Source organism: Bacteroides sp. RTP21281st1_H5_RTP21281_210402 (assembly GCF_040918965.1).
In the GTDB taxonomy this organism is placed as follows: Bacteria; Bacteroidota; Bacteroidia; order Bacteroidales; family Bacteroidaceae; genus Bacteroides; species Bacteroides congonensis.
Genome location: NZ_JBCOWR010000023.1, coordinates 1 through 57671, shown reverse-complemented (window position 1 = coordinate 57671; position 57671 = coordinate 1). Strand labels below are relative to the sequence as shown.

The following is a 57671-nucleotide window of genomic DNA, read 5'->3' as shown; positions in this document are numbered from 1 at the left end:
ATCCTGACTGCAAGCAAAGAAATGAAATTAAAAGGCTTCAATGATTGCCTGTTTCATCTTTGTCCTATCCGCCAAGGTTGGGCAGTGATCGGAATACAAGAAAAATACCTGTCACCTGCCACTGTACAAATATTAGCCCACACCAATGATACACTTACACTAGATGTGCTCTGCACCGGAACGCTGAGAGTATGGGTAGAATCCCACGGGAAACAGGAATTACGGAGTATCCCGATAAAAGAGCCCGGTAAAATTGAAATCAGTAAATAACATTTAATAATTCCCCCATGAATAAAAAGAAACTATTCCCCCTCGCACTTGTGCCCCTCGCAGCAACCAGCCTGCAAGCACAAAGCAACGTACAGACAGAACGTACGGACAAACGCCCGAACATTATCCTCTTTATGGTGGATGATATGGGATGGCAGGACACTTCACTTCCTTTTTGGACACAAAAAACGCATTACAACGAGCTGTACGAGACTCCGAACATGGAACGACTGGCACGCCAAGGAATGATGTTCACCCAAGCGTATGCCAGCAGTATCAGTTCTCCTACCCGATGTAGCCTCATCACCGGAACAAATGCCGCACGCCACCGTGTTACCAACTGGACACTGCAAAAGAATACGATGACAGACCGCAAGGACAGTCTGCTGGCTGTGCCCGACTGGAATTATAACGGTGTCAGCCAAGTGCCCGGCACTAATAATACTTTTGTAGGAACTTCTTTCGTAGAACTGCTGAAGAACAGCGGTTATCATACCATCCATTGTGGAAAAGCCCATTTCGGTTCCATTGATACTCCGGGAGAAGACCCGCACCATTGGGGATTCGAAGTAAACATAGCCGGACACGCTGCCGGCGGACTTGCCAGCTATCTGGGAGAAGAAAATTACGGGCATACCAAGGACGGAAAACCTGTGTCATTGATGGCTGTTCCCGGATTAGAGAAATATTGGGGAACAGAGACATTTGTAACGGAAGCGTTGACCCTGGAAGCTATCAAAGCATTGGATAAAGCAAAAAAATATAATCAGCCTTTCTATCTGTATATGTCACAATATGCTATCCATATTCCTTTGAATAAAGATATGCGTTTCTATGAGAAGTACAAGAAAAAAGGCATGACCGACCATGAAGCCGCCTATGCCACTCTTATCGAAGGAATGGACAAGAGTCTGGGTGATTTAATGGACTGGCTGGAAAAGAATGGAGAAGCCGACAACACCATTATCATCTTTATGAGTGATAACGGGGGACTTGCTTCCGAACCCTATTGGCGCGACGGAAAGTTGCACACACAAAACCACCCGTTAAACAGCGGGAAAGGTTCTACTTACGAAGGTGGTATCCGCGAACCGATGATAGTCAGTTGGCCGGGAGTAGTAGCTCCGGGCAGTAAATGCGACAACTACTTACTGATTGAAGACTTCTACCCCACTATTCTCGAAATGGCAGGAGTCAGGAAATATAAAACGGTTCAGCCGATAGACGGAGTCAGTTTTATTCCCCTATTGAAACAAACGGGTAATCCATCCAAAGGGCGCAGTCTTTTCTGGAATATGCCCAATAACTGGGGAAATGACGGGCCGGGTATTAACTTCAACTGTGCAGTCCGTAACGGAGACTGGAAATTGATTTACTATTATGGCAGCGGGAAAAAAGAATTATTCAATATCCCGAATGATATAGGTGAAAGCAATGACCTCAGTATACAACATCCGGACATTGTAAGAAAACTATCTAAAGAGTTAGGTAACTACCTGAGGAAAGTAGATGCACAACGCCCGACTGTTAAAGCTACGGGAAAGCCCTGCCCGTGGCCGGATGAAATTAATTAGCTCACTCTATAGAAGAGTGCTCTAAACATGAAGTGTGGCGGGAAGTGTGGATTTATTCCACACTTCCCGCCACACTTTCCACACATTCCCCATTGCTTGCCACATACACTCATTATCCAACATCACCACTACATCTCTATTTATCAACCATTTACAATCTTCTTATATTCTTTGGCACGCACTTTGATCTTTAATTAGACGTTACCGTAATAGCAACAACCAATTCCTTAACATAAAAAGTAGAGAATTGAAAATATATGTCTAATGTTCATTAAAGCAAACGATTATGAAGAAATTAGTATTAGTAGTAGCAATGTTTATGTTTGTTTGTGGTGGTTCATTCCTTGTTAAGGCTCAGAACTCTGCAGAAGCTGTGACAGCCCAGACAGGAGTTAATGCCGCACTTATCGTTAACGATACAGTAGTGAAAGATACTGTAACCAAAGACGAACCTGTGAAAACGGAACTGAGTGCACCAACCGCTTTTGTCAATGATACAGTTGTCAATGACACTGCATCCAAAGACAAACCGGCTGAGCCTGTCAAGGAATAACCTTGCCAACAACAAGCAGGACATAGTCTGCCGAATAATAGTAAGCACACTACAAAAAAAAGCCATCCCAAAGTTTTCGTCTATTCCGGGGATGGCTTTTTTTATTGTACTTATCCGTTCTTATTCCACAGTCAATATCGGATCTGCTTTCCAAGTAGAAACCACACTTCCCGCCTCGGCTTCAAAGCTCTTCTCAGCCAGAGATACAAAGGATTTGGTATTACCATTTCCATTATTAAACAACCAGTTGGCAATCATACCTTCCGCTTCCTCGTTCAGAATCTTGCCGCTTTGGTCCGCTACCTGCTGTTCCGTCAATGCTTTCGTCCAGATACGGGCATAACTGATAGCACCATTCAAACGACGCTTGCTGTCGGACTGACCGATGTAGAAGTTGGAAGTCAAGTTAATATTCTTCAAATCATCCGGTGTTCCGCTTGAATATTGAAGCGTTTCCTTCACACCATTCACATACAAGACAATCCGGTCACTGCCACTCTTACTATCATCCAGAACCACGGCGACATCATACCACTTATTCGTTTCTATTTTAGTAGAGCCTTCATAGCGGATTTTACCCTTATCGTCTGCCGACAATTGAAGATAACGCGATTCCGTATCACTGTCGTCCTTGTGGACATCCACACGCAACAAGAAGTTCTTCTCGATTCCCATCACCGTATTAATCCGTGCATCACCGCTTCCATTCAACGACTCAATATTGAAACGAGCCTCAAATGTGATTGTACTCACACTCTTCAACGATTCGTCCGCTACCCCATTATACATAAACGGTACATGGAAATAATTGCTGCTACCCAAGTTCGCCACTTTATCCGCCAGTACAACGGTCACTGTCAAAGACAATTCCTGGTCTGCCTGGTCGCGGACATATACCGTAGTAACACCGGCTTTCTTACCAACCAGGTTGAAACGGGTATCGTCCACCTGCTGAATACCGACTATTTCATCATTTTCCGCAACAAGGCTATAGCCACCGTTTCCTTTTTCCACAGTAATCATCACCTTATTGTTAACTCCGACCCTCGGCGTCAAATTGGAAACATCAATAGAAATCGGATTCACAGTCACCGAGACAACTGCCTGTTTCCCTTTATGGTCTGTAAAAGTAACGATAGAATGTCCGCTTTTCAATCCGGTCAGCTTATAGAAAGGACGGAACTGGTCGGTATTGACCATGCTGACCACTGTTTCATCTTCGACAGAAAAAGAAAGTTCATCATTGCTGGAAAAGTTTCCCATGCTGACAATCAAGTCTTTCTCATCCCCTACTTCCAATGTAACCTGCGGCTCATTCACTTCCAATTCAAAAACTCCCACATTCACAGAAATATCGGCCACGACTCCTTCACCGTCCATTACTTCCACGGTAGTGGCTCCATTCTGAGAACCACTCTTTATAGAAATCTGTTCACCGGAGACGGAAGCCGTTGCAATGGCAGTATTAAAACTTTTCACCGAATAGTTTCCGTTTCCTACCACAACATTCACTTTCACCTCTTCGTTCTGTCCGATACGTACCACCGGCTTGTTCACTATCACTTCAATCAGGTCTTTTGCGCCCTCATTATCATCATCGTCGTCACAACTGATTAGAGTGAATGACAATACCGACAAGAGCAACAGCCCCATATATGTATAGATTCGTTTCATCTGATTTTTCTTTTTAAAGTTATACATTCCAATCCGCTTACCAGCCCGGGTTCTGTTCAAGAGACGGTGTGTTCTGCATCTCACTCTGTCGAATCGGGAACAGATAATGCTGGATAGAGAAGGTGCGCTCTTCCACACAGAAACGTTCCATCCGGTATTTCACACCGTCGACAGTAATTGCCCCGTTCTCGTCCTGTACCGGACGCATCCCGTTAATCATTCGCTGGCAACGGGGCAATGCTCCGTTATTGGCTGCCCAATATTTCTGCGTACGCTTAGAGTTATCACTTCCGCTGGATTTCCAAAGACTCTCTTTTGCCAGTTCTTCCTTGCTCGTAGGTTCAAGATACAAACGGCAAGTCCAGGGACGTTTTCCCTCATAGAAAAGTTCGACGCGGCGTTCACGCTGGATATATTCGCGCATCAACTGCTGGTTGGTCTTCACTTCCGGCGGCATCGGTTTCATAAAAGAACGTTCGCGAACCGTATTCACCAGTTTATAAGCCTCATCTATCTCCTCTCCCAATTCATTGCAAGCCTCTGCATAAATGTAGATAAACTCAGGAAGACGCCAGATGGCAGGAGCATTGATACTGAAATTACCGGATTTATTCCATGACTCCTGCTGGAACTTACGCAGATAATACCCGGTAGTAGTCGCGTTGGTTGCCCCGATCTTATCAGAACCGCTGGCTGTATTCACCGTCTTCGATTCATTCTTGTTATTACGATAAGGAGCGCCATGATAAAGGATATCGCGATAGAAACGCGGGTCACGGGTTCCCTTCACATACGGATTGGTATCATCATAACCACCTTTACGGGCTTCCGCCGAATAAACCGGATAACCGTAATCGCCTACAATAAACTCATATTCGTCCACCTGTTCCTGCACGGGTTGCTGGCGGGAGCTGCCTTCACGGCTCGGCGGATAAATATCCCCCTGCCATGCCTGGTCTTTACTCTTCGTCATAAAAAACACGTACTCATTGGCAAACGCATCCATATCATAGAACATATCCCACAGGCGGGCATATACACGGCTGTCATTCAGATTACCGTCGGCGGGGTCTTTAAAATCATTTGCATCATGCTTTTCATAAAGGTAATAGCGCTTCGTGCCCCCTACCTCAAAATCCAGTACGGCTTTAGCCGCTTCTTTCGCTCTCCGCCAACGATTCGCATCATACACATATTCATTCTCAAACACACGGCGTTGGTTATAACCATATTGAGAAGCACCATTCCACAACGGAGTAGCTGCCATCCAACGGACAAAAGCAACCAACCCTAAACAAGCACCTTTATCCACCCGGCCGAAATTCTCCGAAGTCTTCACATACTTGTTAGGCACCATCTCATACGCAGTCCGGGCGTCCGCCACAATTTTCTCCACCATTGAATGTACAGACTCTTTTTTGAAGTCCATATTATCGCCGGCATTTATGACACGGTCGATATAAGGAGCCTCTCCATACATACGTACCAACAACATATGGAAATAGCCGCGCATAAAATACATTTCACCGATACGATTGCGAAGATCACCATCCTGCTGAGGATTGTCGGGCGTATTATATTTCGCCACATTTTCTATAATCAGGTTAGCCTTGCGAATTCCTTCATAAATGCTTTCCCAATATTGACCGCAGCTTCCCGGCAAGGAGTTGGGGTTCCATGCACCGTTGTTGAAGTTGTTCGTAATATTCCCTTCTACGTTCGTGCCTTCGCATTCGTCGGTAATAGCACTGTTACTAAAGTGCTCAAAGAATACCAAAGGGCGGTCCGCCTTCTTTGCTTTTGCATACACATCCGACACCAGGCCGTTCACCTTTTCGTAACGGGCAAACACGTCCGCTTCCGTAATGTTGTCATCATCGTCACGGTCCAGATAATCACTGCACGAAGTAAATAACAACGGCAGAACCGATAAGGCGATTGCTGAAAATCTATATAATTTATTCATGGTTCTATACTGTTTTTAGAATGTAATGTCAATACCGAAGTTGAATACCTTTTGAATCGGATACCAGGAAGCACCGTCACCAGATTTCGTTTCCGGGTCAATATCCACATCTCCCAATTTATCGAAAGTCAGAAGATTCAGACCCTGTACATAAATACGCGCCTGTTGTACCTGAAATTTACGTAACCATTTCGGAGATACATTATAACCGATTTCCACATTCTTCAGACGAAGATAAGAAGCATCGTACAAGAACAAGCTGCTGTTACCGTTTTTGTTGTTATCGTGCGTCCCGTAGTGTAAAGCCGGATATTTTGCGGTAGCGGCCGTTTCCGGTGTCCAGCGATCCAAATGCATCTTCTTGACACGCCCTATCTTATCCTGCTCGAACTGCGGGAAGTCGAACACAGCAGCCCCATTCAATAAAATAGAAGTCTTGGTAGCTCCTTGAAGCAAGACACTGAAATCGAAATTCTTATATTGGAAACCAAAAGGAATACCGAACATCAGTTCCGGACTGCGCGGATTTCCCATCGCCGTGCGGTCTTCATCGTCAATGACGCCATTACGATCCAAATCTTTATAGACAGCATCTCCCGGAATTAACTGTCCCCAGGGCTGATAACCGATTTTGTTCAGGCGGTCGGCTTCCGCCTGGTCGGCCACAAAATGGTCGAACACATAGACGAAGTTTTCATAAAGGCGTTTGCCCGTTTCCTTACGCCATGAGTTCTTGCGTGCCACTTCGGCTTTATACTCCAGGCGATTGCGGGAGAAAGTCAGGTTCGGACGAATATAGTATCTGAAATTCTTGCCTATTTTGTCATTCCAGCTTAATTCGATATCGACACCCCGGTTGCTCACTTCACCCAGATTCTGCAAAGCCGCATCTTTACCTACCACGTCCGGATAACTCATAATACCGCCATCATTCATATTCGTGATAATATCAAAACGATATTCATAGAAAGCATCGACAGTCAAGGCCAGGCGCTGGTTGAATGTCGTAAAATCAAGACCGACATTCAATTTACGGGCTTTCTCCCAAGTCAGTTTCTCGTTAGCCAGATTACCTTCGGAAGTACCGCCTACGTTTGTGCCGAAGTTATTACCAAAATCGTAACCACTACCACCACCGTAGAACGCCAGATAAGGGAAACGGCTGCTGACATTATCACTACCAACCAGACCGTAGGAAGCTCTCACTTTCAGGAAATCAATCCACGACGCTTTCTTCATAAAAGACTCTTCCGAAATAACCCAACCGATAGACCCTGCAGGGAAGAATCCGTAACGTTTGCCCGGAGCGAAGTTCTCGGAACCATTATACCCGAAGTTAAACTCCATCAGGTATTTCTGAGACAGGTAGTAGGCAAGACGTCCCGTAACGCCCTGGCTATGATAAGCAAGTTCATTATTGACAGTACGGTTGCCACGATTTGCCAACAACATGGCAATTACCTCGTGGCGCTTATTAAACGTACGGTTATAGTCCAGACGGGCCTGTATATAAGTGCGGCTGTCGGAAGCATGGTGTTCAAGTCCATTGCCGATAGTCTGGTCTATATCATATTTATTACCGGTCTTATAAGCGCCGGTATAGCGTCCGCCTGCCATATAAGCATCCGCTCCTTCAATCGGCATGAAAGTGGCATACATCGGATATTCGCGATAACCATCCTTATACGTATTCAGTTTACGGTTGATACGGCGACCTTCGGAAGCGTCATACGAAAACATAACTTCCGCTTTCAATCCTTCGGTGAGGAATCCCATGTCCAGATTCATGGCATAGCTACCATTCAAATACGTATATTTATCATTCAGATATCCGGTGCGGCTCAATTCGCCGAGGATATTATAACGATAGATGTTGTCCCCATAAAGCATTCCGTTAGGGTTCTGCAGGATATACTCTTCATTCTGCGGATGTGAGTTCTCTTCTACCAGGATAGGGAGATAAGGGGGTTGCGTCGCACAAATGGTCATCAGTCGGGAAGCGGTAGTACCGGCTGCGTTACGGTCGGTGATACGGGCTCCCAAATCCAGGCGTGTGCTCAGGTAACGGTTAATGCTGATATCAATATTTGAACGGAAGTTATAACGGGTAAAACGGGTTTGTGAATCATATTCACCGACATCCGAATATTTATAGTTACCGCCTTGTGAGAAGTAATTGGCCAATACATAGTAGCGCACTTTGTCCGTACCACCACGGATAGAGAGACTGACATCTTCCTGCAATCCCGGTTTAAAGGCAAAATCATAATAATCCCAGTCGTATCCCAGTCCGTCGGAGTTGTCACCTTTCGCACGGCGGAAGTTATCAATAGCCTGCTGGGAAAAGAGGTTCAGCGTACTGACATCCGCTCCCGTCATTTTAGCATCATTCAATCTTGCTTCATTATATAAGGTGGCATAATCGGCAGAACCCAGATATTCGGGGAAACCAATCGGCTGGTTGATACCGATAGACGCTTTCAGGTTTACCGTTGCTTTTTCGGCAGCTTTACCACGTTTGGTAGTGATGACGATAACGCCATTCGCTCCGCGGATACCATAGGCGGCAGTGGCGGAAGCATCTTTCAGGATAGTGAATGTCTCGATTTCATCCGGTGCAAGATAGCTCATGTCCCGTTCGATACCGTCCACAATCACGATAGCGCTCTGATTGCCATACGTAGACTTACCGCGGATAAACAATTCACTCTGGTCAACACCCGGTTCACCGCCCGCATACTGGTTGACAATCAAACCCGGCAGACGTCCGGCAAGCGCATTATTGATATTGGCAGTAGGGCTTTGTGTCAAGTCCTTGGTAGTAATCGTAGCTACCGAACCAATCATCGTTTCCTTGCGCTGCTTGGTATAACCAACGACAACGACTTCCTGCAAGGCTTTCGTATCTTCCTGCAACAGGATAGAAAGGTCTTTCCTTGCGCCCGGAATAACTTCCTGCGGCTGATAGCCCAAATAAGAGAATACCAGCGGAGCTTCCGCGTAAGGCAGTTTAAGCGTAAACTTACCGTCTATATCCGTAATCGTACCCGTATTGGCAACTCCTTTCACCACAACAGACACACCTATCAACGGGTCACCGGTGGTCTTGTCCATTACCGTACCCGTCACCGTTATTTTATTGCTTTGCAAAGCTTGTGTCTTCGCTGTTCTGCCTGCTTGCGCCATACTTTTCTGGACAGGAATACCTGCTAGCAGGGCACAAGAAACAGCCATCAGACAAATATTTCTTTTTATATGTATCATTTTTCTTTTCGATTTTCTATGTACAACGAATCTATCTTACTCTTCCGTGCTCTTGCCAAAGTCAGGTCCAATCCAGTTGGGTTCTTCCGTAGCTTTGCCCTGCACCCAGTCTTCATAGCGGGCGCGTATCTCAATCAGAGTCGCACCGGGAACTTCCGCATTCAACGAAATCGTCAGGCGGTCTTCCCTGTTGTCACGGTTGCCGAATTCAGGAGCTTTACTCCAGCTATATTCCCATACATAGTAACCATCCGGGTGAGCCAGCGTCCAAAGTACATCGGAACAGCTACGCAATGCGGCAATAAACTTATTTTTCGTCTTTTCCGGGTAAACACTACTTACCGGCTGCTTCAACATATCGAGGAAGTAGCGCACAAAGATGCCACGGAACAGAAGGTTATCACCGGAATTACCTTCGCCACTGAATACCGGATAATTGGAATCCATTTTCTTATTCACCTGATAGGCAGCGAAAGCAACGGCATTGCGAAGATATTCCTCTTCACCGGTAGCGTTATACAATTCCAGGGCAGATGCCATAAATGTCCCCTGATTATAGGAAAGCGCCACTTTATCGGGGTCGCCCGGAGTACCGTCATCCCTGATGCCCAGGTTATCATACACCTGTCCGGTGGAAGTATCACACAGGTAAGCAGTCATCCAGTTGTACACTTCCTTGGCGAAGTTCAGATAGTAGGCAGCTTTGTCTTCCCAGCCATCCTTGGCTTCAACCACTGTCAACTTATACAGTTTCATCGCCAGCAGGCAGCCGGGGCCATTTGAACAAGCCATGCGGGAAGCCGGTGAATCCGTTTTCCATGCCATACCGCCTGCTCCTTTATAATCATTCTTCGCCCCCTTGATATGATCCCACATTTTCATCAAGGCACTGTAATAATCCTCATCGCCCGTCAGTTCGTACACCCGCAGGCAGGCCAGCGCCATCCATTCCATATCATCGTAGAAGTTATTCCAGAAGTCCTTGCCGCCATAACCGCAATGCTCGTTCCAGTCGTCGAAAGCGGGAAGGAACGGTTTCATTATGTTCTCGTACAAATAAGCCTGATATTGAGGGTCATTCGCGCTACGTACATAAGCGTCAATCACAATATCCAATGCATGCCCCTGCGACCATCCGCCGCTGCCGCCCGTACTGACAGGTTCTCCCGTCTGTGGTGTATTCGGCTTTTCCCAATAGATGCTTCCGCAGAAAGTATCGCGTCCGCCCGCATTTTCAAAGAAATACTTGATGTATGTTCCCGTACTCAGATTGGCTGCATCCGTCCAGTTTACATCCGACACGTATTCGCCGGATGAGTCGCCCTTGTAGATGTCTCCCAAGTCACCGTTGTCACAAGCGGCGAACATAACAAACGCGCCGCCCAGCAACAAAGTCTTTTTTGATAATGATAGTATATCGTTTTTCATCTGATTCTATTTTTTAATCTTCATTGGTTTCCGAGGCCACCCAACGGTGGGTATATGCTCCAAACTCCGCGTTGAAATAAAGGGTAACGTCGGTTTTCACCGTAGCGTAATAGATATTGTTCTGCACAGCTCCCCATTGAAGCAACTCGTCGCAGAAACGGAAACTATAATCCCAAGGGTCTGTTCCCAATGCCAGTTGATGTAAGTTATAATAGCCGGCATCCGTTGTCAGGGTAGGCTGTCCCTTATCCTTGTCCTTATGTCCCCAGCGATAGGTGGTTCCGTTTATCTCCATTTTGAAGCTATGACGGGTTTCTCCGCTTCCTGCCCAACTTTCGACTTTCTTCTGTGCCGTGTAATCCTTCACGCCCCATTTACCATAACCCAGGTAATTGAAGACTTTCGTATATCCACCGGAATGGTTGTAAAGAGAAACCGTTCCGATTTCATCATACGAAATAGTCTGTTCACCCATATTGATGGTAATACGATAAATACCGGATTTCGGAACAGTCACCGTATATTCTTCACCGTCATTGCGTTCACGCAACACGCCATTGTTGTCCACATAGTAATAGCATTTGCGTCCCTCTACCGTCGACATAAAGATAAACGGCTGGTCGGCTTTCAACTGTACGAAAGTCTGGTAGATTCCCTCATTCTGCCGGAGCATCTGCAATGCTTCCGCTTCGTCACCGTCATCTTCCGTACCGATACCTGTGATATAAACCGGTTCGTTCTCCGATGGCATATCGTCGATGCCGTCCATCATAAATATCACGAAATAACCTTCCAGACTACTGATTGCCTGATCCAGCCCGCAATAAGCACGTACTTTCCAACGCAGCGTCCCGTTCGTATTACAACGGAATTTGGCAAGTTTGCCAATCGTATTCGCCTGATAATGCGTCAATGTCAGCTGAGGCTCCAAGCCGTTATTGTCGGAGAAGATGGTTTCTACCGGCTTTGTAAAATCACCACCGATAGTATCTATCAATACTTCGTAACGATATACTGTATTACCGTGTTTCTCGGTAGGCGTCCATTTCAGAATGATGTCCGTCAGCGAAGCTCCCGAAAGCACCACACGTTCACCGCTAGCCATAGCATCCATCGTACGGACAGGTTCTGGCGGAACAATCGGTTCATAATCGTCCGGGTTAAATCCCGGATTTAAGGTATTGTCACAAGCTGCCAGTCCAATAAGGAAAAACAGCAAGGCAAATTTGATTAGTTTCTTTGTTATCATATTGTTTCTCATATTATTATACTCCTTGTTTTAGTATGAATGAGGACATTCTACCTTTTTGTAACGGTCGGGGAAAGTCACAGGACTTATACTTTTACCGTTATTGTAAACCACTGCATCCAATCCGTCACCGGCAGAACCGTAGTTTTTGAAAACACTGATATCACTAACGCCATTAGACGGTACCCAATAGCCCAATAAATTCGCATTATTTTTAGCTTCTTCGGGGGCGAAGAATTTACACATATCAGCTTTTATCTCGTCTTCAGTGCGGGCAACATTCCACATACGCGCCTGAGCAACGGCACAATACCCCAAACGGTATTCACTATTCCCCGAACGTCCAATCATCAAGGCGTTATCCCCGGATACGGAAGAAAGAACCAGATACGGGTCGGGACTTACATCTTCATAATCGCTGCTTGCGGGTGTAAGCGTTTCACGCACACCATTGATATACATCTTGTAGGCTTCCTTTGTACTGCTCTGTGTGCCGTCAAATACCACAGCAACATGATACCACTTTCCATTTCCCTGACGGTCATTTCCCATCTTTTGCTGACTGCGGAAACGAGGGTCGCTGTATGTGCTTCCACTTAGGTTATTAGGGTCTTTATGGATTTTTGTAGCTATTTCAAAGCGCAAATTGGTATCCCCATTATTCTCGCAACGAAGCAGGAAAACACCTTCCAACCCGATAAATGACTGTAAAGAACGTGAGTATGTAGGATAAAATACCATTTCAAAAGTAAGTTGCCGCATATTATTCAAATCCTGGTTGCTCTCTACAAATTTCTTTATATCAATCTTGAAGCAGCGGTCTGATTCAAGCAATGCAGCCATCGGCATGACAGTAACCGGCAAATCCAGTTCTTTTCCGGCAGCATCCGTAATGGTAAGCGTAGTAGTTCCCAGCCAGTTGCCCTCAACTTTCAGACGATTGTTTTCGTCTATTTCCACCGATTTCAAGTACTTCTTATTATCATCCGTCAACGGCGCAAGTTGATAGCCACCGTTACCGCGGGAGATAGCCACTTCTTTTGAATTATCAAATCCGTTGACAGTCAACGAAGTCGCATTATCTTCCAACTTAATTTCGTACGGATTGACCGTCACCGCAATTTCTTTTGACGAACCTTTCTGGTCGGTCACAATCACCTTTACATCCCCTCTTGCTTTCGGCTTCAGCGTAATCAGATTCTCTTTTTCAGTAGCCTCTACAATGGTAGCATCGGCAGTCGGTTCGCCATCTCCCACCTGATAAGTAAAGCTATAACCGCCATTCCCTTTCTCAATAGTTATATATTGTGATTCGGCATCCGGCTCGGAGAAAGTAGCTTCATTGGTTTTCAACACCAAATCAACGATATTCACCACCACCGGAATAACTACCGTCTTGCCTTTCTTATCAGTAACCGTAATATTTACGGGTTCTGTTCCTGTTTCAAATTTGGCGGTTACGGGGAATACCTGACCGGAAAGCTCGCCCACTTCGATATACTTGTCAGCGCCTTCGGGAATAGAAATCTCATAATCACCGTTACCCGTCAGGATTTTCACCATTCGTTTTTCACCGATAAACAAGTCAAAGCCTTCTTCCGGTACATCTGCCGTCAAGTCCCAGAGTTTGGCAACCTGAACCTGGATTCTAGCTACTTTCTTGCGTCCGTCTACTACCAATACAGTTGTTTCGATGCGGTTATTTTCTTCAAGATGGCTATTCTCCGTTGCTTTAATTGTTACTTTATTACCATTGATGACAGCCGTCGCAACACTTTCATCAAATGGTTTCACATAATAATCTCCATTACCGGAAGTAATACCTACCGTAATTTCGTCTCCTTGCAGTAGTGTCACCGAGTTATTATCGACCACCAAATCTGTCGCCGGCTTCACTTCCTGTTCTTCTTTATCATCACTACACGAAACCATAAAAAATGGTAGGGTCAATGCTGATAGGAATAAAAAACTAAGTTTCCTTTTCATTAGATTAAAGATTAATAAATTAATACTTTTCAAGTTCATCTACTTAAAAATTTCGATGAAGCAAAGATAAAATCAGTGAACTCTACCAAAAGAAATCCAACTGCACTTTTTTACCTTTTGGCACGGATACTTACCATATTAACACGGAAATTTACTTCTTCTTTTTCTATCTTAAACATACGTCAGAACATATTACAGAGCCGTTTATCGTCCTCTCGGGCAGAAGGAAACGAAAGTCGGGGAATGTCCCCCGCCACAGGCTACTGCCGCACTTCTTCCAAATGTTTCATCCGAAACTCTTTTGGCGTGCACCCGTACTTTTCGCGAAACACTTTGAAGAAAGTTACCTTATTAGAGAACCCGGAATCGAACACGATTTCATCAATCGTCTTTTTAGTCGTCAACAGTAAATCCTTCGCGATATGCAAACGACATTCCTTTATCAAATCCGTCGGACTGTCTTCGCCTATTTCTTCCATTTTCCGGTACAGGCTGCGCGGACTGATTGCCAGCCGGTCGGCAATATAACGAGGGGTCAGTTCTTTGTTCGTTATGTTATCATTGATAATCTTCAGAACAGACTGAAGGAATTTCTTCGACTCCTTATGTGTCAGCTTACCGTCCGACTTTTCAAAAGAACTGATAGGCGAACTGAAATAATTCTTCAGAACTTCTTTCCGTTCCATCACCTGCCCCACCGATATACGGAGATATTCCGCATTAAACGGTTTCGTGATATACATCTCCGCACCTGCCGAAAGCGCCGCCATCTGTTCTTCCATCTCATGCCGCCCGGATACGATTATAATAGGAATATGAGCCGTTTCCTTCACCGCTTTAATCCGTTTCGTGAGCTCAATGCCACTGATTCCCGGCATCATGACATCACAGATTATCACATTCGGATACACTTCGTTCATCACCTGTTCCACCCGTTCGGGGTCTTGCAGGGTGACTACATTAAAATCACCGGAGAAGATTTCTCCGATAAACCACAGCATCTCTATCTCATCATCGACTACCAGTAAAGTAGGGCGCATCTTATCAAATTCATAATGAGGAAGTTTCAGGATAGATTGCGTATCTATCTTCGGGATATATTCCGCAGTAATCCGTTTTGTTGCCGGCACTCCGACGGTCGGTTCCATGACAGGCAAGGTCAATGTGAACATCACCCATCCGTCAGGAGTATTTTCCACTTTCAGCGTACCGTTCAGCAACTTCGCCATATTGTATGAGATGGCAAGTCCGAGCCCGTTGCGGGAGAAGTTCTTCTCGTCCTGATTCTCGAAGTTATCCAAAATAGAATAACGGTTGAAAATATGCTGAAAGTCTTTCTCCTTGATGGTGCTTCCTTCATTGGCTACGCGGAGCACTAATAGTCCTTCTCCGGTTGTATCCACTTCAATCTTAATGCTCAGCCCATCGGGAGTATATTTGAATGCATTCGAAATCAGGTTGATAATAATCGTATTCAGAAAACCTTTGTCCGAGTTCCAGGACACGTGTTCGGGTATCTTGCTCAGGAAAGTAATGTTCCTGGATTTCGCCATTTCAACAAAGGTTTTAGCTATACCCTTCACGATGGACGATACATTTAACGTTTCGATGCGCACTTCCCTGTTACCTGTCTCGATACGGCGGAATTCAATCAGTTCATGAATCAGGTTATTCAGACGTTCGGCGTTGGTTTGAATCATCTGCACGTAGTCTACTACAAATTTACTTAGTCCGTTGGATGAAAGGATTCGTCCGCAGGGGCCGTAAATCAAGGTCAGTGGAGTGCAGAATTCATGGGCGATATTGGTAAAGAAGCGGAGTTTGGATTCAAAGACATTCTTTTGGTGGCGTTTCTCTATTTCGTTCAGCAATTCCTGCTTTTTGCGTTTGGAACGCAGAATAAACGAACGCATCAACAAAGCAACTATCAAAAGCAGGCACAAGGCGTAAATCAGATACGCCCACCAGGACGCATACCACGGGTCACCGATACGGATGACCAAAGAGTAGACATCACTTTCCTTATCAAAGACACTATTATAATATTTCACCAGCAACGTATATTCGCCGGGAGCCATATTCGTAAAAGAGACTCCGCTCTCCGAACCGTTGTTCACCCATTGGTCACTTAGCCCTTTCAGTTTATAAAAATAGGTACAGTTGTTGCCATTCAGATAATCTACGGAAGCAAAAGAGACTGAGAAGAAGTTTTGGTCGTACTGCAAGTTGAGGACTTCCGTGCCCTTTTTCCGGGTGAGAAATTCACCCAGGTTATATTGCTCACCGAAGATAGACAGCTTGTCGAAATAGACGGGCGGCATATAAAGCTGCTCGGGACGGCCGTCAGCACGGATGGCTACGAATCCATTGATTCCACCAAAGAACAACGTACCCGTTTGAGGGTCACGATAGGCTGCTCCGTCGCTGAACTCTACCACTTTCAAGCCATCACCGAAGCCATACGAACGGAAAATATTCCGCCGGGTATCGAAATTGATTAATCCCAGGTTGGTGCTTAACCAAAAGTTATCGGGCGAGTTTTTGAGAATGGCATGAATGGTGTTGTTCAGGAAGCCATTCTTAGCGTTAAAGAGTTGATAAGAAGTCTCTGAGGTATATTTTATCAGTCCGTAACTCGTGCCAAAAAGATAATTGTTGCTGCTGTCTTTGCTGATAGCCAATATATTATTCAGTGTCATATTCTCATATTTATGAGTAGACATAGGCTCCAGTCCGTTCGTTGTCTTATTAAAGCGGAACACCCCGTATCCTCTATTGCCAAAGAGCAGGCGGGAGTCATTCTCCGCATGGATAGTAAAGAAATAGTTTGAACCCAGTTCGCCATCGTTGATAACATAACGTTGTGCGTCTACAATGACCGGATTGTCCGGTGTTCCGGCAATACGGGCTTTCACCACTCCCATTCCGACACTTGCCAACCATAGTTCGGAACCGGCTGTTTCGTAAATATCGTGTATGTACTTGAAGTCTTCGCCTGCTACTTGAACCGGGATATTTTTGATACGCTTTTCCTTGTACGAGTAGTAGTTCAAACCTTCCTCATCGCCTATCCAAAGCAGGTTCCGGTGGCTTTTGGCAAAACAATAGACAGCGTTGCTTCCTAACGGGCTATTGGAAGTAGTCAGTATCTCCGCCCGGCAGTCGGAGATATTCTTATCAACCTCATAATCATAGATTTTAAGAATGCCGTTTCCCTTTGTGCCTATCCAAAACGTGCGGTCGTCATCCAGGTATAGCGCACGTACGGGACGTTCTATCTTCTCACTGTAATTGCTCAGCACTGTTGATTTGATGGAATAGAGAGGGTTGGAATAAAGATAAACGCCCTGTCCGTCCGTACCTATCCACACAATATCCTGAAAGCGGTCTTTCTTGAGACAGAACACGCCACTATTAATGGGCAATGGCTGAATCTGCCAGGCATTCGCTTCCTTTTGTTTCTCTAACAGCAGAATACCATCCATCAGGAAGCCGACAAAGAAGCTGTCGTGGTAATGTACGATGGAAGATATTTTGCCGCGCGCCTGTATCTCTTTGCCCAGATTGGCTATGAACTCATTCTTCCTGGTCGGGATGTGGAAGGCGTAGAAGTTATAATCCTTGTCTATATAATAAAGGGATTGTTCATCGTTAAAGCAGTAAAGCAATGAAGTATGATACTGCAAGCTGGTTTTCTGCGGCAGTAAGGTAATATCCCCTGAGACGGCTTCCTGCTGAATGTCATAACAACGGTTGTATCCTTTCATCACTACCCACATACGGTTGTTGCCGTCGATGAAGAAGTCAACAATGTCCGAAATAGGAATTCCCGTGATATTGATTTTCTTGAAAACGCCTTCGTTCTTATGATAATAGTAGATGCAGTTGCTATCCTGGATAATGAACAGATTGCCGTTGTTATCCTTGTTCATAAAGAAAAGTTTCTGAAACTCGTTGTAGTGTGTGAGCGTATTGGTTCGCCGGTCAAGGCGGTTCAGTCCGTAGTACGTCTGAATCCAGTAAATCTCCTCACCGGTATATACGATATTGTCAATCAGGTTACCGGATAAGTAATCTTCCTTGTCTCGTGTCTTAAATTCTTCGATTTCCTGTCCATCATAAATATTCAGTCCGTCACAGGTGCCTATCCACATCAGTCCGCGTTCGTCCTGGCACAGAGATGTAATCGAACTGTTGGACATATATTCCTTATCCGCAATCTGCTTCAAGTTATAGGCAGAAACCGTATGTATCAACAGGTTAAGGATGAAAATAAGTATAAAAACAAATGGTCTGTTCATAGCGTGTCATTCTTAGATTTGATATATGACAAAGGTAAACAAAAAAACATTTCGCACTTTTTTTTGGCAGGGATATAGGTAAGGATTAGCGCCATAGTGGTTAATATTAGCGCCAACAAGTGATTTCTCCTTTCCATTCCTGAGAGCACATTCCTTTTCTCCCTATTTTCGTCGTAGAAATTATTTTCAAATCTATAAATTCATTTGTTCATGAAAACACATTTTTCATTTAAACACTTGTTATTTCTTGGAAGTGCCGTGCTGTACACCCTGCAATCTTCTGCCGTAAAGAACCCGGTGGACTATGTCAGCACGCTGGTAGGCACGCAATCCAAGTACGAACTGTCCACCGGAAATACGTATCCGGCTACGGCCTTGCCGTGGGGAATGAACTTCTGGACACCACAGACCGGTAAGATGGGTGACGGTTGGGCATACACCTATGATGCCGACAAAATCCGAGGGTTCAAACAAACACATCAACCCAGTCCATGGAACAACGATTATGGCCAGTTTGCCATCATGCCAATCACCGGCGGACTGGTATTCGACCAAGACCGGCGCGCCAGTTGGTTCTCTCACAAAGCGGAAGTAGCCAAGCCTTATTATTATAAGGTATATCTGGCCGACCATGACGTGACTACCGAACTTGTCCCCACCGAACGGGCAGCCATGTTCCGCTTTACGTATCCCGAAACGAAGAATGCCTATGTCATCCTGGATGCTTTCGACAAGGGTTCTTACGTCAAAGTGATTCCCGAAGAAAACAAGATTATCGGCTATTCGACAAAGAACAGCGGTGGTGTGCCCAAAAACTTCAAAAACTACTTCGTCATGCAGTTCGACAAGCCGTTTACTTTCGTTTCCGCCGTTTCGGAGAACAATATCCTTCCGAATGAAACGGAAGCGAAGGGGAACCACACCGGAGCGGTCATCGGATTCGCAACGAAGAAAGGAGAAATCGTCCACGCCCGTGTCGCTTCTTCTTTTATCAGCCCCGAACAGGCGGAACTGAATCTGAAGGAACTCGATAACAAGAATTTCGACCAACTGGTTGCCAATGGCAGAGATACCTGGAACCGTGAAATGGGCAAGATAGAGATAGAGGACGATAACATCGACAACCTGCGTACATTCTACTCATGCCTGTATCGTTCCATGCTTTTCCCACGCAGCTTCTACGAGATAGACGCCAAGGGAGAAGTGATGCATTACAGCCCTTACAACGGTAAAGTGCTTCCGGGTTATATGTTTACCGATACCGGATTCTGGGATACGTTCCGCTGCCTGTTCCCTTTCCTCAACCTGATGTATCCGTCGATGAATCAGAAGATGCAGGAAGGACTTGTCAATGCTTATAAAGAAAGCGGATTCCTTCCCGAATGGGCAAGTCCCGGACATCGTGACTCCATGGTGGGCAACAACTCGGCTTCCGTAGTAGCGGACGCTTATATCAAAGGACTGCGCGGATATGATATCGAAACGCTTTGGGAAGCACTGAAACACGGAACAAGCGCGCATCTGCGCGGCACGGCTTCCGGTCGTCTCGGTCACGAATCCTACAACCAACTGGGATATGTGGCCAATAATATAGGAATCGGACAAAACGTAGCCCGCACACTGGAATATGCTTATAATGACTGGACTATCTATGCATTAGGCAAGAAGTTGGGCAAGCCGGCAAGCGAAATCGACATATTTAAGAAACGTGCGCTGAACTATAAGAATGTCTATCACCCGGAACGCAAACTGATGGTAGGCAAAGACGACAAAGGGGCATTCAACCCGAACTTCGACGCGGTAGACTGGAGCGGCGAGTTCTGCGAAGGAAACAGTTGGCACTGGAGTTTCTGTGTATTCCACGACCCGCAGGGGCTTATCGACCTGATGGGCGGTAGAAAAGAATTCAATACCATGATGGATTCCGTATTCGTGATTCCCGGCAAACTGGGAATGGAAAGCCGTGGCATGATTCACGAAATGCGTGAAATGCAGGTGATGAACATGGGGCAGTATGCACATGGCAACCAGCCGATTCAGCATATGGTTTATCTTTATAACTATTCCGGCGAGCCTTGGAAAACCCAGTACTGGGTACGTGAAATTATGAATAAGTTGTACACCGCTGCGCCGGACGGTTACTGCGGTGACGAGGATAACGGCCAGACTTCCGCCTGGTATGTATTCTCCGCCTTAGGGTTCTACACGGTTTGCCCGGGAACGGACGAGTATATCGTGGGAACTCCCCTCTTCAAATCCGCCAAGCTGCATCTGGAGAACGGAAAAACAATCACCATCAAGTCGGATAACAACCAGCCCGGTCACTGCTACATAAAGGATATGAAAGTGAACGGAAAGTCGTATTCACGCAATTATCTGACACACGACCAATTGATGCGAGGTGCGAATATTCAATTCCAGATGAGTCCTGTACCCAACAAGCAACGGGGAACCACAGAAAAAGATGTTCCCTACTCTCTTTCATTTGAATAAAATATCGTACTTTTGAAGTCAGAGAATTATCTATCAAACAAACTATAAAAACATGAAACTTAAAAGCCTTTTATTTATTGCTATTGTTACGGTAGTCTTTTGCGGTTGTCAAAGTAACTATCAGCCTACTTCCATCACTGTTGCTTCCTACAATCTGAGAAATGCCAACGGTGGCGATTCTGTCCGCGGCAACGGTTGGGGACAACGTTACCCGGTCATTGCCCAAATGGTGCAATACCATGATTTCGATATTTTCGGCACACAGGAGTGCTTTATTCATCAACTGAAAGACATGAAAGAAGCATTGCCCGGTTATGACTATATCGGCGTAGGTCGCGACGATGGCAAAGAGAAAGGTGAACATTCTGCTATTTTCTATCGCACGGACAAGTTTGACGTGATAGAGAAAGGTGATTTTTGGTTGTCAGAAACGCCCGACGTGCCTAGCAAAGGTTGGGATGCCGTATTGCCGCGTATTTGCAGTTGGGGACATTTCAAGTGCAAGGACACCGGTTTCGAATTCCTTTTCTTCAACCTGCATATGGATCATATCGGCAAGAAGGCACGCGTGGAAAGTGCGTTCCTCGTACAGGACAAGATGAAAGAGCTTGGCAAAGGCAAAGACCTTCCGGCCATCCTGACGGGGGACTTCAATGTAGACCAGACTCACCAGTCTTATGACGCTTTTGTGAGCAAAGGAGTACTGTGCGACTCTTACGAGAAGGCCGGCTTCCGCTATGCTATCAACGGCACGTTCAACGACTTCGACCCGAACAGCTTTACGGAAAGCCGCATCGACCACGTATTCGTGTCTCCGTCTTTCCATGTGAAAAGGTATGGTGTGCTGACGGATACTTACCGCAGCATCGCAGGAAGCGGTGAGAAGAAGCTGGCGAATGACTGCCCGGAAGAAATCGACATCAAGGTTTACCAGGCGCGCACGCCTTCCGACCATTTCCCTGTAAAGGTGGAACTGGAGTTTGACGAGCGGCAGCAGAAGTAATTTTTGTCAGCCGCGTGGCGTCTATCCGTCATTCGGCTGATGCTTTTCACCAATAACCTGAAAGTTTCAACTCCCAACTCCGATACTCCTATGAGAAATATATGTTTTGCAGCCTGTATGCTATTTTGCCTTACTTCCGCAGTAGGAAAGACTCCGGGAAATACCCGTTATCTTTCTATTGCTGACTCAATTCTGTACAATGTGCTGAATCTGTATCAGACGAATGACGGACTACTGACAGAAACATATCCTGTCAATCCCGACCAGAAAATCACTTATCTGGCAGGTGGTACGCAACAGAACGGAACGCTGAAAGCGTCTTTTCTATGGCCGTATTCGGGGATGATGTCGGGTTGTGTGGCGTTATACAAGGCTACCGGAAACAAGAAGTACAAGAAGATACTCGACAAGAAGATTCTTCCGGGAATGGAGCAGTATTGGGACGAAAGCCGACTGCCCGCCTGTTACCAGTCGTATCCTGTAAAGTACGGGCAACACGGACGTTACTATGACGATAATATCTGGATTGCGCTGGATTACTGCGATTATTACCAACTGACGCGCAAGCCCGCATCTCTGGAAAAGGCGATTGTACTGTATCAATATATTTACAGTGGTTGGAGCGATGAGATGGGTGGTGGTATCTTTTGGTGCGAGCAGCAGAAGGAAGCGAAGCATACTTGTTCCAATGCGCCATCGACTGTACTCGGTGTCAAGTTGTATCGTCTGACGAAAGACGCCAAGTATCTGGAAAAAGCAAAAGAGACTTACGCCTGGACGAAAAAGCATCTGTGCGACCCTGCCGACCATCTTTACTGGGATAACATCAACCTGAAAGGGAAAGTCTCCAAAGAGAAATACGCCTACAACAGTGGACAAATGATTCAGGCAGGTGTGTTGCTCTACGAGGAGACGGGAGACGAACAGTACTTGCGCGACGCGCAACAGACAGCCGCAGGAACGGATGCTTTTTTCCGTACAAAAGCCGATATGAAAGACCCGACTGCCAAAGTACATAAAGACATGGCGTGGTTTAACGTGATTTTATTCAGGGGACTGAAAGCCCTGTATAAGGTTGACAAAAATCCGGTGTATGTCGATGCTATGGTAGGAAATGCGCTTCACGCCTGGGAGAACTATCGGGACGAGAACGGACTATTAGGCAGGGATTGGTCGGGACACAACAAGGAGCAGTATAAATGGCTGCTCGACAATGCTTGTCTTATCGAATTCTTTGCAGAAATTAATTAACTAAAAAAACTATTACCATGAATATAACTAAAGCCTTTTGTTTGTCTATGGCACTCTTTGGTGCTGCCAACATACAAGCTATGGGAAACAATGATTTTGGTATCATCCGACAAGATAATACCAAAATCAACAATTATCAGACGAACCGTCCGGAAGCATCGAAACGCCTGTTTGTCTCGCAAGCTGTGGAACAACAGATTGCGCACATCAAGCAACTGCTGACGAATGCCCGCCTGGCATGGATGTTCGAAAACTGTTTTCCGAATACGTTGGATACCACTGTTCATTTTGACGGTAAAGATGATACGTTTGTTTATACAGGCGACATCCACGCCATGTGGCTGCGCGATTCAGGCGCACAAGTATGGCCTTACGTCCAACTCGCCAACAAAGACGCGGAACTGAAAAAGATGCTGGCCGGTGTTATCAAACGCCAGTTCAAGTGTATCAATATCGACCCGTATGCCAATGCTTTCAACATGAATTCCGAAGGGGGCGAATGGATGAGCGACATTACGGACATGAAGCCCGAACTGCATGAGCGGAAATGGGAAATCGACTCGCTATGCTATCCTATCCGTCTCGCTTATCATTACTGGAAAACGACGGGAGATGCCAGTGTATTCTCCGACGAATGGCTCGCAGCCATCGCCAACGTCCTGAAAACGTTTAAGGAACAACAACGAAAAGAAGACCCGAAAGGCCCTTACCGTTTCCAACGCAAGACGGAACGTGCGCTCGACACGATGACTAACGACGGTTGGGGTAATCCTGTAAAACCTGTCGGACTGATTGCTTCCGCTTTCCGTCCTTCCGACGATGCTACTACTTTCCAGTTCCTCGTTCCGTCTAACTTCTTCGCTGTCACTTCCCTTCGCAAAGCGGCCGAAATCCTGAATACGGTCAACAAGAAACCGGACTTGGCCAAGCAATGCACCGGACTTGCGGACGAAGTGGAAAAAGCCTTGAAAAAGTATGCTGTTTACAATCACCCGAAGTATGGTAAAATCTATGCTTTCGAAGTGGATGGTTTCGGCAACCAACTGTTAATGGATGATGCCAATGTGCCGAGCCTTATCGCCCTGCCTTATCTGGGAGATGTGAAAGTGAGTGACCCTATTTATCAGAATACCCGCAAATTTGTATGGAGTGAGGATAATCCTTACTTCTTCAAAGGTACTGCCGGAGAGGGTATCGGCGGCCCGCATATCGGATATGATATGATTTGGCCGATGAGCATTATGATGAAAGCATTCACCAGTCAGAACGACGCGGAAATCAAGACTTGCATCAAAATGCTGATGGATACGGATGCCGGAACGGGCTTCATGCACGAATCTTTCCATAAGAACGACCCGAAAAACTTCACCCGCTCCTGGTTTGCCTGGCAAAATACGCTGTTCGGAGAGTTAATCCTGAAACTTGTCAATGAAGGAAAGGTGGACTTGCTGAACAGTATCCAGTAGTTCTTACCCCGCTCTTGCCTATAAGATAATTGCTTCATATGGCGATACCAATGGTTTCATGCCTTGAAACTTTTGGTTTCACCGTATGGAACAGATAGTTTCACGCCTTCGAAACAAGAGTTTCAAGCGTATGAAACTAAAGTTTCAAGCTGATGAAACTATAGTTTCTCACCGATGAAACCAAAGTTTCTCACCGTTGAAACTAAAGTTTCGCTTTGCCGGCACCATCGGTTTCAAGCTACGGCCACTATCTTGGCATGGTATGAAGAAAAATTTCTCTCATAGCGGGGAAACAAGCAACTCTCTATTTCCGGAATATGTGACAGCAAAAGCCGTTATCACACTGCCGTCACCCTGTTGTCACACCATGCTGTCACACTATAATTAGCAATCGTTCAATCATTTATATCCAATTATGTGACAGATGACAGCATATTTCTTTTTTTCAATTTATATGTAGAAGGGGAATATTACTCCTGAAGCAATCAACTATTAATGTAATACAGACTATATGAAATCAACTTTATTGTTTCTATTTGCTACGTCAGTAATGACTTGTGCAGCCTATGGGCAATCTTCCAATCAATCTTCCAATCCCAGAGAGAACAAATTACCCGATTGGGCTTTCGGCGGTTTCGAACGTCCGAAGAATGTAAATCCGGTAATATCTCCTATAGAAAACACCAAGTTTTATTGTCCCTTAGCCAAAGATTCTATTGCATGGGAATCGAATGACACCTTTAATCCGGCTGCTACACTCTACAAAGGGGATATTGTCGTATTATATCGTGCGGAAGATAAATCGGGCGTCGGCATCGGTCACCGTACTTCCCGTCTCGGCTACGCAACTTCTACCGATGGAATGCATTTCCAACGGGAAAAAACTCCTGTGTTCTATCCTGCTAATGATTCACAAAAAGAGTTGGAATGGCCGGGTGGCTGCGAAGATCCGCGCGTTACCGTAACAGAAGACGGATTGTATGTAATGATGTACACCCAGTGGAACCGTCACGTCCCTCGTCTGGCCGTAGCCACTTCCCGCAACCTGAAAGACTGGACAAAGCATGGCCCTGCCTTTGCCAAAGCATTTGACGGGAAGTTCTTCAACCTGGGTTGCAAATCCGGCTCTATCCTGACGGAAGTTGTCAAAGGGAAGCAGATTATCAAGAAAATCAACGGGAAATACTTTATGTATTGGGGTGAAGAACATGTATTCGCCGCCACTTCCGACGATTTAATCAACTGGACACCAGTTGTCAACATCGACGGCTCTCTGAAGAAATTATTCTCACCCCGCGACGGATATTTCGACAGCCATCTTACCGAATGCGGGCCGCCCGCTATCTACACCCCGAAAGGTATCGTCCTTCTCTACAATGGCAAGAACCATTCGGGAAGAGGTGACAAACGCTACACCGCCAATGTCTACGCCGCCGGACAAGCTCTCTTCGATGCCAACGAACCTACGCGTTTCATCACCCGTCTTGACGAACCGTTCTTCCGTCCGATGGACAGCTTTGAGAAAAGCGGGCAATATGTAGACGGCACGGTCTTTATCGAAGGAATGGTTTACTTCAAAAACAAATGGTATTTATATTATGGTTGTGCGGATTCCAAAGTAGGCGTAGCCGTTTATGACCCGAAACGTCCTGCGGCGGCCGACCCGTTGCCATAAGCCAGGAACCAGTCAATCACAATTCAGCCCTCTTCTATAAAATCTGATTGGTTTTACGGAAGAGGGCTGAAATTTACGTTCAAACAACTATCTGAATCTTACTACCTATTGAAAACAATCTTCTTCTTATTCGTTTATCTTGTTCAGAACAACCGGTCTGTTTGCCGGAGCTTTACCAAAATTCTTATTGGGTTTCTTTCCCATCACAAACTTTAAAGTGCTGCCATTGATTATATCGTCGTATGTGATATAGCTCTTATTATAGGGCTTACCGTTCAAGTAAACCTTTTGGATATAAATATTTTCTTTGTTATTGTTAGGGGCTTCTACTGTAAATGTCTTGCCGCCACGTACTTTCATTTCGACCTTCTTAAAGCACGGGCTGCCGAAAACAAATATACCGTCTGACGGATTCACCTGATAAAGCCCCATAGATGAAAGAAGATACCAGGCAGACATTTGACCGCAATCTTCATTGCCGATGATTCCGTCCGGTTTATCCGTATAGAATTCATCCATGATGAAACGGACTTTCTCTGCCGTTTTCCATTGTTCGCCGGCATACGCATACAGGTAGGCAACATGATGGCTCGGTTCGTTTCCATGTGCGTATTGACCGATAAGTCCGGTAATGTCACTGGATGCACCTTCACCCATGCTGTCATTGTTGGTGAAGAAGTTATCGAGTTTTGCAGTAAACGGTTTGTCGCCGCCGAATAATCCGATTAATCCATACGGGTCTTGTGGAGCGAAGAATGTATATTGCCAGCCATTACCCTCGCAGAAGTCTCCGACGGTGTGGATGGAACGTGCCGGATCATAAGGAGTGCGCCAAGAGCCATCTTCCAACTTCGGGCGGATGAAGTGGCTAGATGAGTCGAAGTAGTTCTTATAGTAATGTGCACGTTTTGCGTAAGTTGCCGCCTCTTCGTACTTTCCCATTTTATGCGCCATGGCGGCAATGCCCCAGTCATCTACTGCATATTCCATGGCTATCGAAGTAGCTTCATGGACTTTGTCGGCAGGGATATATCCTTTTTCCATCACATAAGGGATGCCGTTCTGCTTTTCATAAGTGGCAGTCGCTTTCATCGCTTGCAACGCTTCTTCCGCATCGAATCCGGTAAATCCTTTCAGATAAGCATCGGCAATCACAGGCACGGAGCTATAACCCGGCATCTGATTGGTTTCGCCACTCATCAAAGGCCATATGGGGAGCTTATCCTGCTGGCGGTAGATGGAAAGCATAGAATTGACTACATTGTCTACCATTTCGGGCTGAACAATAGTCATCAGGGGATGTAGGGCGCGGTAGGTATCCCATAAAGAAAGGGTGGTATAGTTGGCTTTCTTCGGGTCAGTGTAAATCATATCATTCATCCCTCTGTATTCTCCGTTTACGTCACAATAGAGCGTAGGAGCAATCATGGTATGATAATGTGCGGTATAGAAAATACGTTTGGCTGGTTCGTTGTCCGTTTCGACGCTCATTCTTGCGAGTTGCTTATTCCATCGGTCGGCACTCATTTTTACTGTTTTGTCAAAGTCCCAATGAGAAAGTTCCGCTTGTAGGTTCATGAGAGCGTTGGCACAGCTAACGGAAGAAATAGCTACTTTAACCTTTACTTCTTTTTCATAGCCGAAAGTGAGGACACTTTTTACGGATGCCACTTTCAGTTGATTCCAAGGCTTCGGGGTGTTGTCATCATATGCGGTAAACTGCTCTATCTTCTTGTCACTCTTCAGTACAAAATAAACTTTTCGGGAAGGGCTCCAACCTCTTACGTAGCGGTAGCCTTCTACTGTATAATCGTCTATCTTGCGGATATAACTATCGTAAGCGTTCGAGCCGTTCCCTTCACGCAAGTCAATCAATATAGAAGCAGGTTTGCCGTCGGGGTATGTGTAGCGATGGAAGCCTACACGGTCTGTTGCTGTCAGTTCCGCTTTGATGTCATAACGGTCGAGAAGCAAGGAGTAATATTCGGGACGGGCTATCTCGTTGTCATGCGAATAACGGGAAGCATAGCCGTCACGTATATCATCCTGATTGCCTCTGGGAGTGCGGATTTCATTCAACGGCATAATGAGAATATCGCCCAAATCGGTACATCCCGTACCGCTCAGATGAGTATGGGAGAAACCTATCAGGATGCTGTCGGAGTAATGATAACCAGAGCACCAGTCCCAGCCTTTATGGATATTGTTAGGGCCGAGCTGCACCATTCCGTAAGGAACACTCGTCCCTACAAATACATGACCATGATAGCCGGAGCCGATGTAAGGGTCGACATACCGGAGCAGTCCTTCACTCTTTGAATAATCCCGTTGTGCAACTCCGTTTCCCGCTACAAGTAAAAAGCAGGAAGTAAGTGCGAGTAGTTTAAATGCCTTCATTCGTATTTTTCTTTGGTAGATTTGAATATAGTAATTAGCGAATGATGCAAATATAACAGGTATTGGGGAATTTACCGGCTGTCACAGGAATTAACTGGAGAGATGGCAGACAGATTTACTCTTTTGGCAAAAAGAAAAAGGATTTGCACTGATTAAAACAGTTCAAATCCTTTCCATAAATTTCCTTCGGGAAGAGGAGCTTCAAGCTCTATCAGTTCCTTGGATACCGGATGCGTGAACCGCACCCTTCGGGCGTGCAGGCAAATGCTGCCATCGGGATTGGAGCGTGGAGAACCATATTTCAAGTCTCCTTTAATGGGGCATCCCATCTTTGCCAACTGGCAACGAATCTGATGATGGCGTCCGGTTTTCAAATCGACTTCGAGCAGGTAATAATTCTCCGAACGGCCGATTAAGCGGTAATCCAAAACCGCCTTCTTGCTTTTCGGCACTTCTTTATCGTACGCATAACTCTTGTTCTGCTTCTCATTGCGTACCAAGAAATGCACCAGTTCGCCTTCCGTTTCTTCCGGAACGTTCTTCACGACTGCCCAATAGGTCTTCTTCACCTCACTGGTGCGGAACATCTCATTGAGACGGGTCAGTGCCTTACTCGTTTTTGCAAATATGACAAGGCCGCTTACGGGGCGGTCCAGCCGGTGTGTCACACCGATGAAAACATTACCGGGTTTCTGATACTTCTCTTTCAGATACTGCTTTACAGTTTCCGAAAGCGGTGTATCGCCCGTCTTGTCTGCCTGGACAATCTCGGAAGCGGTCTTGTTGACTACAATGATATGGTTGTCTTCGTATACAACAGTCATTCTGTCCGATTACATATTCATACCACCATCTACCTGAATCACCTGTCCGGATACGTAAGAAGACATATCGGAAGCAAGGAAGGTAGCGATGTTTGCCACATCTTCAGGAGTACCGCCACGACGCAAAGGAATTTTCTTTGCCCATTCAGCTCTAACTTCGTCAGAAAGAGCGGCAGTCATGTCTGTCAGGATGAATCCCGGAGCGATAGCGTTGGCACGGATGCCGCGAGAACCGAGTTCCTGTGCGATAGACTTCGCCAATGCAATCATACCGGCTTTGGAAGCTGCGTAGTTAGCTTGTCCCGCATTACCGTGAACACCTACTACGGATGCCATATTGATAATGCTACCTGCTTTCTGACGCATCATGACAGGTGTACAAGCGTGGATGAAGTTGAACGCTGACTTCAGGTTCACGTTGATGACCATATCCCACTGCTGTTCACTCATACGCATCATCAAGCCGTCACGGGTGATACCGGCATTGTTTACCAGAATATCAATACGTCCGAAGTCCTTATGGATTTCTTCTACGACTTTTGCTGTATCTTCAAAGTTAGCCGCATTGGAAGCATAACCTTTGGCTTTCACGCCCATTGCTTCAAGTTCTTTGGCTGTATTTTCTGCATTTTCGTCAATGACAAGGTCAGTAAATGCGATGTTTGCGCCTTCGGCAGCAAACTTCAGAGCGATAGCCTTACCAATACCGCGGGCAGCACCGGTTACAATGGCTGTTTTTCCGTCTAATAATCCCATACTAAAAGTTATTTAATTAAATTTCTGTTCTATGCAGTGCGCCAAACACAATGTTGGACACATATCTGTTTCTTGTTTCTTCATCCAGATGCGCGCCTATATGACCGCGGATATAAGGCACTTCAATTCCCTTCACGCAATAATGTATCAAATCGGCTGTCATCTCCACATCGTCAATGTGGAACACTCCTTTTGCCTGCCCTTCCAGAAGAACCGCCTTAAAGAGTTGCACTTCTTTTGCGTCGAATTTCTTACGTACTTTCTCTACGCGCCAAATATCACGGAAGAAGTAAGCACGCAACGTCCCGTTCCGGTAAACGACTTCTTTCACCGCATCCAGCCGGGTATATATCAATTCCAGCAGCTTTTCATCCGGAGAGATATTCTTTTCCGACACCCGCTTCATCATATCCGACAGGATATCCAGTTCTGATTCTACAACAGCCAGATAGATTTCATCCTTGCTCTTAAAATAGGTATATAGAGTCCTTCTACCTTTTTTAGAAGCAAGAGCGATATCGTTCATAGTCGTGTTCTCCACTCCCATCTTCGCAAAAAGCTGACGGGCAACATCTACTAATTTGGCTTTTGTCTTGGATACGGTCATAGGTTACAAATTGCACATTGCTGAATATTTTGAGCAAAAGTAACGCTTTTCTTTAGACCATACAAGAAAACAGAGAGAATATTAACATTTGTATATTAATAGGTACTAAAAAAAAGTTCTACTATTACCCTACTCATTTTCAGCCACATAAGAGAAAACCGATTATTTATTAGAAAAATATCCTGCAAATAATTTGTTTATTCCAAATAATGCCGTACCTTTGCACCCGTTAAACATCGCGGAGTGGAGCAGTTGGTAGCTCGTTGGGCTCATAACCCAAAGGTCATTCGTTCGAGTCGGATCTCCGCAACTAAGATAAAGAAGAATCGCAGGAATGCGGTTCTTCTTTTTTATGAAAACCCTTCCCTACTGACGTTATCAACAATCCCACTTCAATTATCAACAAGGATATTAACAGAGTTATCAACAGGTTAATTCATTAAGGATAAGACAATTAACCATATTCGGTTATTTTCTATCAACAGGGTACAATTTAGTTATTCACAATTCTGTATACGGTTGCCGGGGATATTCGGGAAAGATAAGGGAAGCTCCTTAAAAGACAAGTAGAAAATAAAAGCCGGTTAGCTCACGCTGACGCTAACCGGCTTTTATTTTATTCCGTAGAAGACGGCTTATTTATGTTTATAGAACTTCAAAACCTTTTCCGCATAGCGTTTCCCTAATAACAATTGCCCTTCGGTATTGAAATGAGGATCTGTTTCATCCTTGTACCATCCCAAGCCTTTCGAAGATACCCAATCGGAGTTAGGTATAAATGAAGATACTTTCTTTATCATTTTATTGAAAGGTATTGTTCCTGCTTCTCTTTTCGTCCAGTTCCATTGAGATATTTGTCCTACGATAACCGGCAAATCCGGCATGTCCAAATCCTCGCGCAAGTCTTTCATCAGAGAGATGAGTTTTTGTTTGTATGCTTCAGGATTGGAGCAATCGGCTTCACCCTGGTGCCATAGGATTGCTTTCAAAACACCGCCCTGTTGCACGGCAATCCGAATCCGGGAGATGGCTTCTTCGTAATATCCGTCTTTACTGCCTTTCAGCCAGGAATTGATAGAAGAGCCGCCACGCGCATTCACTACCAAGCCGACGGGACGTTTCACCTCACGGGACATCTCTTTGGCGAATCCATAAGCCGGCCCCAAACGTTGCATTGACATATCCTTCCGAATTGTAGAATAACGATTCAGAGGATTGACTGCCGGCTCAAAACTTCCTTTATCATTCAGCAAATACACATTTTGCAGGGTATCCATAACTTCCGACGTCAATGTTGCACGACCAGCCATATTAGATTGTCCGATACATACATATAAATCCAATGAAGATGGAATATTCTCCTTCACATTTCCGCTTACATTTCCAGCCAAAGCAAGAAAGGATTGCAAAAGCAAGAAAGACAATAGATAAATAGCGCGAATCATTTTTATAATATCTACAATTAATAGTTTTTATAGATGCGGATAGCATTCAATATCGTCTCTCCTTCTTTTTTATGAAAGTCGATACTCAATCCTTTTCCATCTTTTACCGTTACTATGAACTTTTTGATTACAGCACGGGCATATCCATAATCACGGGCAATATTGAAGTCGTCCAAAACAGTTGTTCCGTTGATGGAAATTCCGAAACAGCGATTTCCGGCAAATGCCTGTTCCGAATCAGCTCCCAAATTATAAATCAAAGTTTCTCTCTCTTTGTCCGAATCCAACTCTGCCCAATGCAAATATACGGAATATTCTCCATCCGGCACATCGGCTTTAAAAGATTCTATCCCAACGCGTTGAGTTTGGTAGATGGGATTCATATCCGTTCCGTAGATGTCAATGTCCGAACCGAGCATAGTACCGAAGCCTGTCTTGCGACGGTAAGGAGTCCCGCCGACAAATCCCCAGCTACCGGGTTTATATTCCTGTTCGGAAATCCATGCAACATTGGCTTCACGGTCTTCAAAATATCTTGGAGAGCCTAACATTACACTCATTTCCGTGAATGGCATCGCTTTATCTTTCAACTGCGAGGATGTCATCCGGAATTGAATCCTAAGCATATCATGCAATTTATTATCACCCACTATTGCAAAAGCTTCCAACTGATTTTCTCCATTGACGAACGGTACGTCAAACAGCGCATAACCACTCTCTGTCTTTTTCTTCCCCAGACTTCTGTTATTGACCAACAGCTCCACTTCTTCAGCATTAGAAAACACAGGAACAGACTGGATACATTCTTTCTGTTCCGTATTCACAACTCCGCCACGAGTTTTCCATTCCCTGTTACCAATAACAAGCATCGGACGCTGAACCAGGGCTGCTTTATAGAACAAATAGGTATCCTTCACTTCACGGTCCAACCCAAGAACTCCTTTGTTATTCACATGAGGAACTGCGTCAATGCGGGATTCGGAATAGAAATCATTCAAATTCCACAGGCTGGAACCTGCCACAAAAGGACGTTTCATCATTTCATTGAGATAATGCTTATGATAAATCAGTCCGTATTCTTGTGAAAAGTCGAAACGTTCCGGTTGATAAGAATGAATACGCGGGTCTACTCCCGGTCCATATTCAGTGACCAGCAGCACTTTTCCTTTATACATTTTATGGGCACGGTCGAGCAGACGCTGGAACTCATTGATGTCCGGCTCATACCAGCCTTGGTACAGGTTCCATCCCTGAATCATCGGAATCTCCGTTAAATGAGCGTCTTCGTAAAATTCAGGTGCGTTATGATACGCCATCATGGTATATCTTGAAGGATCCTCCTCGCGTATGGTCGCTTCTAAAGCACGGGCTACTTTTTCCGTAAAACGGTAGTAGTCTTCGAGTTGCCTGCCTTCAGTGTAAGGACGACGCAGGAAAATCTCATTCATATAGCCCCAAATCATGACAGAAGGACGGTTGAAGTCCTGACGCACCATTTCTTTTGCCATCTCAACAGAGTTATACAGAAATTCTTCTGTTTCTGTGACAGCATTGACAACAGGTATTTCAACTGAAGTCACAATACCCAATTTATCACACATCTCCATGACAACAGGATCTTGCGGATAATGTGAAACACGCAGGAAGTTCCCGCCCATTTCCTTCAATAAGAGTACATCCTGCACATGCAGTTCGTCCCGAAGCGCATTCCCTTTGTGGAAATAATCCTGGTGACGTGCCGTTCCAATCAGTTTGCGCCATTTACCATTCAGAAAAAAACCTTTTTCCGAATCGAATTCAAACCAACGCAAGCCTAAGGGATTTACGACCTCATCGAGCAAGATTCCCTTTCCTTTATCAAGAATACGTGTATATACTATATAACGATAAGGGTCGTCTATGTCCCACAAGCGAGGAGAATTTATTTTTATCTTCCCGGATATATTCGCTTTGGTTTCACCGGATAACAGCTTAACTTCCGCAATCTTTTTCTTTACCTCTTTACCATCTGCATCACAAATCATGTTTTCTACAATGACCTCCGTAGTGTGGGACAGTGCGTTTGTCAGCAAAGTGGTTATTTCTATAGATGCTGAGGAGTTGTTCACTTCGGGGGTACGGATATAGACTCCCGATGAAGCATAATCATTTGTTGCAATGTGCACCGGATTCATAAATTGCAGATAAACATCACGATAAATTCCGCCAAAGAAAGTAAAATCGGCTGATAAAGGCGGGATATTGGGATTGTAAACGTTGTTCACGCAAATAGCGAACAGGTTCTCTTGCCCGTAACGCAGATTGGAAGTGATATCAAAGCAAAAACGGGTATATCCGCCTTTGTGTTCTCCTATGAACTGACCGTTCAGATAGAGTTGTACCTCCTGATTGGCACCCTCAAAGTAAATAATTACTTGACGACCTTCCTGGCTTTTGTCAACAAACAATTGTTTCCGATACCAGGCGGGTCCCCGATAGAATCCCGGTGTTTCATCGTCCGCATCTTTATCATTCCAGGTATGAGGTATATTGACTGTCTCCCATGAAGAGTCGTCGCATTTATCCAACTGGGCTTCAAACGGAGAACCTTTGGTAAACTTCCATCCGTCGTTAATTGTGTATATCACACGTTGCTGCGCTTGTACCCATCCCACAACGAACAACATCATAAATATATAGAGAAACTTCTTCATAATCTAAATACGCTTATAGTTAAAACTTTATTTTTATCGCCTCACCTGTATAGATACATTCCTTGTTTTCAAAGACAGTTCCTTCAGGCAGATATAATTTCACATGCATTTTTATTTGTTCCGGCATACCGGGATAATTACCTTCACGCTTTCCGATAGTCAATGTCCGTTCCGCATCTTTCCATTGCATCGGCACTTGCGAACTGACGCCTTCTTCATAGCGGTAAGAATCACCTTCATCCTCATACCATAAGAAAGAGGCGTCTGTTCCGCCATAGATACGAAGTTCCAGCTCGTGGTCGGGACACTCCATTGCATATTGCTTCACTTCTGCCAAGGGCAGAATGGAACCGGCTTTTACATACAGGGGTAATACATCCAGTACATTTGCCTGTACACACTCCTTTCCACCGCCAAAGGCTTGCCCAGTCCAAAAGTCATACCAATACTTGCCTTCATGTCCGGGCAGGTAGACAGCGATATCCTTTTCTTCCGATTGAGGATGAAATACCGGACGCACCAATAATGACGTACCGAACATATAGGCGTTGTCAATATTGAAAGTACAAGTATCTGTTGTAAAATCCATAGCCAATCCTCTCAGCATGGTATAATCGTCGGCCGTCACTTGGTAAGACATTGAGTAGATATAAGGCAGTAGGCGATAACGCAGATTTATATATTTCACCTGATTGTCATAGTAAGGTGTTCCTTTTTCACCAAACTGCCAGACTTCACGAGGCACATTCGTGCCGTGAGCACGGAAAATCGGTGTAAATGCACTGAACTGGAACCAACGTGAATACAGTTCTTTATAATCATTGCTTTTCAGTCCGTCAGGGTATTTCGCGTCACGTTCCGTTACGAAGAAACCGCCCGTATCGGAAGTCCAATACGGAATACCGGACATGGATAAGTTGAGTCCGGCAACCAGTTGTTTGTGCATATTCTCCCAAGATGCCGAAACATCGCCCGACCAAACTGCCGTACCATAATGTTGCTGTGAGGCAAAGGCGGAACGGGTAAGAATAAATATACGTTTCTGATTACTTTCAGCCCGCAGGCGCCGGTAGAAGTCTTTCAGCATTTCCAAAGAATAGGTATTCAGATAACGATGGAAGCTGCCCAAGCAGGTATTTCCGGCCGATTTAGTTTTCTCTTCCTGTTTCAACTGGGTAAATCCTTCACGGAAAGAGGGTTCCGTAGCATCCATCCACCAAGCATCCACGCCCATATCATAAAGTCCTTTCTTCAAGTATTGCCAAAAGATATTCCGAGCGGCGGGGTTATATGCGTCAAAGACTTTATAGCCCGCCCATGTCGGTTCGTCAAACAATGCACCAATGGAATCCAGCGAGTGATAAACATCCGTTTCCGGTCCGAATCCGGGCCATACGGAAAGCATGAAATGTACATTATCCTGCTGATGCAGCTCGTCAATAACCTGCCGGGGATTGTCAAAATGAAGCGGATTGAAGGTGAGACTGTTCCAATGGAGTTTGTCGCCCCAATATTCCCAATCCTGCACAATATTATCCAACGGGATTCCCCGTCTGCGGTATTCTTTTACGACTGCTTTCAGTTCATCGAACGATTTATATCGTTCTTTGGATTGCCAGAAACCATACACCCATTTCCCGAACATCGGAACGTTTCCTGTCAATTTCCGGTAACCGGAAACAACTTCATCCATGCTCCTGCCATACACGAAATAATAATCGGAAGCATCGCCCACTTCGGACATAAAGGAGTAGCCTTCGTCCGTATCTTCAAACTTTGTCGAGGAATAGTTATCCCATAAGATGCCATATCCATTGGTCGAGACAAGGAACGGATTGACAATATCCATATTTGCCTGCAAAAGGAGTACTGACTTTCCACGATAGTTCATAATGCCGTTCTGATACTGTCCCAGTCCGTAAATAGCCTCATCCGCAGTAGGAATAAAGCGTTGGATTACTTCGAGACATTGTTCGCCACCAGCTTCGGAGCGTTTGAAGTCACGCGCCTTTTTATGGTCTTTTTCTTTTAACAGTAATCTGCCTGTTGATGCTTCGTGAAAAATAAAAGCAGCATTGACCTTGTCGAAAGTTACAGAAAGCTCATGGGTACGAAAAACAAATGTCTGCTTCGTCTCTGCGTACCTATAATCTTTGAATGTAGGCTTCTCCGCATCGACAACCAATCTTTTTGTTACCAATGTATCACCTTCTGGATAAGATAGAATCCGTACGCACCCCGCCGACATAAATTCAACTCTATATTGAACACTGTCACAGATAAAGGAACAACCTCTGCCATCTTCATTGACCGAAGAAGAACATCCGAACCATGAAAGTGCGGATGAAACCAATAACCAATATTTCAGATTCTTCATCAACCGGTTTATTTGACTGTGTAGATACTATATCCCAATGACAAATTACGGACTATGACATTTCCTTTCAGATAAAAGGTAGGCATATTAAAACCGTTCACAATATTGTCCTTATGCAATTCCACTTTTGCGCTTTTCCATTCACCTGTGTTATCAGTGCGTATCCGTGATACAATTTTAAACGGTTCTTTGGGCTCGCGTAAAGTAGATGACCGTACAAAGAGGGATTCATTTCCTTTATCCAAATATTCAAAATACAGATATCCGACATAGTTATTCATCTGCAATTTAGAGACTAGCTCTTTGGGTAAAGATATGGAGAGAGTTTCTTCGGCATTGTATCCACCGGACTTACGTTTCCCCTGGACTTTCAAATCCGATTCACGCAGACGTTTCATCTCAACAGTCAGAGCTGACTTCGCTGCCTTTATATCGTTTTCTATTTGAGACAACAGTCCTATCGCCACCGGATAGCGTCCTTGGCTTATCAATAATGCCGCTTTGTCAAGCGAACGTTGGCAGGCGGATACATCCATTTTGGTCTTTTCAAGGAAACAAACTTCTTTCCGCAAACGGAAAAGCAGCAATGGCAAGGTCAAACCACGCTCATCTGCCTGTTCACCTTTGAATTCTGCAGCGTATTTTAAAGTAGTACGCAGTTCCCGGTCACCATTCTCAATAGTGGGTTCAATCTCATGTCCCTCAGTATAATCACTCCAAGAAGCGATAAACATCATATCCAGACTGTCTTTCTCTGCCATACAGAATTTCCACATACTGCTATATGTTTCTCCATTATTGCGAGGTATATAGTAGAAGTGTCCGCGTCCCCAGCCCGCACATCCCCGGTTATCCATGCCGGGCATGGCAAATCCAGATTTGATGGTATAGGCAGGATTGTTACTGTGCCAAATCGAATCACGAAAAGGTTTCATAAACTCTATGACATCATCCTGAGTGGCATAATTATCCCATTCGGCATGTTCCTGATCCTTTACCCGGACACGTGCAGGAAGCCATGCAGTAGGTATTTCGCCGACTTTCTTCCAGGCATCCATATCATCACTGCGAGTTACGGGAATGTATTTATTATTTTCCAGTTTTCCCCAATCAGCCCACCGGCGCAAAGCAACAGGCTGCTTCATTCCTTGAGGAAGTTTTACTTCTGATAATACTTTCCGATATTCATCAACCTTCGCTCCCGGTCCGAAATGATAGAAGACAGGCATTCCTTTTACAATAGGTGCCGTAGGTCCGGTAAAAACACTATCAACAAGATATTGATAACACTTTGCCATATACTCCGTTTTGGCTTCACGGGTATTTACTTGTGGATAAATTTTGGTTATCCAGTCATAATACAACCATCCGTCACACCAGTTTACTCCTATCTCGAAGTCATACTTCGCCGCCACTTTCTGCATTTCACGCAACAGGATATCGTTTTCATGGGGTCTGAATCCCCATTCAATAAAGAAGCCGTCTATCTTGGCTGCTTTTGCCGACAATATCTGGTATTCGATATAGTCGGGATCCAAATTCGACTGCATCCCGACTTGCGGATAAGCCACTGCCGCGATTTCATGCCGTCCTTCACCATCTATCAGGTCGGCATTATAACATAGCGATTTTCTTCCGGTACTTGATTTTTCCGTATTGGCATACATTTCCCACCGTCCTAATTTGCCATCATGCTGACGGGTATAGCGCACACCATGAAAGTCCGCATATACTTTCTTTCCATTCTGCGCCCAAGCCTGTACGGCTGAAAACATCAGTATTAAAAGAAGAAATTTCCTCATTATTCCTAATTTTATTATTCTATTGTACCTATTAAACTTTATCAATCCTCACCTAGTACCAAGTCGTGCTCTTCCGGATAACTGAAGGTATTGTCAATCATCCAACGACCTTTGTAAATTTTGGCTCCGCCCATCTTGAAAAGTTCCTCCCCTTTCTCATTGACAAGTCCTTCCGCCCACCATTCTTCTGTCGGTTTCAACATCAGGATTCCGTCCGGTCCGTTGCAGATACTCTTTATATCGGGGATAGCATAGACCTTTTCACAAGTAGGAGTATCCGTAGAAACATCAAACTTATAAACAGCCGAAGCGGCCGTCAACCATAGTTTATCATTTTCACCATAGACCGGGAACAAATCATGCCCACCCGATTCTTTGTCAAATGTATATACACGTGTCTGGTTGGTCAGTTTAGGGCTGGCAGGATTGTCATTGTTATATTTGAAGCGGAATAACGCCGTAGTACCGGCCTGTATAGTAGCCGTAGCGTATATACATTCTCTCTTTTTATCCCACACGACATTGTGGGCATTACCCAATTTCACGGTATTAGCTTTCATTCCCAGTACTTTTATCGTATCTACCACAAAGGTATTAATTTCACCAGACTTTGACTCTGCTGTAACAATATTTCCATCCGGTAATATTTCCGCAGAGTGAGGATTCTGCCCGCAGTTAGCATAGAACATTAATTTATGGTCTGATATGCGGATTAATGCCACCGCTCCGCCGGAAGCGGTCATCAATACATAGCGTTTATTGAAGACCGGTTTCACTTCACTTGGATTAATGAACCAGTCCTGATGTGCTGAAGGAACACAAGCCGTATAAGGGTCCCAACTCCAAACATTGCGTCCTGTCTCCGTATCTCTTATCACAATGGCACGTTTCGACTGCTCTGCCAAAACATATGCTTTCGCAGGAAGTTGAAATGTTTCATTCTGTGCAACAGGAGCTGTGTCGTCATCGGAACAAGCCCCCAAGGCTATATTAAAGCCCAAAAGAATGGCTAATAAACTTATTTTCTTCATATTCATAACTATTTTATTTTCTATTTTTTCTCTATTAAAACCTCTACAAATTCTTTAGTGTGATTGAGTATCATAGTAATCAATCAAAGGATAAACAGACAAATTCAATTGCCGCATATATGCAAGGAAATCGTCATAAGGTTCGTACTCTAATGAGACAATCCCTTTATTCGAAGCACTACCGTCTGAAGCATAGCCGTCATTATATTCAAAATGTATCCATCCAATGCAATTCTTCGTTTCAAGCAAACGCAAACAGAAATTCTGATGAAACTCTCCCCGGCTTTTCTGTGTACGTACGAGCCAGCCACCACCCTCTGTATTCGAATACTTAGTTCCTTTATAGGAGGTATCTTCAGCCTTTGTATAGAACTCAGAAACCAAGAACGGCTTCACTCCGCACCATGATTTCAGATTGGTCAGGAAGTCAGTTTCCGGTTGCCAGCGTCCATAGTAATTGATGGAAACAATATCACAATAACGGGCACAAGCCACTACTACTTTCTCATTGTATTTACTCCAGTCATGCAGACGTGTACCCAAAATCAAGTGTTCCGTATCGTAACGCCTGACAGTCTTCGTCGTCAATTGATAATAATAATCAGCAACAACTTCCCTGAAATCTTCCTGATCTTTCTTGGTTATCGCTGCGGAAGAGACTATACCTCTGTCCTGCATAAATTTTTCGGCATAGATTCGGGCTGCTTTGTAACGGTCGGGCAAAGCCAGGAAATGTTTCAGGTCAATCCCTCGCAGAGGGTCAGCATTCTGATAACTCGCAAACGGCAGTTCATTATCGAGATAATATCCAACAAAGTGTTTGTCACCTGCAAACAACGTGGATTTCTTGCGTACTAGGTCGTCGATATAGGTTTCAAATGTTGGTTCGAAAAGAAGAACCAGGCGATTATACTTATCGTCATCAAAAGGATAACCTAAATTCTTACTCATGTCCCACATAAAGGTACGAAGCAAATACAAGGTTTCCGCATACGCAATCTTCTGTGTCTTCGGCGTTAGCAGGTTGGCACGCATAGTAGCGGGAAATGTCTCAATACGATTTGAGCCATACGAAATATAGTTGATATGGTTATCCGCTATCAGCTTTCCTGTTTCTTCGCTCCACCGGGCTTCACTACCAAACTTTATACTGAAAGCTTTCTGATGGGCAGCAGATTCTCCCGGACGAACATGCTGGATTCCATGGAGAATAACAACGCCATTATCAGGGTCAAGCAGATAAGGGCGTCCACCGCAATAGGCTACCCGGAAGAAACCATCTTTTCCCGTCACAGAAGAGGGTTGCAAGCCGATTCGTCCGCCCCATGCAGTCCGGCTATATTCTAATGAAGGAGTATACCGATTCATATTATCAATGATGCGGGTTTCACGGGAATCGGCAGTTGTCCATGATTGAAAAGTTCCATTCTGCCACTTTCTATATTCTACATTCAAATAAGTATATTCGTCCGTTGCAGGTGTAGTGGGAGCTTCCGGTTCCGAAAGTTCCCCTGTATCAGAAGAAGAACACCCTGTCACGAACGACATCAGCCCGACTAAACAGAAAAAGAGGAAGCGATGATATATATGTCTATCCATATTACTTTTAATTAATACATATACTTACTCAAGAAGCAGATAAAGTTTTGCAAGTATCCGTTTCATAGAGAGACAGGAAGCGTTTTTATAGTTAGTAACCATGCGCCAGATGCTCATCCCGAACAGTACCAGATGTTCATCCTGCACACAGTATCTAACTATCAAAGAGCTCTTATCCCTATACAATCCACCTGTTATCTTCCAATAACTTGTTGGCCCGATATAGTAGAACCGTTATTTCTTCTTAGGGAATTTGATTTCCAGTGTCATCACACGTACAGTCGCATTACTGGATACCAATTCTTTAGGTTCTGTCATACTAATAATTTTCATAACGCCTACCCTTTCTCCTGCCGTTGAGGTATCCGCTGTCTTGAATGCGATAATATCCCCAACTGCAACAGGATTCAATTGATTGGCAGTGATGATACTTGATGAGATTGCACTTATGGAAGAAGCCGTTGCATTATCAAAATCAAAACTTGACAATATGGCAAAGCGGGTATCATTCTTCACACTTATAGCACTCAGTTTACCTGTTGAACCTGAATATTCCCCATCCTTATCTTTGAAGCTCATAGAATACAAACGAGGTACAGCCGAACCACCAAAACAATAGAACTTAACGTCTACATTTTTCGCATTACTCTCGTTAGCAATCGCATAATCAATAGAATAGGTTTTCAAGTCATTCAATGACAACAAACCGTATGTATCGGGATACTTGGCATTCGGAGTATTGGCAATAGGGTGACTGCCTATGGTAACTGTAGCAACGTCCATATTGACATACGCTGTCACATATCCTACCGTATTCTTATCCTCTCTTCCATCCGATACTACAATCTTAAGTTGTGAAGTAGCCTCAGTAAAGTTTATTTCAGGTGAATAATCCAAACTTGTTTCACCATTCTTTGTTTCTCTCAGAGCTTCTACTTCCTGTCCATTCTCAATACGATAGATTATAATTTCATGAACACCACGAACTGACTCAATTTTCATCGGTACACCTTTCTTTGCGTCAGTATCTGCAAATATGGTCTTTTCAGGTAAAGTCAGTACAGGGCCGGGGATAGTCCTGTAAGTCACAGGCAGTGTCGAAATTGTAATATATCCATATGTATCTTCCGCCTTGACCTTAAAACCTCTATCACCTTCTTTATAATTTATCATTTCGTCGTATGCATACTCTTTCTCGCCACTCAAGTTTGCAGTACCTTGTGATTCCTGTCCGCTGGCTGAAACCAAGTACATTTCAACCGTTTTCAAACCGGCTTCTGAAGTTACTTTAAATATTGTACGTGGAATAGTCGGATTCTCGTCCATTTCATCATAAATTATCTCTTCCGGATCAAAAGTGATGACAGGACGTTCTACAACATCGGTCACTGATATAGGTAGTGTACTCGTTATTACATGATTCAATTTATCGGTGGCTTCAACAATAAAAGCCTGATAATTCGCGTCATATTCTAAGTTTTCAGATAAACTGTAGGAATTCGGATTGAAGAAATCCGTTACAGTCTTATAATCAACAGTTCCTTCCACTGTCTGAATTTTCATTGTCACACTCTGCAATCCGGCTTGTGACTTGATTACAGCTACTACAGGCAGATTGTCGACTTTATTCAGATCGACAGCCAATTGTTCCATCGGGAATTTGATAACAGGAGCAGCGGCATTAGGGTCAATATTTTCATTATCGTCACCGCAAGCCACAAAGTTCAAGCAAAGCCCGATTAATAAGATGGTATATAATTTACGAATCATAATAAACTCATTTTAATTTAATACTGATTATTTCTGATAATAACAATATTTCTCGAATATGTGGATTACTCCATTTGTCGGCAAGATATTGCTAGTCTTAGCATTGCGTTGAGGTGACTTACCATTGCTTCCTGTTTCATTCACCAAAATCTTTCCTACGGCAGCCTGCCATGGATTCTTCCAAACGGACATGGTCATCAAACCTTTTTCACCGGGAAGCATTGTCAATACAAACATGGCTTCTACTTGTAATTGCCCATACGAGCTATATTCACCATCCACAATATGATACAAAAGCATATCTTTCACTGTTGCTTTATCGCAGTCAGTAATGGAAGCCACACCCGGAAAAACATTCTCACGATAGGACTGCATAGCCGTATTATTCAGAGCCAGATAAGTATATTTGTTTTCAGTCTGAGTATAGTAATCCTTCAGACCGGTATATTCTATTGCCGCCGTAAATTCAGAGAAAATATTCTGATGATCCTGAAAATACTCCCAGGCAGTCACATTCACATGAGGGTCGTCAACCGATGCTTCATAATCATAATTCTTCTGTAAGTCCAAATCGCATCCGGCCAGTGCTATCATACCCAGACAAAAGAAAAGCGTTTTATACATTGTCTTTTTCATCGTTTCAAGCTTTTTAGTTATTACCATAATATGTATTCTGAGTTATTTTCGGATTCTCCAATATATGTGAGTAGTGAATCGGGAATAGTTCATTGCCATCCTGACTCATACCGTTGACAGGCTCCATCACTTCTTTCCATTTACCTGTACGTACCAGGTCGAACCAGCGACGGCCTTCACCAACTAACTCAACCTGACGTTCACGTAGAATGTAATTTATGACCTCATCTTCAGACGCAAAGCCAAGTGCCGTAGGAGTAGCCAAGCCTGCGCGGTCGCGCACTTTTTTCACCAAATCCAAAGCTTCTTCCCATTTGCCCAAACGGGCACGGGCTTCTGCCTGTAGTAACAACATATCTGTATAGCGATAAACCGGGTAAGCAACTTCACAAGTCTTGTTCAATGAATTACTGATATCGCCAGCCATATATTTACGCAATTCATTCCCATTCTGATAATCCTTCACCGTGTATGCCTTACGCAAATCGCCCTGCATATCCGATTCATTAAAAATACTCATCAATTGGTCTGATAAAACGGCTGCACGGTTGCCCGAACCGGAGAACCACTGATACATATAACTATATCCGTTTACACCCACTTCGTCCATATTAAAGTGAATGAGGAAAATAAACTCTTTTGTAGAGTATTCATCATTTTCGGGGGTATCGTCCGATGGTTTATTATTCAGTTCTTCCGTAAACATGGTATGCCAAGTTTGAATGGACGGCTCAAAATCGACAAAACGACCTTTGGAAGATTTTATATCAGCCATTTTATCAATGGTTTGATCTGCCAGGTTATATTGTTTAACCCACATATAGACATCTGCCATTATAGCCCATACGCCACAGATAGAAATACGTTTACGCTCAAAGTTCTTATTACGGTTAACCAAACTTTCCGCTTTCTTCAGGTCAGGAAGAATGACATTGTCTATAATGTAATTCTTATCCGTACGTTCCTTGTAGATAGCATCAGAGTATTTCTCCGTCGGTTCGGTAAACAAAGGTACATCACCCCAAACACGGATAGCATAGAAATAGGCTAAAGCACGCAAAGCATACGCTTGTCCGAGATAGTCGTTACGGTCGGCAACATCCGGCATGCTGATATTAGGAATATATTTGATAGCCAGGTTTGTCTGGTTAATCATTTGATAGAGAGTAGTCCATTTCGCACATTTCTCGTCTGTAGACATCAGGTTGTTGATAACACGTGCCTGGTCTGCCATTACCGGAGCACCGGGGGCTACGTTGTCCGAACGGAATTCTCCCCAATAGAAATAGTTCTCACGCAAAGTGGAACGCAGCAATCCGTAGATTTCATTCACTCCTGCCTTGGCGTCACGGGCAGTTTGCCACATATCGCCTGCCGGGATTTCACTTACCGGCTCTTCGTTCAGAAAATCCGAGCAGCTATTCAATGATAGAGCCAGGCATACAGCTCCAACAAAATATTTTATCTTATTCATACTATATTCTCAATTAAAAGTTAGCAGAAAAACCAATACCATATTCTCTCTTTCTCGGGTAGCGGTAAGAGTCTTTACCTACCTGAAGAGGATTACTTGTAGAGAATTCAGGGTCGAATCCGGAATAGTTAGTCCATGTCAAAGCGTTGTTAACAAAAGCGTAGACATTCACATTCTTCAGCATCAGCTTCTTTATCCAATTTCCAGAAAGGTCATAAGCTATGCGTACGTTCTGCAAACGGATGAAAGAAGCATCTTCCAAGTAGAACGAGTTACCCATACGGGCATTGTTGAAATCGTCATTGTATGGACGGGGATAGATAGCCTGGTCGCCCGGATGCAGCCACATGTTGTGGATAACTTCCGGTGGAGGAGTCGTTCCGGTGTATTTGAACATATTACGGTTATGTTCCGCCGCATTATAAATCTTTCCACCCAGTGAATAATAGAATCCTAAGTACAGGCTCAAGTTCTTCCAGGTCAGTGTTGTATTCAGACCACCGGTCACGTCAGGCATAGCATTGCCAATCACCATACGGTCATTATCATCAATCACACCGTCACGAGTAGTTTCCGGCTCTTCCCAGTTGTAATCTCCACCACGGAACGGTTTGCCGTTCGGCAATGTTTTCTGACGGATATTGCCGGAATATTCTTTTCCATCCAACAAATACTTATATTGGAATACACCATTCTCGAAGACCGGAGTCAGTTGCTCCCACTTTTCTGTAAAGGCATTCGATTCATCGTAAGCAAACACACCGGCACTCTTGAATCCGTAGAAATCACCGACACGGCCACCTTCCTGCATCCACCAAATATCGCCTTCCATATAGGCTTTGCCTTCAGACAGTTTCTCAATACGGTTAACGTTTCTGGAGATGTTGAATGAAGCATTCCATTTCCAATCTTTCGTACGGATAATATCACCGGTGACAGCAATTTCGAAACCACGGTTACTCATCTCACCCACATTGGTTTTCATGTAAGAGAATCCCGATTCTTTCGGCAACTGATAGTTGGCAAGCAAACCGTCGGTGTATTTATCGTAATAATCGGCAGTAATTGTCAGGCGGCTATTCCAAAAGTTCAAGTCCAACCCGCATTTGAAATAACTAAATCGGAAACAATCCGTTTGAATAGCAAAACGATGAAGTTTAAACCAAACTAAACTGATTATTAATACTTTACACAATGCTAAAAAGTTAATTCCATTTAATTGGATTGAAATAAATTCGGGATGAGTGGGAACAATTTGGGAACAAATGCTATATTTGCGCCATAACAAAATCATTCAGCCTATGAAAGCAACAGCATTTATCCGAAAGACTGCAAGCAAAAATGATACCAACAGCGTAGCAACAATCTATTTCAGACTAAGGGACGGAAAAAAAGACATAAAGGCAGCCAGCGAGCTGACTATAAACCCAAATCACTGGAGCAGCGAAAAGCAAGGTTACAAAGACAGGGTTGCACTTGTGAGCGAGGAAAAGAAGCAGGCTTTGAATAATGAAGTGCAAAATATCCTCAACCTGATAAACCAGAACTATACACCGGAATCAGACAGTGAATGGTTGAGCACTTTAATTGATAAATATCACCACCCCAACAGATACAAGACGAAGGAGGAAATCGAAGCGGAAACTAAACCTATACTGCTTGAACTGTTCTCTGAATTCCTTGTAAAGCACAAACTTTCCGAAGTCAGGAAAAAGAATTTCCGTGTAATACAGCGTACTTTGGCAAGATATGAACTTTATGTACGTGCTACTAAACAAGGGCAAAAGGACTTTATTCTTGATGTTGATACAGTCACACCTGAAACGCTTCGGGACATGTGGGACTTCTTCGAGAACGAATACCAGTATTATGAACTGTACCCAAGCATTTATGAAACCATCCCGGAAAAGAGAACTCCACAACCACGTGGAAAAAATACTCTGATAGACTGCTTTTCAAGAATACGCACATTCTTCCTGTGGTGCTTCGACAACAAGCTGACCACCAACAGACCGTTTGACAAGTTTCCGATAGAGGAATGCAAATACGGAACTCCTATTTATATCAACCTTGAAGAAAGGGACAGGATTTTCAATGCAGACCTTTCTGCCACTCCACAGCTGGAGATACAGAGGGACATCTTCATTTTCCAGACACTGATAGGGTGCAGAGTAAGCGACCTGTACAGAATGACCAGACTGAACATTGTGAACGGTGCAGTCGAATACATACAGAAAAAGACAAAGGAAGGAAATCCGGTTACGGTACGTGTACCGTTGAACGACAAGGCAAAGGAAATTCTCGAACGGTATAAAGACCATGAGGGAAAACTGCTGCCGTTCATTTCCGAACAGAAATATAATGAGGCAATAAAAAAGATATTCAAACTTTCAGGAGTGGACAGGATTGTCACTATATTAGACCCGTTGACACGTGATGAAGTCAAAAAACCGCTTTATGAAGTGGCAAGCAGCCACCTTGCAAGACGCACCTTCATCGGTAATATTTATAAGAAGGTGAAAGACCCGAATCTTGTTTCGGCACTGTCGGGACACAAGGAAGGCAGCAAGGCTTTCAGACGGTACAGGGATATTGACGAAGAGATGAAGAAAGACCTCGTTAAACTATTAGATTAATATAGTTTAAGGGCTTAATAACACGCTATTAAAGAATAAAGTATTATTTTTGTAAATTAAACATTAAAAGATATATTATGGACAGATTTTTGCCATCAAGAATAGAAAAGTGCCCACTAATCGATGCCTTAATAGAATTTCGCTTTGAAGCTGCCATTGCTAAAAGTGCAGTCTTTGGCGTTATCTATAATCTAATAAGAAATGATTATAGAGGAAATGTTATCAATCTCCCTATTTTACAGATTCCTGAACAAATTAGAGAGGTTGACCCAAATTTAAAGTTTAAGCCTTTATATAGAATTGAAGGTGATAAATTTATAATCCAAATAGGATATGACGTTTTAAGTATAAGTTCAAAAATGCCATATGTTGGATGGCCAGAATTTTCTCAGCATTCACTTTCTTTAATCAATAAGATTATACAAGAAGGAATAATCAAACGTGTGTCAAGACTAGGACATAGGTATATTAATTTTTTTAGAGGAGATATAACCAACAGCCTGACTATGTCTTTTTCTATGACCGAGAAATATGTATCGGAAAATTTATTGATTCGCACAGATGTTAGGGACGGAAATTTTATGAATACATTGCAATTTGCAAATAATGCAAATTATAGGCCTAATCCAAATACCTCTGAAATTGTAGGTTCATTAATCGATATAGACACATCGCGCGAGTATTCAGATAATTTCTTCATTGAAAATAGGGAACAAGAAATAAATATGGCTCATGAGTGTGAAAAAAAATTATTCTTTTCATTATTGAAGCCTACTTTTTTGGAAACTTTAAACCCAACTTTTGAGAAATGAATAATTTAACTACTTACATAAACGCTAATATCATGCTATTGTCAGCATTGTCTTGCGTAACATTAACAGATAGTGAATTACCAGCTATCTCAAATGGACAAATATATAATAACAGCATTATCCCATCTATAAATACATCTTTTTCATGGGAAAATGATACGCCATACTCTGTTAAGAATGTTGCAATTTCAACAGAAACGGTACTCGTAAAAACTTCCGACTATGAAGATTTTGAAATAATTAGTTCATTTGCTCAAAAATTACTAACAGAAGAATCTTTTATAGATGAAGAAATTCAAAATGTCATCAATGATCATTTTTGGGATATGCTATGATAACAGAAGATGAATTAAAAAAATATCTACCCAAATATCTATCAGAAGAGAATTACAACAATCTTTTGACAGAACTTAAGTCTTTTCCTTACAATATAGATAATAGAATGTACACTTATTCACTTGATAATAATATTATATATCAAGGTGATGGGATAAAAGAAATGCCTATAATAGATTTAGCTAATATAGGAAAAGGGGTGAAGATTACTAATTGCCTGATCTTATCAAATACATGTGATATGGATATAGCCAACAATCGCTTATTTCCAGCCTCAATTATGTATGCTCCAATTATTAATCTCGCTAATTATATATCAGTTCTTCAGAAACAAGGTGTTGATGACACCAAAATAAAAAATCATGTTACAAATCTAAAACAGCAAAAGATCACTCAAATCATTTATCTTCCTGCAAATTCAAGAATAGATGATTCCATAGTCTTTCTTGACAGAATTCAACATATTGACAACCGTTATATTGACAGAAATCTGTTAGAAACAAAACGCTTATTTTCTTTAAGTGATTATGGATTCTATATGCTAATATTCAAATTATCTGTCCATTTTTCGCGTATACAAGAAAAAGTTAATAGGGGTAGCAGTAGCATATCAAATTAGCTTTATGGGACAACAGGAATATGACAATTTCAAAAGACTGATAAGGGAGTGGCTTGACAGCCACCCCGATGAATATGCGGCTTTCGTGGAAGAAATGAACGACAAGGAGTTCAAGGGATTTGTCAAGGTTTTCAAAGTTGCCACAACCTTGGTACCGAAATACAAGGAAGCCACACGCAGACGGATCGGAGACGACAAAATCTCCGATTTCGAGGAACTGGAGAATGTGCTTCTGGATTCAGACCTTGCCAAAAAGATTGTGAACGAGTTCCACCATTCAAAAAGGCGGAGCATAATACCTGCCATGCTCGCATGGCTGTACTACGGACGGAGTTATGAGTGCATGGTGGAACAGGGAGAGGAACTGGCCAAAAGAAAAGGTATTACAAGACTATACAAATGGCTTGTTTCCTATATGGTCAGGTTCATCATCAAGAAGAGCATCAGCAGCGGCATGAGAACCAAGGAGGACTGGGTGGCTTTCAGAAAGCAGCAGAAAGCCATTGAGGAAAACAACCTCGTGGAATGGTCTATTGAGGATGAAGAAGACATTGAAGAAACCGAAACGGAAGATACGGACAGCCTGCAGCAAGGACAGCCCAAGAGTGCCGGACGAAAAGCCGACACACGCACCCTGCCGGAGCTGCTGATAGAGAACAGGGATGTCATTCTGGAAAGAATCGGAACAAGGCTGAAAACGCATACGACCGAAACGGACATCGCACGTCTGTACATCGCACTGGTGGAATACCGTTTCATGCGCCCCTGTCCCATAAAGACTTTCCGGAACGCACTGCAACAGCAATACACAGACCTCAGCATCGTACACGAAAGGGGAATACAGAAAGCATACAGGAACCTTACCACCCCTTTCGGAGGAAGCAAAAAACTGATAAAGGACATCGGGGAAGACCATGTTGCCATAGAGGAATTGAAGGCTTATCTATCCGCTTGAAATTCGTTTAATTCGTTTTTGGATTTTACGAATTTAACGCATTGAAATCCATTGATTTACGATTATTTTTCGTTATATATTTGTGCCACTATCCTAATCGGGGTAGTGGCTTTTCGTTTATAATACTGCCGAAACGGGAAGTCTTACAACCGGCAGTTTCAACAAGCCTATGACAGACCTGATGGCAATTATCCAAAGCGGAAACGGCAACATCAAACTGGAAGTGACAGGCGAAGACCTGCTCATGTTTTCAAACCAGCTGATAAGCCGTGCCAAGCATGAACTCTCCACCGCCATTGCGGAAGCGAGAAAGGAAAAGTACCTCACAAAGGAGGAAGTGAAGAAAATGTGCGATGTGTGCGACACCACCCTTTGGCACTGGGCAAAGAAGAACTATCTGAAACCCGTGAAGGTGGGAAACAAGGTCAGATACCGACAGTCGGACATACAGAAAATCCTGGGTGAACGCAATCCTTCAATCTGAGCCTATGAAAGAGGAAGAATACATGCGTGTGGGAACGACACTGTACAAGGTCGTAAACCAGCCCTGCGCCAGCGGAGGGTATGAGAAAAGACGTGTGATATGGAACAACAGCACACTCAGGCAGGACTACGGGAAGAACTATCTTGCGACCGTCCCGAAGTATGACGGATTCTGTACCGTTCCCGACCATCTGAACTACCGGAAGGAAATTGACGGTTTTCTGAATCTGTACGAACCGATAGAGCATACTCCGCAGATAGGAGATTTCCCGAACATACGTTCTCTGGTGCTACACATTTTCGGTGAGCAGTACAATCTGGGACTGGACTATCTGCAACTGCTGTTCCTGCAGCCGTTACAGAAACTTCCCATACTCCTGCTGGTATCGGAAGAGAGGAACACGGGCAAGAGTACGTTCCTTAATTTCCTGAAAGCCGTATTCGGGGATAACGTGACATTCAACACCAACGAGGATTTCCGGAGCCAGTTCAATTCCGACTGGGCCGGAAAGCTGCTCATTGTCGTGGACGAGGTGCTGCTCAACCGCAGGGAAGACAGCGAGCGGTTGAAGAACCTGAGCACCACTTTCAATTACAAGGTGGAAGCCAAAGGGAAAGACCGCACGGAAATAGCCTTCTTCGCCAAGTTCGTATTGTGTTCAAACAATGAGTATCTGCCTGTAATCATAGACGCAGGGGAAACACGATACTGGGTAAGGAAGATAAATCCGCTGCAGAACGATGATACGAATTTCCTGCAAAAGCTGAAAGAGGAAATACCAGCCTTCCTGTTCTTTCTGACACAAAGGGAGCTTTCAACGGAAAAGGAAAGCCGTATGTGGTTCAATCCGAAGCTGACACATACGGCAGCCCTGCAGAAAATCATCCGGAGCAACCGCAACCGTCTGGAGATAGAAATGGCTGAACTGTTCCTTGACATCATGTCAAACATGAATGTAGAAAGCGTATCATTCTGCCTGAACGACCTCATGACACTGCTTATCTATTCGCAGGTAAAGGCAGAGAAATATCAGGTGCGGAAAGTGGTTCAGGAAGTATGGAAGCTGACTTCCGCACCGAACTCGCTTTCCTACACCGCCTATGAGATTGCTCCCCACCGTGACTGCCACTACGAAACGAAAAGGAAGACAGGAAGGTTCTACACGATAACCAAGAAACAGCTGACCGCTATATGATTATTTTGATGAAATGATGAATACAGTATATAACACGTTGTATTACAATATAATACAAGCTCATCATTTATTCATCGGAATATAATGCTGATGAAAAGAGAAATCATCATTTCTTTTTTGGCAAGCAGTCTGATGAAAAAATGATGAAGCGTTACCATTCTGTATAATAGCTTATTACAGGTAAAATTCATCAAATCATCGTTTTTTCACTCATCACAAAACCGTACGAAAATGACAACAGAAGAAGCAAAAAAGATAAGAATCGCAGACTATCTGCACTGTCTGGGGTATTCCCCAGTAAAGCAGCAGGGGGTAAACCTCTGGTACAAATCCCCGTTCAGGGAAGAGAACGAGCCCTCGTTCAAGGTAAACACCGAACGTGAACAATGGTTCGACTTCGGTCTGGGAAAGGGCGGCAACATCATCGCACTGGCGGCACACCTCTACGCAACGGAGAGTGTTCCGCATATCCTGAAACGCATAGAGGAACAGACACCGCATGTCCGTCCCGTGTCTTTCTCTTTTCACAGGCAGTCTGCCACCGAGCCGAGTTTCCAGCAGCTTGACATCGTGCAGCTGTCTTCCCCTGCCCTGCTCTCTTACCTGCAGGAAAGGGGAATAAATACGGCACTGGCGAAAAGAGAATGCCGTGAGGCACACTTCACCAACAACGGCAAACGGTATTTCGCCATTGCCTTTCCGAACATATCGGGTGGATATGAAATCCGCAACCGATATTTCAAGGGCTGCATCGCACCGAAGGAAATTTCACATATCAGACAATCGGGAGAGCCGAGAAAAGCATGTTACGTTTTTGAGGGGTTCATGGACTACCTTTCCTTTCTGACACTAAGGCTTGAAAGCTGTCCGCAATTCCCCGATTTCGACAGACAGGACTACATGGTTCTGAACTCTGTTGCCAATGTTTCCAAGGCACTCTATCCACTGGGCAGCTATGAGCGCATCCACTGTTTCCTTGACAATGACCGTGCAGGAATGGAAGCCCTGCAGCAAATCAAAAAGGAATATGACAATGCCAGATATATACGTGACGCTTCACACATTTACAGCGGATGCAAGGATTTAAACGAATACCTGCAAAAACAGGCAGAGACAAAGAAACAGGCTCAATCCATCAAAGTGAAGACACCGCCCAATAAACCGGGAGGCTTTCGGTTATAGCCCACTATAACTACACGCTTCGCTTACGTAGTTGTGGGCTCTCCCGAGGGGATTAGGGTTTTACCCTAATAACCCACTCAGGGCGTTTCTCCCCTGAGAACCCCAAGCAAAGAGTGACCCTCTCTTTGCAATCTCCGCTTATGGGTTGCACCCCTAAGAACCCCATGCGTTTACGGACAGCGGAAAAGCAAGCAATAAAGTACAAACCAAAAACAAGTATCTATGGCAACAAAATCAAGCATACATATCAAGCCCTGCAACATCGCATCGAGCGAGGCTCACAACAAAAGAACTGCCGAATACATGCGCAATATCGGAGAGTCCAGAATCTATGTGGTTCCTGAACTCTCCACCGACAACGAGCAGTGGATAAATCCCGACTTCGGCAGTCCGGATTTGCGGACGCATTATGACTATATCAGACAGATGGTAAAGGAAAAGACCGGACGTGCCATGCAGGAAAAGGAACGGGAGCGCAAAGGCAAGAACGGTAAAATCATCAAAGTGGCAGGTTGTTCGCCCATCCGTGAGGGTGTATTGCTTGTCAGGTCGGACACCACACTGGCAGACGTGCGTAAATTCGGTGAAGAATGTCAAAGACGCTGGGGAATCACACCGTTGCAAATCTTCCTGCACAAGGATGAAGGGCATTGGCTGAACGGTCAGCCGGAAGCGGAAGACAGGGAAAGCTTTCAGGTCGGGAACAGATGGTTCAAGCCGAACTATCATGCCCACATCGTTTTCGACTGGATGAACCACGAAACCGGAAAGAGCCGAAAGCTCAATGACGAGGATATGACCGAAATGCAGAGTATGGCATCCGACATTCTCCTGATGGAGCGTGGGCGGTCAAAGGCTGTTACCGGAAGGGAACATCTGGAGCGGAACGATTTCATCATAGAGAAGCAGAAAGCCGAACTGCAACGCATAGACGCTGCAAAACGGCACACCGAGCGACAGGTAAATTTTGCCGAGCAGGAACTAAGGCAGGTAAAATCGGAAATACGTACCGATAAGCTCAAAAGCGCAGCGACAGATGCAGCCACCGCCATAGCAAGCGGTGTCGGTTCTCTTTTCGGAAGCGGAAAGATGAAGGAACTGGGAAGAGCCAATGAGAGGCTGCAGGACGAGGTTTCAAAACGGGACGCGGACATAAAAAAGTTACAGACACACATACAGCAGATGCAGAAACAGCATGACACGCAAATCCACAATCTCAGGGAAATGCACAGGCAGGAACTTGACATGAAGGAAAAGGAGCTGTCACGGCTCGGCAGAATCATAGACAAGGCTTTCAGGTGGTTCCCGATGTTCAGGGAAATGCTGCGCATGGAAAAGCTATGCGCTATGCTTGGGTTCTCAAGGGAAATGACCGAGAGGCTCGTGGTCAGGAAAGAGGCTATGAAATGTAGCGGTAAAATCTATTCCGAGCAGCACAGGCGGAACTTTGACGTAAAGGATGATGTTTTTAGGGTGGAGAATGACCCTGACGATGAAAACAGATTGAGCCTGACAGTAAACAGGAAGCCGATTGCCGACTGGTTCAGGGAACAGTGGAACAGGCTCAGATACGGCACAAGACAGCCACAGCAGGAAGAAAGGCAAGGCAGGGGAATGAAGCTATAACCCCGACAAATAAGTCCAAGAGAACGGTTTTATGCCCTCTCTTGGATTAATAGTTATAATTGATACCGCCCCAATTATGGGGCAGACGAAACCTTTCTATCTTCATTTTCCTATTTATAAAATAGACCGATTGGTCTCTCATATGTTGTATGGGCTATCAATTAAAAGAAACTCTTAAAGGAACATTATACCATTTTTCGTTATTCTTAAAATGTAAAACTATAGAATCCCCCTCAAAGAAATTATTTATAATGTTTTCTTTAAAGTTACTATTGAATTCTTTTAAAGAAACGTGAATAGTATCTTTTTGTTTAACAATCATTTCATTATAATATTTATGCAAACACTCTTTAATAGTATCATTATCTTCTACGATGTATTTAATAACTCCATTAAAGTTTTTATATGAGATAGATAGATTTTTATTTTTATCTTGCGGTACTAAGTAACATCCTCCTGTTCCAGAACTTAGTGTTATATTATGGAATAAAGAAGATAGCTCCATAGAGTTCACCTCCTTCCCGCGTGGAGTAGAGGACGGGAGTTAAGGGCTTGTCCTCTCTGCCCCTTTCGCTCCGTACCCGTTCGGGAGATGGCTCTTGAGTGCGCTTTTCAGAAAAAAGTTGAAAAAAGCAAAATGCGCCCGTCCGCAAGACGCGGACGGGCGCAAAGGAAATGTAAGCAGTAGCTAAATGTATTGACAGTTCACATTCATAGCCGGAATATCCCGCTTGCGGAGCATAGCTTTTTTTGACCGCAAAGCATTAGGCGGGTTACAGTAAATAAAAATGGACACGGCGATACCTCCCCGATACCGCCGTATCCTTAAAAAAGGGCGACTTTAATACACTACCCGCAATCCATTCTATAATAGGGAACAGCGGCTTTTGCGCAATATTAAATAAAAAAGCCGATAACACATAGGTTTTTTGACCTAATGCGTTATCGGCTCTGCGTCTATGCGTCTGGCACTTTTAATCATTTTTTTTTGAATTTATTATATGTGTTAGCTAACTGTCCACAAGCCGCGTTAATCTTTCTGCCATGAGAAACTCTCATAGTAACTTCAAGTCCTGCTTGCTCTAATTGATGTTTGAATGCAACTATTTCCCGTTTCTGTGGTGCTTTAATTCTTGAATTGCTTGTTGGGTTGTATTGTAACACGTTAATCATAACTTTTTTGCCCCGAAACCATTTTGCAAGTTGTCTTACATCTGAGGGCCGGTCATTTATACCCGGTAAAAGCAAATACGCAAAGACAATTTTGCGATTATGCCTTTCAGAATAGGATAAGGCTTGCTTAACAACATCTTCAATAGCATATATGCGCATGTGAGGAATAATACGATTTCTTGCAGATTGTGTTGCTGCGTGTAAAGATATTGTCAACTGAATTTTAAGATGTTCCTCGCGCAATTTTTTTAATTGATCGACCGGACCAACTGTTGATATGGTAATGCCGTCGGTTGGAAAGTTGAGCCCATATCTATCTCGGAGAATATGGATTGCTTTTATCAAGTTGTCATAATTGAATAAAGGCTCTCCCATACCCATAAAAACGATACGGTTTACTTTTCGACGCAACAATATAATCTGTTGTACGATTTCTGACGATGTTAGATTACGAACAAAGCCATTTCGCCCGGACTCACAAAAAATACAACCAACAGGACAACCGACTTGTGTGCTCACGCAAACAGTTCCACCATCTCGCCGCTTGATAAAAACCGTTTCAATGTATTTGTTGTCTTTCAGTTCGTAAACATACTTTTCAGTATCACTGCTTTTGCAAATATTTTTTACCAACATTGATAGATTTTTTTTGCGTGGTAATTGCTTATATAATTCTTCATATAAGGCTTTTGCTTCATTCTCGCCAATAACTTCCGACATTTCTTTGTAAGTAAATCCGTATGGATCATTCCGTACTTCCGCAGGCGTATATTTAGGTAAACGTTTCATTTTTATATCCTTTCTTCTAAATAATAAAAGTTTGTTTTTCTGTATTTTTGATTACAATCTCTAATTTTTCTACATCAATGATATGCGTCAATTTGCATTTAGGGCAGAAAAGAGGAAAATCTTTTAATACAGTATTATGAAATACTTGAACTCTCGTCTTTCCGTTACAAAAATGTATTATCCAAATAATAAATATCTATATTTTTATTCTTTTTTATTTTATGGTGGGTTCTATCAATTCCATTTTTTATTTCTTGCATAAGGCAGCAGAACCCTTTAACTGTCTTGAGCAAGATAATC

The 57671-nt window shown here is 44.0% G+C and carries 40 protein-coding genes, 1 tRNA gene and 1 pseudogene (1 of these 42 running past the window's edge); 18 read left to right on the top strand and 24 right to left on the bottom strand.

Annotated features, from left to right (window positions below):
* From AB5443_RS22500 to AB5443_RS22490, 3 genes are all read left to right on the top strand, one after another.
* Positions 1-270, top strand: partial view of a Sip1-related alpha-galactosidase gene (locus AB5443_RS22500; RefSeq protein ID WP_368114060.1) — the 3' end only. Its footprint begins 1809 nt before the window's first position; the window shows 270 of its 2079 coding nt (coding positions 1810-2079); the start codon falls outside the window, past its left edge; its stop codon occupies positions 268-270.
* Positions 271-287: 17 nt separating this feature from the next.
* The gene (locus AB5443_RS22495) at positions 288-1844 is read left to right on the top strand and encodes a sulfatase (RefSeq protein ID WP_368114059.1); all 1557 of its coding nucleotides are present in this window, start codon (positions 288-290) and stop codon (positions 1842-1844) included.
* Between the two features lie 286 nt (positions 1845-2130).
* Positions 2131-2397 carry a hypothetical protein gene (locus AB5443_RS22490; RefSeq protein ID WP_022136616.1) on the top strand — a complete coding sequence of 89 codons (267 nt, stop codon included), beginning with the start codon at positions 2131-2133 and terminating at the stop codon, positions 2395-2397.
* Positions 2398-2517: 120 nt separating this feature from the next.
* Here AB5443_RS22490 and AB5443_RS22485 read toward each other — a convergent pair whose 3' ends face one another.
* The 7 genes from AB5443_RS22485 to AB5443_RS22455 form a co-directional block, all read right to left on the bottom strand.
* On the bottom strand, positions 2518-4071 hold the full coding sequence (locus AB5443_RS22485) for a LamG-like jellyroll fold domain-containing protein (protein ID WP_368114058.1): 1554 nt from the start codon (positions 4069-4071) through the stop codon (positions 2518-2520).
* A gap of 37 nt (positions 4072-4108) precedes the next feature.
* Positions 4109-6037: a RagB/SusD family nutrient uptake outer membrane protein gene (locus AB5443_RS22480; RefSeq protein ID WP_022136618.1), complete on the bottom strand. Its 1929-nt coding sequence runs from the start codon at positions 6035-6037 to the stop codon at positions 4109-4111.
* Positions 6038-6052: 15 nt separating this feature from the next.
* The gene (locus AB5443_RS22475; protein WP_333698045.1) at positions 6053-9301 is read right to left on the bottom strand and encodes a TonB-dependent receptor; all 3249 of its coding nucleotides are present in this window, start codon (positions 9299-9301) and stop codon (positions 6053-6055) included.
* A gap of 36 nt (positions 9302-9337) precedes the next feature.
* Positions 9338-10729 (bottom strand): glycoside hydrolase family 76 protein, encoded by a 1392-nt coding sequence (locus AB5443_RS22470; RefSeq protein WP_195407424.1) that lies wholly within the window; start codon positions 10727-10729, stop codon positions 9338-9340.
* A gap of 13 nt (positions 10730-10742) precedes the next feature.
* Positions 10743-11990, bottom strand: coding sequence for a SusE domain-containing protein (locus AB5443_RS22465; RefSeq protein WP_368114057.1), 1248 nt, complete (start codon positions 11988-11990; stop codon positions 10743-10745).
* An 18-nt stretch (positions 11991-12008) separates the two neighbouring features.
* Positions 12009-13964, bottom strand: coding sequence for a LamG-like jellyroll fold domain-containing protein (locus AB5443_RS22460; RefSeq protein ID WP_368114056.1), 1956 nt, complete (start codon positions 13962-13964; stop codon positions 12009-12011).
* A gap of 260 nt (positions 13965-14224) precedes the next feature.
* The gene (locus AB5443_RS22455; RefSeq protein ID WP_368114055.1) at positions 14225-18265 is read right to left on the bottom strand and encodes a response regulator; all 4041 of its coding nucleotides are present in this window, start codon (positions 18263-18265) and stop codon (positions 14225-14227) included.
* A gap of 210 nt (positions 18266-18475) precedes the next feature.
* Here AB5443_RS22455 and AB5443_RS22450 point away from each other — a divergent pair, with 210 nt between their 5' ends.
* The 5 genes from AB5443_RS22450 to AB5443_RS22430 all read left to right on the top strand — a co-directional run bounded on the left by AB5443_RS22450 (position 18476) and on the right by AB5443_RS22430 (position 26153).
* Entirely contained in the window at positions 18476-20758 is a 2283-nt protein-coding gene (locus AB5443_RS22450) for a GH92 family glycosyl hydrolase (RefSeq protein ID WP_368114054.1), read from the top strand.
* Between the two features lie 52 nt (positions 20759-20810).
* Positions 20811-21761: an endonuclease/exonuclease/phosphatase family protein gene (locus AB5443_RS22445; RefSeq protein WP_368114053.1), complete on the top strand. Its 951-nt coding sequence runs from the start codon at positions 20811-20813 to the stop codon at positions 21759-21761.
* Between the two features lie 117 nt (positions 21762-21878).
* Positions 21879-23012, top strand: coding sequence for a glycoside hydrolase family 76 protein (locus AB5443_RS22440; protein ID WP_368114094.1), 1134 nt, complete (start codon positions 21879-21881; stop codon positions 23010-23012).
* A gap of 17 nt (positions 23013-23029) precedes the next feature.
* Positions 23030-24478 carry a glycoside hydrolase family 125 protein gene (locus AB5443_RS22435; RefSeq protein WP_368114052.1) on the top strand — a complete coding sequence of 483 codons (1449 nt, stop codon included), beginning with the start codon at positions 23030-23032 and terminating at the stop codon, positions 24476-24478.
* 511 nt (positions 24479-24989) lie between these two features.
* Positions 24990-26153, top strand: a complete 1164-nt coding sequence (locus AB5443_RS22430; protein ID WP_022137734.1) for a glycoside hydrolase family 130 protein — start codon at positions 24990-24992, stop codon at positions 26151-26153.
* Positions 26154-26279: 126 nt separating this feature from the next.
* Here AB5443_RS22430 and AB5443_RS22425 read toward each other — a convergent pair whose 3' ends face one another.
* From AB5443_RS22425 to AB5443_RS22410, 4 genes are all read right to left on the bottom strand, one after another.
* On the bottom strand, positions 26280-28550 hold the full coding sequence (locus AB5443_RS22425; RefSeq protein WP_277132204.1) for a GH92 family glycosyl hydrolase: 2271 nt from the start codon (positions 28548-28550) through the stop codon (positions 26280-26282).
* A 152-nt stretch (positions 28551-28702) separates the two neighbouring features.
* Positions 28703-29374, bottom strand: coding sequence for an RluA family pseudouridine synthase (locus AB5443_RS22420; RefSeq protein ID WP_368114051.1), 672 nt, complete (start codon positions 29372-29374; stop codon positions 28703-28705).
* Positions 29375-29383: 9 nt separating this feature from the next.
* Entirely contained in the window at positions 29384-30130 is a 747-nt protein-coding gene (fabG, locus tag AB5443_RS22415) for a 3-oxoacyl-[acyl-carrier-protein] reductase (RefSeq protein WP_010536417.1), read from the bottom strand.
* A gap of 16 nt (positions 30131-30146) precedes the next feature.
* Positions 30147-30737: a TetR/AcrR family transcriptional regulator gene (locus AB5443_RS22410; RefSeq protein WP_022137737.1), complete on the bottom strand. Its 591-nt coding sequence runs from the start codon at positions 30735-30737 to the stop codon at positions 30147-30149.
* Between the two features lie 237 nt (positions 30738-30974).
* Here AB5443_RS22410 and AB5443_RS22405 point away from each other — a divergent pair.
* A tRNA-Met gene (locus AB5443_RS22405) sits at positions 30975-31047 on the top strand.
* A 325-nt stretch (positions 31048-31372) separates the two neighbouring features.
* Here AB5443_RS22405 and AB5443_RS22400 read toward each other — a convergent pair.
* From AB5443_RS22400 to AB5443_RS22355, 10 genes and pseudogenes are all read right to left on the bottom strand, one after another.
* The gene (locus AB5443_RS22400) at positions 31373-32182 is read right to left on the bottom strand and encodes a sialate O-acetylesterase (RefSeq protein WP_195663137.1); all 810 of its coding nucleotides are present in this window, start codon (positions 32180-32182) and stop codon (positions 31373-31375) included.
* Positions 32183-32199: 17 nt separating this feature from the next.
* Positions 32200-34875 (bottom strand): glycoside hydrolase family 2 TIM barrel-domain containing protein, encoded by a 2676-nt coding sequence (locus AB5443_RS22395; RefSeq protein WP_368114050.1) that lies wholly within the window; start codon positions 34873-34875, stop codon positions 32200-32202.
* 19 nt (positions 34876-34894) lie between these two features.
* Complete coding sequence (locus AB5443_RS22390) at positions 34895-37252, bottom strand: TIM-barrel domain-containing protein (RefSeq protein WP_195663139.1); 2358 nt, start codon at positions 37250-37252, stop codon at positions 34895-34897.
* 8 nt (positions 37253-37260) lie between these two features.
* The gene (locus tag AB5443_RS22385; RefSeq protein WP_368114049.1) at positions 37261-39054 is read right to left on the bottom strand and encodes a glycoside hydrolase family 71/99-like protein; all 1794 of its coding nucleotides are present in this window, start codon (positions 39052-39054) and stop codon (positions 37261-37263) included.
* Positions 39055-39095: 41 nt separating this feature from the next.
* Complete coding sequence (locus AB5443_RS22380; protein WP_303003800.1) at positions 39096-40085, bottom strand: DUF6528 family protein; 990 nt, start codon at positions 40083-40085, stop codon at positions 39096-39098.
* A 54-nt stretch (positions 40086-40139) separates the two neighbouring features.
* On the bottom strand, positions 40140-41684 hold the full coding sequence (locus AB5443_RS22375; protein WP_368114048.1) for a hypothetical protein: 1545 nt from the start codon (positions 41682-41684) through the stop codon (positions 40140-40142).
* Positions 41685-41918: 234 nt separating this feature from the next.
* Positions 41919-43454, bottom strand: a complete 1536-nt coding sequence (locus AB5443_RS22370) for a hypothetical protein (RefSeq protein ID WP_368114047.1) — start codon at positions 43452-43454, stop codon at positions 41919-41921.
* A gap of 27 nt (positions 43455-43481) precedes the next feature.
* Positions 43482-44090, bottom strand: coding sequence for a fasciclin domain-containing protein (locus AB5443_RS22365; RefSeq protein ID WP_022137219.1), 609 nt, complete (start codon positions 44088-44090; stop codon positions 43482-43484).
* A 13-nt stretch (positions 44091-44103) separates the two neighbouring features.
* Positions 44104-45564 carry a RagB/SusD family nutrient uptake outer membrane protein gene (locus tag AB5443_RS22360; RefSeq protein ID WP_195407442.1) on the bottom strand — a complete coding sequence of 487 codons (1461 nt, stop codon included), beginning with the start codon at positions 45562-45564 and terminating at the stop codon, positions 44104-44106.
* A 13-nt stretch (positions 45565-45577) separates the two neighbouring features.
* A pseudogene (locus AB5443_RS22355) lies at positions 45578-46666 on the bottom strand (SusC/RagA family TonB-linked outer membrane protein); the annotation flags it as partial.
* A 199-nt stretch (positions 46667-46865) separates the two neighbouring features.
* Between AB5443_RS22355 and AB5443_RS22350 the strand changes: the two are divergent.
* From AB5443_RS22350 to AB5443_RS22310, 9 genes are all read left to right on the top strand, one after another.
* Positions 46866-48200 (top strand): site-specific integrase, encoded by a 1335-nt coding sequence (locus AB5443_RS22350; RefSeq protein ID WP_271688867.1) that lies wholly within the window; start codon positions 46866-46868, stop codon positions 48198-48200.
* 77 nt (positions 48201-48277) lie between these two features.
* Positions 48278-49012: a TIGR04255 family protein gene (locus AB5443_RS22345; protein WP_271688865.1), complete on the top strand. Its 735-nt coding sequence runs from the start codon at positions 48278-48280 to the stop codon at positions 49010-49012.
* The gene (locus AB5443_RS22340) at positions 49009-49347 is read left to right on the top strand and encodes a hypothetical protein (protein ID WP_271688863.1); all 339 of its coding nucleotides are present in this window, start codon (positions 49009-49011) and stop codon (positions 49345-49347) included. Before AB5443_RS22345 ends, AB5443_RS22340 begins: the two co-directional genes overlap by 4 nt.
* Entirely contained in the window at positions 49344-49967 is a 624-nt protein-coding gene (locus AB5443_RS22335; protein WP_271688861.1) for a hypothetical protein, read from the top strand. The genes AB5443_RS22340 and AB5443_RS22335 overlap by 4 nt, the downstream gene beginning before the upstream one ends.
* Before the next feature lie 4 nt (positions 49968-49971).
* The gene (locus AB5443_RS22330; protein ID WP_271688859.1) at positions 49972-50922 is read left to right on the top strand and encodes a DUF6043 family protein; all 951 of its coding nucleotides are present in this window, start codon (positions 49972-49974) and stop codon (positions 50920-50922) included.
* 169 nt (positions 50923-51091) lie between these two features.
* The gene (locus AB5443_RS22325; protein WP_005797547.1) at positions 51092-51406 is read left to right on the top strand and encodes a helix-turn-helix domain-containing protein; all 315 of its coding nucleotides are present in this window, start codon (positions 51092-51094) and stop codon (positions 51404-51406) included.
* A gap of 4 nt (positions 51407-51410) precedes the next feature.
* Positions 51411-52601 carry a primase-helicase family protein gene (locus AB5443_RS22320; RefSeq protein WP_250781321.1) on the top strand — a complete coding sequence of 397 codons (1191 nt, stop codon included), beginning with the start codon at positions 51411-51413 and terminating at the stop codon, positions 52599-52601.
* 231 nt (positions 52602-52832) lie between these two features.
* The gene (locus tag AB5443_RS22315) at positions 52833-53783 is read left to right on the top strand and encodes a toprim domain-containing protein (protein WP_271688853.1); all 951 of its coding nucleotides are present in this window, start codon (positions 52833-52835) and stop codon (positions 53781-53783) included.
* Positions 53784-54005: 222 nt separating this feature from the next.
* The gene (locus tag AB5443_RS22310) at positions 54006-55409 is read left to right on the top strand and encodes a mobilization protein (RefSeq protein WP_258986151.1); all 1404 of its coding nucleotides are present in this window, start codon (positions 54006-54008) and stop codon (positions 55407-55409) included.
* 157 nt (positions 55410-55566) lie between these two features.
* Here AB5443_RS22310 and AB5443_RS22305 read toward each other — a convergent pair whose 3' ends face one another.
* The 3 genes from AB5443_RS22305 to AB5443_RS22295 form a co-directional block, all read right to left on the bottom strand.
* Complete coding sequence (locus tag AB5443_RS22305; RefSeq protein ID WP_258986153.1) at positions 55567-55914, bottom strand: hypothetical protein; 348 nt, start codon at positions 55912-55914, stop codon at positions 55567-55569.
* A gap of 473 nt (positions 55915-56387) precedes the next feature.
* Positions 56388-57371, bottom strand: coding sequence for a 23S rRNA (adenine(2503)-C(2))-methyltransferase RlmN (gene rlmN, locus AB5443_RS22300; protein WP_347501324.1), 984 nt, complete (start codon positions 57369-57371; stop codon positions 56388-56390).
* A gap of 16 nt (positions 57372-57387) precedes the next feature.
* The gene (locus AB5443_RS22295; RefSeq protein WP_258987699.1) at positions 57388-57567 is read right to left on the bottom strand and encodes a cysteine-rich KTR domain-containing protein; all 180 of its coding nucleotides are present in this window, start codon (positions 57565-57567) and stop codon (positions 57388-57390) included.
* Positions 57568-57671: the final 104 nt, after the last annotated feature.

Bases quoted from the DNA above. Each gene is read 5' to 3' on its own strand.
- AB5443_RS22495 (WP_368114059.1), top strand. From the start codon at position 288: ATGAATAAAAAGAAACTATTCCCCCTCGCACTTGTGCCCCTCGCAGCA.
- AB5443_RS22490 (WP_022136616.1), top strand. From the start codon at position 2,131: ATGAAGAAATTAGTATTAGTAGTAGCAATGTTTATGTTTGTTTGTGGT.
- AB5443_RS22485 (WP_368114058.1), bottom strand. From the start codon at position 4,071: ATGAAACGAATCTATACATATATGGGGCTGTTGCTCTTGTCGGTATTG.
- AB5443_RS22480 (WP_022136618.1), bottom strand. From the start codon at position 6,037: ATGAATAAATTATATAGATTTTCAGCAATCGCCTTATCGGTTCTGCCG.
- AB5443_RS22475 (WP_333698045.1), bottom strand. From the start codon at position 9,301: ATGATACATATAAAAAGAAATATTTGTCTGATGGCTGTTTCTTGTGCC.
- AB5443_RS22470 (WP_195407424.1), bottom strand. From the start codon at position 10,729: ATGAAAAACGATATACTATCATTATCAAAAAAGACTTTGTTGCTGGGC.
- AB5443_RS22465 (WP_368114057.1), bottom strand. From the start codon at position 11,990: ATGAGAAACAATATGATAACAAAGAAACTAATCAAATTTGCCTTGCTG.
- AB5443_RS22460 (WP_368114056.1), bottom strand. From the start codon at position 13,964: ATGAAAAGGAAACTTAGTTTTTTATTCCTATCAGCATTGACCCTACCA.
- AB5443_RS22455 (WP_368114055.1), bottom strand. From the start codon at position 18,265: ATGAACAGACCATTTGTTTTTATACTTATTTTCATCCTTAACCTGTTG.
- AB5443_RS22450 (WP_368114054.1), top strand. From the start codon at position 18,476: ATGAAAACACATTTTTCATTTAAACACTTGTTATTTCTTGGAAGTGCC.
- AB5443_RS22445 (WP_368114053.1), top strand. From the start codon at position 20,811: ATGAAACTTAAAAGCCTTTTATTTATTGCTATTGTTACGGTAGTCTTT.
- AB5443_RS22440 (WP_368114094.1), top strand. From the start codon at position 21,879: ATGCTATTTTGCCTTACTTCCGCAGTAGGAAAGACTCCGGGAAATACC.
- AB5443_RS22435 (WP_368114052.1), top strand. From the start codon at position 23,030: ATGAATATAACTAAAGCCTTTTGTTTGTCTATGGCACTCTTTGGTGCT.
- AB5443_RS22430 (WP_022137734.1), top strand. From the start codon at position 24,990: ATGAAATCAACTTTATTGTTTCTATTTGCTACGTCAGTAATGACTTGT.
- AB5443_RS22425 (WP_277132204.1), bottom strand. From the start codon at position 28,550: ATGAAGGCATTTAAACTACTCGCACTTACTTCCTGCTTTTTACTTGTA.
- AB5443_RS22420 (WP_368114051.1), bottom strand. From the start codon at position 29,374: ATGACTGTTGTATACGAAGACAACCATATCATTGTAGTCAACAAGACC.
- fabG (WP_010536417.1), bottom strand. From the start codon at position 30,130: ATGGGATTATTAGACGGAAAAACAGCCATTGTAACCGGTGCTGCCCGC.
- AB5443_RS22410 (WP_022137737.1), bottom strand. From the start codon at position 30,737: ATGACCGTATCCAAGACAAAAGCCAAATTAGTAGATGTTGCCCGTCAG.
- AB5443_RS22400 (WP_195663137.1), bottom strand. From the start codon at position 32,182: ATGATTCGCGCTATTTATCTATTGTCTTTCTTGCTTTTGCAATCCTTT.
- AB5443_RS22395 (WP_368114050.1), bottom strand. From the start codon at position 34,875: ATGAAGAAGTTTCTCTATATATTTATGATGTTGTTCGTTGTGGGATGG.
- AB5443_RS22390 (WP_195663139.1), bottom strand. From the start codon at position 37,252: ATGAAGAATCTGAAATATTGGTTATTGGTTTCATCCGCACTTTCATGG.
- AB5443_RS22385 (WP_368114049.1), bottom strand. From the start codon at position 39,054: ATGAGGAAATTTCTTCTTTTAATACTGATGTTTTCAGCCGTACAGGCT.
- AB5443_RS22380 (WP_303003800.1), bottom strand. From the start codon at position 40,085: ATGAAGAAAATAAGTTTATTAGCCATTCTTTTGGGCTTTAATATAGCC.
- AB5443_RS22375 (WP_368114048.1), bottom strand. From the start codon at position 41,684: ATGGATAGACATATATATCATCGCTTCCTCTTTTTCTGTTTAGTCGGG.
- AB5443_RS22370 (WP_368114047.1), bottom strand. From the start codon at position 43,454: ATGATTCGTAAATTATATACCATCTTATTAATCGGGCTTTGCTTGAAC.
- AB5443_RS22365 (WP_022137219.1), bottom strand. From the start codon at position 44,090: ATGAAAAAGACAATGTATAAAACGCTTTTCTTTTGTCTGGGTATGATA.
- AB5443_RS22360 (WP_195407442.1), bottom strand. From the start codon at position 45,564: ATGAATAAGATAAAATATTTTGTTGGAGCTGTATGCCTGGCTCTATCA.
- AB5443_RS22350 (WP_271688867.1), top strand. From the start codon at position 46,866: ATGAAAGCAACAGCATTTATCCGAAAGACTGCAAGCAAAAATGATACC.
- AB5443_RS22345 (WP_271688865.1), top strand. From the start codon at position 48,278: ATGGACAGATTTTTGCCATCAAGAATAGAAAAGTGCCCACTAATCGAT.
- AB5443_RS22340 (WP_271688863.1), top strand. From the start codon at position 49,009: ATGAATAATTTAACTACTTACATAAACGCTAATATCATGCTATTGTCA.
- AB5443_RS22335 (WP_271688861.1), top strand. From the start codon at position 49,344: ATGATAACAGAAGATGAATTAAAAAAATATCTACCCAAATATCTATCA.
- AB5443_RS22330 (WP_271688859.1), top strand. From the start codon at position 49,972: ATGGGACAACAGGAATATGACAATTTCAAAAGACTGATAAGGGAGTGG.
- AB5443_RS22325 (WP_005797547.1), top strand. From the start codon at position 51,092: ATGACAGACCTGATGGCAATTATCCAAAGCGGAAACGGCAACATCAAA.
- AB5443_RS22320 (WP_250781321.1), top strand. From the start codon at position 51,411: ATGAAAGAGGAAGAATACATGCGTGTGGGAACGACACTGTACAAGGTC.
- AB5443_RS22315 (WP_271688853.1), top strand. From the start codon at position 52,833: ATGACAACAGAAGAAGCAAAAAAGATAAGAATCGCAGACTATCTGCAC.
- AB5443_RS22310 (WP_258986151.1), top strand. From the start codon at position 54,006: ATGGCAACAAAATCAAGCATACATATCAAGCCCTGCAACATCGCATCG.
- AB5443_RS22305 (WP_258986153.1), bottom strand. From the start codon at position 55,914: ATGGAGCTATCTTCTTTATTCCATAATATAACACTAAGTTCTGGAACA.
- rlmN (WP_347501324.1), bottom strand. From the start codon at position 57,371: ATGAAACGTTTACCTAAATATACGCCTGCGGAAGTACGGAATGATCCA.